General features: G+C 49.9%; 52 protein-coding genes, 1 tRNA gene, 2 rRNA genes and 1 other RNA gene (1 of these 56 running past the window's edge). 41 read left to right on the top strand and 15 right to left on the bottom strand.

What is annotated here, in order from left to right; all coding sequences use genetic code 11:
* The 3 genes from F3F93_RS00275 to F3F93_RS12515 form a co-directional block, all read left to right on the top strand.
* Nucleotides 1-1,053 (top strand): 23S ribosomal RNA (locus F3F93_RS00275); it begins 1,896 nt to the left of the window's first position.
* Between the two features lie 89 nt (nucleotides 1,054-1,142).
* A 5S ribosomal RNA gene (rrf, locus tag F3F93_RS00270) occupies nucleotides 1,143-1,257 on the top strand.
* A gap of 459 nt (nucleotides 1,258-1,716) precedes the next feature.
* On the top strand, nucleotides 1,717-1,839 hold the full coding sequence (locus tag F3F93_RS12515) for a hypothetical protein (RefSeq protein WP_277816478.1): 123 nt from the start codon (nucleotides 1,717-1,719) through the stop codon (nucleotides 1,837-1,839).
* A 29-nt stretch (nucleotides 1,840-1,868) separates the two neighbouring features.
* Here the strand turns inward: F3F93_RS12515 and F3F93_RS00265 are convergent, their stop codons facing one another.
* Entirely contained in the window at nucleotides 1,869-2,258 is a 390-nt protein-coding gene (locus F3F93_RS00265) for a response regulator (RefSeq protein ID WP_176957162.1), read from the bottom strand.
* A 135-nt stretch (nucleotides 2,259-2,393) separates the two neighbouring features.
* On the opposite strand from F3F93_RS00265, the gene F3F93_RS00260 reads away from it, so the two are divergent.
* Nucleotides 2,394-3,527, top strand: coding sequence for a helix-turn-helix transcriptional regulator (locus F3F93_RS00260; protein WP_176957161.1), 1,134 nt, complete (start codon nucleotides 2,394-2,396; stop codon nucleotides 3,525-3,527).
* A gap of 183 nt (nucleotides 3,528-3,710) precedes the next feature.
* Nucleotides 3,711-4,070, top strand: a complete 360-nt coding sequence (locus tag F3F93_RS00255; RefSeq protein WP_176957160.1) for a hypothetical protein — start codon at nucleotides 3,711-3,713, stop codon at nucleotides 4,068-4,070.
* Between the two features lie 28 nt (nucleotides 4,071-4,098).
* Here F3F93_RS00255 and F3F93_RS00250 read toward each other — a convergent pair whose 3' ends face one another.
* From F3F93_RS00250 to F3F93_RS00230, 5 genes are read right to left on the bottom strand one after another with little or no spacing between them, the layout of a single operon-like run.
* Nucleotides 4,099-4,656, bottom strand: a complete 558-nt coding sequence (locus F3F93_RS00250) for a Maf family protein (RefSeq protein WP_176957159.1) — start codon at nucleotides 4,654-4,656, stop codon at nucleotides 4,099-4,101.
* Entirely contained in the window at nucleotides 4,656-5,117 is a 462-nt protein-coding gene (locus F3F93_RS00245; protein ID WP_176957158.1) for a hypothetical protein, read from the bottom strand. The genes F3F93_RS00250 and F3F93_RS00245 overlap by 1 nt, the downstream gene beginning before the upstream one ends.
* The gene (gene yacG, locus F3F93_RS00240) at nucleotides 5,110-5,304 is read right to left on the bottom strand and encodes a DNA gyrase inhibitor YacG (RefSeq protein ID WP_176957157.1); all 195 of its coding nucleotides are present in this window, start codon (nucleotides 5,302-5,304) and stop codon (nucleotides 5,110-5,112) included. Before yacG ends, F3F93_RS00245 begins: the two co-directional genes overlap by 8 nt.
* A gap of 2 nt (nucleotides 5,305-5,306) precedes the next feature.
* Nucleotides 5,307-6,086 carry a hypothetical protein gene (locus F3F93_RS00235; protein WP_176957156.1) on the bottom strand — a complete coding sequence of 260 codons (780 nt, stop codon included), beginning with the start codon at nucleotides 6,084-6,086 and terminating at the stop codon, nucleotides 5,307-5,309.
* Complete coding sequence (locus F3F93_RS00230) at nucleotides 6,083-6,721, bottom strand: ATP-binding cassette domain-containing protein (protein ID WP_176957155.1); 639 nt, start codon at nucleotides 6,719-6,721, stop codon at nucleotides 6,083-6,085. The genes F3F93_RS00235 and F3F93_RS00230 overlap by 4 nt, the downstream gene beginning before the upstream one ends.
* Nucleotides 6,722-7,024: 303 nt before the next feature.
* On the opposite strand from F3F93_RS00230, the gene F3F93_RS00225 reads away from it, so the two are divergent.
* The 3 genes from F3F93_RS00225 (at nucleotide 7,025) to F3F93_RS00215 (ending at nucleotide 8,667) form a co-directional block, all read left to right on the top strand.
* On the top strand, nucleotides 7,025-7,255 hold the full coding sequence (locus tag F3F93_RS00225) for a hypothetical protein (protein ID WP_176957154.1): 231 nt from the start codon (nucleotides 7,025-7,027) through the stop codon (nucleotides 7,253-7,255).
* A 165-nt stretch (nucleotides 7,256-7,420) separates the two neighbouring features.
* Entirely contained in the window at nucleotides 7,421-7,624 is a 204-nt protein-coding gene (locus tag F3F93_RS00220; protein WP_176957153.1) for a hypothetical protein, read from the top strand.
* Nucleotides 7,621-8,667, top strand: coding sequence for a hypothetical protein (locus F3F93_RS00215; protein ID WP_176957152.1), 1,047 nt, complete (start codon nucleotides 7,621-7,623; stop codon nucleotides 8,665-8,667). The genes F3F93_RS00220 and F3F93_RS00215 overlap by 4 nt, the downstream gene beginning before the upstream one ends.
* A 30-nt stretch (nucleotides 8,668-8,697) precedes the next feature.
* Here F3F93_RS00215 and F3F93_RS00210 read toward each other — a convergent pair whose 3' ends face one another.
* Nucleotides 8,698-9,705, bottom strand: a complete 1,008-nt coding sequence (locus F3F93_RS00210; RefSeq protein WP_176957151.1) for a hypothetical protein — start codon at nucleotides 9,703-9,705, stop codon at nucleotides 8,698-8,700.
* A gap of 337 nt (nucleotides 9,706-10,042) precedes the next feature.
* On the opposite strand from F3F93_RS00210, the gene F3F93_RS00205 reads away from it, so the two are divergent.
* The gene (locus F3F93_RS00205; protein WP_176957150.1) at nucleotides 10,043-11,173 is read left to right on the top strand and encodes a hypothetical protein; all 1,131 of its coding nucleotides are present in this window, start codon (nucleotides 10,043-10,045) and stop codon (nucleotides 11,171-11,173) included.
* A 34-nt stretch (nucleotides 11,174-11,207) separates the two neighbouring features.
* On the opposite strand, the gene F3F93_RS00200 is transcribed toward F3F93_RS00205, so the two are convergent.
* From F3F93_RS00200 to F3F93_RS00175, 6 genes are all read right to left on the bottom strand, one after another.
* Nucleotides 11,208-12,242 carry a site-specific integrase gene (locus tag F3F93_RS00200; protein WP_176957149.1) on the bottom strand — a complete coding sequence of 345 codons (1,035 nt, stop codon included), beginning with the start codon at nucleotides 12,240-12,242 and terminating at the stop codon, nucleotides 11,208-11,210.
* A gap of 90 nt (nucleotides 12,243-12,332) precedes the next feature.
* A tRNA-Gly gene (locus F3F93_RS00195) sits at nucleotides 12,333-12,406 on the bottom strand.
* A 184-nt stretch (nucleotides 12,407-12,590) separates the two neighbouring features.
* Nucleotides 12,591-13,334 (bottom strand): DNA polymerase III subunit epsilon, encoded by a 744-nt coding sequence (gene dnaQ / locus F3F93_RS00190; protein WP_176957148.1) that lies wholly within the window; start codon nucleotides 13,332-13,334, stop codon nucleotides 12,591-12,593.
* Between the two features lie 235 nt (nucleotides 13,335-13,569).
* Complete coding sequence (locus F3F93_RS00185; RefSeq protein WP_176957147.1) at nucleotides 13,570-14,241, bottom strand: hypothetical protein; 672 nt, start codon at nucleotides 14,239-14,241, stop codon at nucleotides 13,570-13,572.
* A gap of 13 nt (nucleotides 14,242-14,254) precedes the next feature.
* On the bottom strand, nucleotides 14,255-14,695 hold the full coding sequence (locus F3F93_RS00180) for a YchJ family metal-binding protein (protein WP_176957146.1): 441 nt from the start codon (nucleotides 14,693-14,695) through the stop codon (nucleotides 14,255-14,257).
* Nucleotides 14,688-15,128 carry a YcgN family cysteine cluster protein gene (locus F3F93_RS00175; protein ID WP_176957145.1) on the bottom strand — a complete coding sequence of 147 codons (441 nt, stop codon included), beginning with the start codon at nucleotides 15,126-15,128 and terminating at the stop codon, nucleotides 14,688-14,690. The genes F3F93_RS00180 and F3F93_RS00175 overlap by 8 nt, the downstream gene beginning before the upstream one ends.
* Nucleotides 15,129-15,399: 271 nt before the next feature.
* Between F3F93_RS00175 and mraZ the strand changes: the two genes are divergently transcribed.
* From mraZ to F3F93_RS00085, 18 genes are all read left to right on the top strand, one after another.
* Nucleotides 15,400-15,831, top strand: coding sequence for a division/cell wall cluster transcriptional repressor MraZ (gene mraZ / locus F3F93_RS00170; protein WP_176957144.1), 432 nt, complete (start codon nucleotides 15,400-15,402; stop codon nucleotides 15,829-15,831).
* A gap of 1 nt (nucleotide 15,832) precedes the next feature.
* Complete coding sequence (gene rsmH / locus F3F93_RS00165) at nucleotides 15,833-16,828, top strand: 16S rRNA (cytosine(1402)-N(4))-methyltransferase RsmH (RefSeq protein ID WP_176957143.1); 996 nt, start codon at nucleotides 15,833-15,835, stop codon at nucleotides 16,826-16,828.
* Nucleotides 16,828-17,091 carry a cell division protein FtsL gene (gene ftsL, locus F3F93_RS00160; protein ID WP_241696864.1) on the top strand — a complete coding sequence of 88 codons (264 nt, stop codon included), beginning with the start codon at nucleotides 16,828-16,830 and terminating at the stop codon, nucleotides 17,089-17,091. Before rsmH ends, ftsL begins: the two co-directional genes overlap by 1 nt.
* Complete coding sequence (locus F3F93_RS00155) at nucleotides 17,088-18,968, top strand: penicillin-binding transpeptidase domain-containing protein (protein ID WP_176957142.1); 1,881 nt, start codon at nucleotides 17,088-17,090, stop codon at nucleotides 18,966-18,968. Before ftsL ends, F3F93_RS00155 begins: the two co-directional genes overlap by 4 nt.
* Entirely contained in the window at nucleotides 18,961-20,484 is a 1,524-nt protein-coding gene (locus F3F93_RS00150; RefSeq protein WP_176957141.1) for a UDP-N-acetylmuramoyl-L-alanyl-D-glutamate--2,6-diaminopimelate ligase, read from the top strand. The genes F3F93_RS00155 and F3F93_RS00150 overlap by 8 nt, the downstream gene beginning before the upstream one ends.
* Nucleotides 20,484-21,854, top strand: a complete 1,371-nt coding sequence (gene murF / locus F3F93_RS00145; RefSeq protein WP_176957140.1) for a UDP-N-acetylmuramoyl-tripeptide--D-alanyl-D-alanine ligase — start codon at nucleotides 20,484-20,486, stop codon at nucleotides 21,852-21,854. The genes F3F93_RS00150 and murF overlap by 1 nt, the downstream gene beginning before the upstream one ends.
* On the top strand, nucleotides 21,844-22,914 hold the full coding sequence (gene mraY, locus F3F93_RS00140; protein WP_176957139.1) for a phospho-N-acetylmuramoyl-pentapeptide-transferase: 1,071 nt from the start codon (nucleotides 21,844-21,846) through the stop codon (nucleotides 22,912-22,914). The genes murF and mraY overlap by 11 nt, the downstream gene beginning before the upstream one ends.
* A gap of 17 nt (nucleotides 22,915-22,931) precedes the next feature.
* Entirely contained in the window at nucleotides 22,932-24,278 is a 1,347-nt protein-coding gene (gene murD / locus F3F93_RS00135; protein ID WP_241696863.1) for a UDP-N-acetylmuramoyl-L-alanine--D-glutamate ligase, read from the top strand.
* Complete coding sequence (ftsW, locus tag F3F93_RS00130; RefSeq protein WP_176957137.1) at nucleotides 24,275-25,513, top strand: putative lipid II flippase FtsW; 1,239 nt, start codon at nucleotides 24,275-24,277, stop codon at nucleotides 25,511-25,513. Before murD ends, ftsW begins: the two co-directional genes overlap by 4 nt.
* Nucleotides 25,510-26,619, top strand: a complete 1,110-nt coding sequence (gene murG, locus F3F93_RS00125) for an undecaprenyldiphospho-muramoylpentapeptide beta-N-acetylglucosaminyltransferase (RefSeq protein ID WP_176957136.1) — start codon at nucleotides 25,510-25,512, stop codon at nucleotides 26,617-26,619. Before ftsW ends, murG begins: the two co-directional genes overlap by 4 nt.
* On the top strand, nucleotides 26,616-27,989 hold the full coding sequence (gene murC / locus F3F93_RS00120; RefSeq protein WP_176957135.1) for a UDP-N-acetylmuramate--L-alanine ligase: 1,374 nt from the start codon (nucleotides 26,616-26,618) through the stop codon (nucleotides 27,987-27,989). The genes murG and murC overlap by 4 nt, the downstream gene beginning before the upstream one ends.
* Entirely contained in the window at nucleotides 27,986-28,927 is a 942-nt protein-coding gene (gene murB, locus F3F93_RS00115) for a UDP-N-acetylmuramate dehydrogenase (protein ID WP_241696862.1), read from the top strand. The genes murC and murB overlap by 4 nt, the downstream gene beginning before the upstream one ends.
* Complete coding sequence (locus tag F3F93_RS00110; RefSeq protein WP_347239151.1) at nucleotides 28,924-29,862, top strand: D-alanine--D-alanine ligase; 939 nt, start codon at nucleotides 28,924-28,926, stop codon at nucleotides 29,860-29,862. The genes murB and F3F93_RS00110 overlap by 4 nt, the downstream gene beginning before the upstream one ends.
* On the top strand, nucleotides 29,859-30,614 hold the full coding sequence (locus F3F93_RS12680; RefSeq protein ID WP_176957133.1) for a cell division protein FtsQ/DivIB: 756 nt from the start codon (nucleotides 29,859-29,861) through the stop codon (nucleotides 30,612-30,614). Before F3F93_RS00110 ends, F3F93_RS12680 begins: the two co-directional genes overlap by 4 nt.
* Complete coding sequence (gene ftsA / locus F3F93_RS00100; protein ID WP_176957132.1) at nucleotides 30,614-31,846, top strand: cell division protein FtsA; 1,233 nt, start codon at nucleotides 30,614-30,616, stop codon at nucleotides 31,844-31,846. Before F3F93_RS12680 ends, ftsA begins: the two co-directional genes overlap by 1 nt.
* 81 nt (nucleotides 31,847-31,927) lie before the next feature.
* Nucleotides 31,928-33,133 (top strand): cell division protein FtsZ, encoded by a 1,206-nt coding sequence (ftsZ, locus tag F3F93_RS00095; protein WP_176957131.1) that lies wholly within the window; start codon nucleotides 31,928-31,930, stop codon nucleotides 33,131-33,133.
* 201 nt (nucleotides 33,134-33,334) lie between these two features.
* The gene (lpxC, locus tag F3F93_RS00090) at nucleotides 33,335-34,234 is read left to right on the top strand and encodes a UDP-3-O-acyl-N-acetylglucosamine deacetylase (protein ID WP_176957130.1); all 900 of its coding nucleotides are present in this window, start codon (nucleotides 33,335-33,337) and stop codon (nucleotides 34,232-34,234) included.
* Between the two features lie 576 nt (nucleotides 34,235-34,810).
* The gene (locus tag F3F93_RS00085; protein WP_176957129.1) at nucleotides 34,811-35,119 is read left to right on the top strand and encodes a hypothetical protein; all 309 of its coding nucleotides are present in this window, start codon (nucleotides 34,811-34,813) and stop codon (nucleotides 35,117-35,119) included.
* Nucleotides 35,120-35,187: 68 nt separating this feature from the next.
* Here the strand turns inward: F3F93_RS00085 and ffs are convergent.
* Together ffs and F3F93_RS00075 are read right to left on the bottom strand one after the other, a co-directional pair.
* Nucleotides 35,188-35,284: signal recognition particle sRNA small type (gene ffs, locus F3F93_RS00080), an RNA gene on the bottom strand.
* 434 nt (nucleotides 35,285-35,718) lie between these two features.
* Nucleotides 35,719-36,009, bottom strand: coding sequence for a hypothetical protein (locus F3F93_RS00075; RefSeq protein ID WP_176957128.1), 291 nt, complete (start codon nucleotides 36,007-36,009; stop codon nucleotides 35,719-35,721).
* A gap of 127 nt (nucleotides 36,010-36,136) precedes the next feature.
* Here F3F93_RS00075 and F3F93_RS00070 point away from each other — a divergent pair, with 127 nt between their 5' ends.
* The 14 genes from F3F93_RS00070 (at nucleotide 36,137) to F3F93_RS12365 (ending at nucleotide 49,866) form a co-directional block, all read left to right on the top strand.
* Complete coding sequence (locus F3F93_RS00070; protein ID WP_176957127.1) at nucleotides 36,137-36,757, top strand: hypothetical protein; 621 nt, start codon at nucleotides 36,137-36,139, stop codon at nucleotides 36,755-36,757.
* A gap of 106 nt (nucleotides 36,758-36,863) precedes the next feature.
* Complete coding sequence (locus F3F93_RS00065) at nucleotides 36,864-38,168, top strand: CHASE2 domain-containing protein (protein ID WP_176957126.1); 1,305 nt, start codon at nucleotides 36,864-36,866, stop codon at nucleotides 38,166-38,168.
* Complete coding sequence (locus tag F3F93_RS00060) at nucleotides 38,165-39,055, top strand: hypothetical protein (protein WP_176957125.1); 891 nt, start codon at nucleotides 38,165-38,167, stop codon at nucleotides 39,053-39,055. Before F3F93_RS00065 ends, F3F93_RS00060 begins: the two co-directional genes overlap by 4 nt.
* Before the next feature lie 277 nt (nucleotides 39,056-39,332).
* Entirely contained in the window at nucleotides 39,333-39,737 is a 405-nt protein-coding gene (locus F3F93_RS00055) for a hypothetical protein (RefSeq protein ID WP_176957124.1), read from the top strand.
* A 99-nt stretch (nucleotides 39,738-39,836) separates the two neighbouring features.
* Nucleotides 39,837-40,238, top strand: a complete 402-nt coding sequence (locus tag F3F93_RS00050; protein WP_176957123.1) for a hypothetical protein — start codon at nucleotides 39,837-39,839, stop codon at nucleotides 40,236-40,238.
* A gap of 91 nt (nucleotides 40,239-40,329) precedes the next feature.
* Complete coding sequence (locus F3F93_RS00045) at nucleotides 40,330-40,722, top strand: hypothetical protein (RefSeq protein ID WP_176957122.1); 393 nt, start codon at nucleotides 40,330-40,332, stop codon at nucleotides 40,720-40,722.
* 17 nt (nucleotides 40,723-40,739) lie between these two features.
* Nucleotides 40,740-41,300: an RNA polymerase sigma factor gene (locus F3F93_RS00040; RefSeq protein WP_176957121.1), complete on the top strand. Its 561-nt coding sequence runs from the start codon at nucleotides 40,740-40,742 to the stop codon at nucleotides 41,298-41,300.
* A complete protein-coding gene (locus tag F3F93_RS00035; RefSeq protein WP_176957120.1) occupies nucleotides 41,287-41,895 on the top strand; it encodes a hypothetical protein in 609 nt (202 codons plus the stop codon). The genes F3F93_RS00040 and F3F93_RS00035 overlap by 14 nt, the downstream gene beginning before the upstream one ends.
* Before the next feature lie 58 nt (nucleotides 41,896-41,953).
* Nucleotides 41,954-44,059: a caspase family protein gene (locus F3F93_RS00030; protein ID WP_176957119.1), complete on the top strand. Its 2,106-nt coding sequence runs from the start codon at nucleotides 41,954-41,956 to the stop codon at nucleotides 44,057-44,059.
* A gap of 19 nt (nucleotides 44,060-44,078) precedes the next feature.
* Nucleotides 44,079-44,435: a hypothetical protein gene (locus tag F3F93_RS00025; protein ID WP_176957118.1), complete on the top strand. Its 357-nt coding sequence runs from the start codon at nucleotides 44,079-44,081 to the stop codon at nucleotides 44,433-44,435.
* 77 nt (nucleotides 44,436-44,512) lie between these two features.
* Nucleotides 44,513-47,587 (top strand): CHAT domain-containing protein, encoded by a 3,075-nt coding sequence (locus tag F3F93_RS00020; RefSeq protein WP_176957117.1) that lies wholly within the window; start codon nucleotides 44,513-44,515, stop codon nucleotides 47,585-47,587.
* 41 nt (nucleotides 47,588-47,628) lie between these two features.
* The gene (locus tag F3F93_RS00015) at nucleotides 47,629-48,126 is read left to right on the top strand and encodes a hypothetical protein (protein ID WP_176957116.1); all 498 of its coding nucleotides are present in this window, start codon (nucleotides 47,629-47,631) and stop codon (nucleotides 48,124-48,126) included.
* A 347-nt stretch (nucleotides 48,127-48,473) separates the two neighbouring features.
* Nucleotides 48,474-49,295, top strand: a complete 822-nt coding sequence (locus tag F3F93_RS00010; protein WP_176957115.1) for an SPFH domain-containing protein — start codon at nucleotides 48,474-48,476, stop codon at nucleotides 49,293-49,295.
* 217 nt (nucleotides 49,296-49,512) lie between these two features.
* On the top strand, nucleotides 49,513-49,866 hold the full coding sequence (locus tag F3F93_RS12365; protein WP_241696861.1) for a hypothetical protein: 354 nt from the start codon (nucleotides 49,513-49,515) through the stop codon (nucleotides 49,864-49,866).
* Nucleotides 49,867-50,000 lie beyond the last annotated feature (134 nt).

Here is a 50,000-nt window from a genome sequence, read left to right as displayed (position 1 = left end):
AAGAGGTGGGGTTAGCCGCAAGGCGAAGCTCTGAATCGAAGCCCCAGTAAACGGCGGCCGTAACTATAACGGTCCTAAGGTAGCGAAATTCCTTGTCGGGTAAGTTCCGACCTGCACGAATGGCGTAACGACTTCCCCACTGTCTCAACCAGAGACTCAGCGAAATTGAATTAGCTGTGAAGATGCAGCTTTCCCGCGGCTAGACGGAAAGACCCCGTGCACCTTTACTATAGCTTGACATTGGATCTAGGTATGTTTTGTGCAGGATAGGTGGGAGGCTTTGAACCGATGACGCCAGTTATCGGGGAGCCATCCTTGAGATACCACCCTGAACATGCTTGGGTTCTAACCAAGGCCCGTTATCCGGGTCTGGGACATTGTCTGGTGGGTAGTTTGACTGGGGCGGTCGCCTCCTAAAGAGTAACGGAGGCGCGCGAAGTTACACTCAGGCTGGTCGGAAATCAGCCATTGAGCGCAAGAGTATAAGTGTGACTGACTGCGAGACTGACAAGTCGAGCAGGGACGAAAGTCGGTTCTAGTGATCCGGTGGTTTCGAGTGGAAGAGCCATCGCTCAACGGATAAAAGGTACGCCGGGGATAACAGGCTGATTCCCCCCAAGAGTTCATATCGACGGGGGAGTTTGGCACCTCGATGTCGGCTCATCACATCCTGGGGCTGGAGCAGGTCCCAAGGGTTCGGCTGTTCGCCGATTAAAGTGGTACGTGAGCTGGGTTTAGAACGTCGTGAGACAGTTCGGTCCCTATCTACCGTGGGCGTTGGAGAATTGAGAGGATCTGTCCTTAGTACGAGAGGACCGGGATGGACAAACCTCTGGTGTTCCTGTTGTTCTGCCAAGAGCATTGCAGGGTAGCTACGTTTGGAATGGATAACCGCTGAAGGCATCTAAGCGGGAAGCCAGCCTCGAGATAAATTCTCCCGGAGCTTTAAGCTCCCTAAAGGGCCGTGGAAGACTACCACGTTGATAGGCTGGGTGTGGAAGTGCAGCAATGCATGGAGCTGACCAGTACTAATTGCCCGTGCGGCTTGACCATGCAACGTTAAGACATTGGAATGTATGTACATATGATTATCACGAGATACTTGCTTATTGGTTGAGGCGAAAGCTTCAACCCACCAGTTTCCTGGTGTTAATAGCGAGGAGGAAACGCCTGATCCCATCCCGAACTCAGAAGCTAAGCTCCTTTGCGCCGATGGTACTGTAGCGTTCGCTATGGGAGAGTAGGACAATGCCAGGAATTTATTACAAAGCCCCGCCGTTGAGAGAAATCTCCGGCGGGTTTTTTGTTTGTGCTCACCTATCCTATCCCGAACTCAGAAGCTAAGCTCCTTTGATTCAAGGCATCCATGCCCTTCACCCTGCGGGCGGCTATTCACCGTCCAAATCTACTTTCCTGTAGATTTGTGATTCGGCACGTCCATGTGCCTCACCTTTCAGGCGAGCTAAAGCTCGTCCCATTCTGCTATTGTGCAGAATGGTGATTCGGGCCATCCTGCCCTTCACCCTTCGGGTGACTATTCGCCGTCCACAATTGTACAGGATAGTACAATTGCACGCCTAAGTGCCCTGAATGGGTGGCCCACAGGGATGTGCGCCATGAAATCTACAGGACAGTAGATTTGTAATAAAAATCACTGATAAGATTCTTGTGGTTAGTAATCTCACACTATGCGAAGCCTTCGCACAGGAGATGTCGATGAACTCAATGAATGCTGATGCAGAACATCTAAAATCGTTTAATCGTTTCTTCTTCAAGATGATTGCAGGCGCAGCTCTGGTGCATGCAGCACTTGCTGCTGTTGTCGCTTATAATATTTAGAAACTATATTTGTATGTTGAAAACGTCGGTTAGCTGTTGATGCGATAAATCTGGTTGCAATAAACAGTGTCAATGTTTTGCAGCATCTGTTCCAGTGCTTCGAAGTTGATCGGTTTTGCAATGAAAGATGCGTTGAGATGACTACAGGAAGATTCCATGTCGATGTCGGAGAATCCGCTCATCAGGATGACCGGCAACTGTTTGTTTTTTGAACGAATCGTTTCAACCAGCTCTATGCCACCGATACGTGGCATAATAATATCACTGATCAGCAGGTCGAAGTTGTGATCTTCGGCGCGATAGATCTTCAGGGCCTGATGGCCATCGGATGCTGTGGTTACCTGATAGCCGAGCAGATGCAAAAAATCACGAAACATTTCGCGCAATTCAACATTGTCATCGGCTAATAGTATTCTCAATTTACCATTCCCCACCATTATCGGCGGCGAAAGATAGGATGCTGTAGCTTTATAGCACCCCCCATACAAGGGGGGCACTCCACATAATAATTCCTATTATCTCAGCGGTTGGTTATGCTTTGATAAGGTGCGTGCATGGAAGATAAACAGTTATTGGCGATTATCAGGCAGATTTACGATCTGACGTTAGATCTGAAGCAGTTGCAACAGCTACTTACAGGGTTGCTCGATAGTGCGCATTGCCGCTCACTTGGTATTCATATCATTGACCGTGATAATCTGCATGTTATCAGTGAAATGGATGCGCATGCAGATGAAGACAATCACCAGGCGTACGCAGAGCACTTTGATGCATTAAAAAAATTCCTTCCCTTTATACGTGAGGCTGAGCTTGGGACAGAGTCCAGAGAGCTCTACTGTTTCCGCTGTCATGAGTTGCGTCGTTTTGAGCATGCCGCAGATATGTTTTCAGACCAGCTTTTACACCCTGAAGTGTTCTCTCTTATCTTTCGAGAAGGAAGCTATCTGGTGCAGATGGCTTTTATTGATGGCGTTAGCCAGGAAAATCTCTTCCACCGCCTGCTACATATTGTGACCATATTGCGGCCGCATGTGCACAAAGCTTTTGATATTTTTCATACCATAGAATCACTACGTAATCGTGCAGTTGGTTACAAGCAGGCTATGGATAACCTGCATGCGGGGGTGATTCTGTTTGATGGCACTGGTCAGGCTGTATTTAGCAATCGTCGTGCACGTGAAGTGATCGCATCCACACCGGGATTGATGTTGATTGGTACACGAATCGCAGGCCCGGATTCGGTGGCAACCGGCAAGCTTCGCTCGATGATTAGGAACGCCGTTCATCACGGCATGGAAAATGAAAAAAAACTGGCTGTCACAACTATTCCACTGGCTGAGGGTGACATTAAAAATATCTCTCTGCTGGCACTGCCGCTGCATCCGGATATCCGTGCTCTGGTTGAGTTGGAGTCAGGCATCTATGCGGCAATTGTCATTGGTATATATGAGCGGTCCAACTGGATGGATCCTGAGGTGTTGCAGTTGTTATATAATTTGACGCCAGCAGAAGCGCGTTTGGCAATTGCCCTCTCCAGCGGCAAAGCGCTGGAAGAGTGCAGTGTTGAGGCAAATATCACACTGCATACGGCACGTAGTTATCTGAAGCTTATTTTTCAGAAGACTGCCACCCGTCGTCAGGCTGAGCTTGTCGCACTATTACGGAGTATTCCAGTCGCATTGGTGTAGAGATGCATAGCTGCTCACGGGGTTAAGGGTAGGCGTTGTCGCTTACTCATTGCAGTGGACGACTATTGCTGCGGATGCATGCGATGATAGGGTGCTTTAGCTATACCATCGGGTTGCCGTATATATTCGTTGACTATATTTTTTGCTTGGTGATATTGGTAGAAGTTTTTCAGGGAGATGGCGGTGAAAGGTTCAGAGCTAGTATCGATCATATGGATTGCCTTTTATGTGGTGTTTGTAACCGCATCATTCTTTTTTGCTAACTATAAGCGTAACAAGGCTTTGATTGAGCGGGTCGGAGCATTTATCTTCTCGATGATCGTGCTGGCAACACTTGCCGGCGCTATGGCTCCGGAGTTCTTCTCCTTTGTGCTGGGTATATGGTGGTATGATGGTTCAACCATCAATATCACTGCAACCATTGTAAGTATCATTCTTACCTGGACGCTGGCAGCTCGTGCATGGGAGTGGCTGGCTGGTTTGGCTGCGGTGTCGTTGGTTCTTGGTGCAATCAGCTGGGTGATTACGAGTTTTATTCTTTAAGTTCGCTCAGAATTTCAGGCCGTTGCCACTATATAAGTGGCTTGAGCCACTGGCTTAAGCGGATCAATGGCAGGCCGATCAGGGCCGTCGGGTCATCCCCCTGCATCTTCTCAAACAGTGCAATGCCGAGACCCTCGGATTTAAAACTGCCGGCACAGTCGATGGGGCTCTCTCTCTCAATATAGTTTCTGATTTCACGCTCACTCAATTCGCGAAAAGTGACGGTAAACGGGATAACGTCGATATGGCGATGCTCTGCGCTAAGCAGGACGAGTCCGGTCAGAAAGGTGACGCTTCTGCCGGATAGCATGGCCAGTTGAGCCGCCGCTTTTTCTGCGCAGCCAGGTTTACCCAGTACGATATCCCCGCAAACAGCGAGCTGATCAGAGGCGATCACTGTTGCATCCGGATGGCGATCCAGGACGCTTTGAGCTTTCCCCATGCTGTTATACTGTAGCAGCTCATCAATCGGCATACTGCCGGGCTCCGCCTCTGTAAACAGAGGGTCTGCCTGTATAAACGGCAGCTGCAGCCGCTCCAGCAACAGCTTTCGATATGGGGAGGTAGATGCAAGAATCAGTGCCATCACGCGGCCCCAGTTGAGAGAGTGATGATCCAGGTGAACATTGCCATGGCGGCAACAGCATCCCGAACACATGCTGGCCATAACCACCAGCTATTTTGATCTTGCCATATGCGAGAGCCAGCACGAATGGCATGCAGTGTGAACATCGAGGCCAGAATGAATGCACCGGAATCCAGGCGCAGGGCAAGTGAGACACCCATGGTGAAGGTAAGAATCCATGCGGTCGCAAAAAAGGGCCAGAGTGTGCCCTGCTCGTGGTAGAGAATGGAGTCAGCAGTCACGGCGCACAGTAGCAGTGCGCTGGCTGTGACCAGCCATATGGTGTGAAAGTCGACAGAGGGGTCCAGGCTGCCGTCATTTATGCTCTGCAGCGGCCAGAAAAGAACAGGGATCAGCAAGGCAACACTAATTGCCGAGTAACTCAGCAGCGGAGAGATCAGCGCTTTGGCTGCGTCACTCATAGCCCTCAGTGTCATCCGGTATCAGCGCCGGTTCGCCGGCAATGCGGTAATCCCCTGCAGCCCAGCGGCCAAGGTCGGTGATGCGACAGCGTTCACTGCAGAAGGGGAACTGATCAGCCCCTCTGGCCACCCCCTTTTTACAGGTTGGACAGCGGAAAGGGGAGTCAGTGGTAGTATCGGATGCCATCATTAAGCACCAATCGGAACCAGCATCATCGAGTATGGCTGATCCTCTTTGTAATCTTTGGGAGGCTCGCCGGGCAGCCACTGCTGGAAGCGAACCCGAACTGCCAGGCGGTTGCCCGAAATATCCGGGATGATGCCGTTTGCCACGGCCTCTTCAGGCAGTGCAATCACCAGCAGGCCGTATGAAATTTTTCTATCAGGCGTGATGTGGCCACTGCCGGCTATGGCGAGCTCTTTTTTCCAGCTGACAAAATCATTGAGCATGCTGTCGAGCGTATTCACAGCATCGCACAGTGGTACCAGTGCATGGTGCAGAGGCAGGGTGCGGGCGTCGGGATGTTTCCAGATCGCTTTGATGCTCTGCTGCAGACAGAGTTTATGTCCCAGCCAGTCATGTTTTTTCTGGGCGTTAAGGTAGGCGGTAAGCAGCGCATCACTGCTCAGGATTCGTGCCACTTCAGGAATGCCCGGCGTCAGCGCATTAATATGTTTCTGAATCTGTGCGCACGCCTTCTGAATGCGGCTCTGGTAGTGCGGTACACCCTCACTCAGGCCTTTGATGAAGCTCTCTACATCCTGAAGCAGCCCGATCACTTCCGGAATCACCTGTTTGCGTCCATGTTCACCGACGAGAGAGCTGCGCAGATCACAGGCAGCGTGCAGCCATGCTGAACCGTTCTGGGAGACATAAGCTGTTTCAAGGCAGGCAAGAGCATCTCGCAGCTCAATAAATGCGCGCATGCGGCCGCTCAGAGCAAATGAGAATTGAACCATGTTATTCATGCCTGTGCTCCCCGTTGCGGCAGATCATCTCTAGAGGTGACCTGCCAGTGTTGCGTGGCTACCGATTGCCAATCCTGCCAGCGATTACTGGCAACGACTACGGTTGTCTTGGATCTCTCTGCCCATGCGGTTATATCGTCACGCAGTGTGATGGCGTCAGTTTCAGGCAGGCTGTCGGTAGGGCTATCGAGCAGTGCCAGCTTTGGTTCTGCCAGTGCCATAGTGGCCAGACTCAGACGCATAGCCTGAAGTCTATTGAGTGAAGAGAGTTCGGCAGATGGCGAGAGGCTTTCTAAACGCCATGCAGACAAAACAGCAGTTAACACTTCACTGGCAGGAGGGGTTCTTAGTCCGAAGCAGAGCTCTTCGCCTACACGCTGGCCGAGCCATAGTGGTGGCTGCCGATCAAATAGCATCAACGTCTCACCAGCCGCCTTACCCGGTTTTTTGCCAGCAATCGTGGCTGATGTGTTGTTGGGCAGATCAGTCACTCCGGCCAGCCGCTTCAGCCAGAGACTTTTGCCGCTTCCGACTGCGCCGGTAAGCAGGATAATTTCACCGGCTTCTGCTGCCAGTCGTTGGCTGGCATCGCGAAGTGTAAGGGTAGTATCTTCTGATCGTGGGTCGCTATTCATGGTGTGTTGCGCAGGTTGTCATAAAAGATGGAGCGGGTGAAGGGAATCGAACCCTCGTATGCAGCTTGGGAAGCTTTTCGGACATCAATATGGCTTTATAAAAACAATATATAACAACAAAAAAAATAATTTCATTCTCCCATCCATGGGCCCATGGCGGCCCAAATGGCCCATAAATGGCCCACAAATTTCTTTAGTTTAGATAAGCCTCGATAGTTTTATACAGTAATATCTAAGTATTGTCTAAAATACTACTCCATTATCCAGTACATCATTCCTATCTAACACAGATAGGAGAATATTATGTTATACCTCAAAGGAACCGTTAACTCGGTAAGTCTAAAAAAACCAGAAGGCAAAAAGCCCTTCTACAACGTCCAGCTAAGGGATGAGAATGAAAATGGCTCTATCTTTACCACTTGGTGCAAAGTCTATTCCGACCAGAAACTGAATGTCGGAGATGAATTGGAGATACAGGTCAAAGTAAATGCTTGGGACAAGGGCAAGTTCCGGCTCATAGGTTTCATCAAATGAACAAGGAGTCCCGTACAATCGAGGTGTACACCAGCACAGCTCATTATCTTGATATGCTTTGCTGTCGCTACAACCTCAATCCAAACACCATCGTCATGAAAGGCATGGAACTGCTCGAACTTCACCTTGCAGAAATTGAGGCTCGTAGAGCTGCTATCCAGAGAGATGACTGAGATGAAACTCAACAACACCAAGCCCCATGTGATTCTCAAAGACCCCGAAAAAGCAGCCGCTCAACGACAAGCCAAAATCAAGGCAGTGAGTGAAACGCTACTCTTTTTGGTCGGCATCGGGCTTGTTCTCTGGTGGATTAAAAGCCCGGACACCCTCAAGCAGGTATTTTATTATTTGAAGGGGCTGCTCTCATGAGTATGAAATCCATCCCCAAAAATAAGCTTAGTGAGTGCCTGTGCCTGTTTAATGACCTGAATCTCTACTCTGATAAACCTGACCGCTGGATATATCCGAACTTGTACACCCACAAGCCAACGGGTGATTTGGTTGTCGTAGCGCCTCACAACATCAGCCCTGAGAAATTCGAGAAAGCCTTCTATGGCCTATCAACTATTTTCAATCGTCCGATATCTGGAATCAAAGACTTGGGTAATCACCGCTGGTTGCTACTGGAGAACAGGCTTCCAGACCTTGTTCATTATCATTCCCGACCAGAGCACATTCCACTTGGTCACTTCTGGCTGGGTACATTTGACGATGGTTCACCTGTGATTTTGGCATTTGACCATTCACCAGTTTTTCTCGTTGCTGGTGCTTCCGGTTCTGGGAAATCTGAGCTGTTCAAAGTGCTGTTGAAGGAAATCGAGAGAACTTGGGGCGCTGATACCATCACGATTGCCGAAGGCACAAAGGATGGGAACGACTTCAGACACCAAAAATGCAAACGGCTTGCAACAGATATCGAAAGCGTGCTTGCTGTGTATCAGGAATTGGAATCCATTTATGAGGAACGAAAGCGCCTCATTCGAGAGCTGGATGTTGATAACTGGTTTGAAGCACGTTCAAAAGGTTGCGATTGGAAGCCTCACATTTTGCTGGTCGATGAATGCCCCCTGTTTCTATCAACCCCAAGAAAGGGTGACCCTGATTTTGAGGCCAAGACTGAAATCATTCGTATTGCCTCACATCTAGCTATGCGTGGTCGCTACGTTGGCTTGCTCCAGATTCTTGGAACCCAAGACCCCAGCTCCACTGGTTTACCATCGGATATCATGAATCAGGTCAGGCTCAAGGTTGGTTACGGCATGAGAACCGCTGAAATGGCACGCGCATATTTTGGTCAGGCCGCCCCACATGCTCATGATTTACAGCAGGGCAAAGGAATCGCCATGCTTGGAGCTGAACCCAAAATATTCAGAGGCGCTTTCATCAGACCACAAAAAAAGCCAGCAACATAAGCTGCCAGCCTTTAAGGAGATATTTAACTTTTACAGCTCGTTTGGATATAGGTTTTCAACGCCTGCTTTCTTTCGAGCTGTTGCAAGTCCTGCTTTGCCATATTTTGAAACAATGAATTTCTCAAGATATAGCGCATGTGAAATAGCATAGTTTTCAAAGGTAAGTGCAAATGCCTTAGTTGTGTCAGAGGAATTTTCCCCTCTAGCAAACTCCTGCAACGCATGCAGACCATCATAAGCCTTTACCAATCTTTTGGCTTCTGCCTCTGTCCAAGTATCTGGGTGTGTTGGTTTACCGTTTTTTACCGTATACATAAAGTCCCAAACATCATAGATGTCACGAATAAAGTCATAAAACAAAGCCAAGTAAGTAAACTCCGTTGTGCCGGGCCTATTTTTAACCAATACTTCTTCAAAGAATATCTCTTTATCTGCTGTTACAGTGTCTAATTCATGCTCAATTTCGCCTTTAAATCTTACCCTATCGTCGGTCTGAGCGTAATGTGGATGCCAAACATTTTCATTCCAGCCTTTAATGGTTTTCCATCCTTCCCCATACCACTCTGTCCAAAAAGCATGTGAGTATTTTATTTTGTTTTCAAAAGCTCCATCAAGTCCATCATCTGCATAATAATATCTGCAACCCTTATAGCCATACCAGTTTCTGGTTCCTAGAAATTTACCAGTTTCATCAAGATTTTCACCATTCTTATATGTTCTGGCAATTTCAATTGTGTTAAGCCAAGCACCAGCAAAAAATGCATTAAAATTGCGCATTTCATAAATCATTCCACTTTTTGGAAACTCATTAATATCTGTTGGCTCATTTATTTTGCCAAGTGCTTTAAAACCACCATCTTTTTTGATGTGGTAAAGTGCATTTGTTCTGCCACTGTCTGTTGGTTCCCCAAGACTTGACTCGTGTCCCGGCTCTCCATGATAGGATTTGCCTCCTCCATCATAATTGTCCCATGGGCCAGCTGCGGCATTGGATGAAAGTAAAAATAGTGTAATAAGTGTTAGTACGAGCTTGTACACGAACCCTCCCAGAATAATTTTAAGTTAGTGTAGACGAGAATATTGAGTTTTCAACCAAGTGCCACAAATGTTCCTTGGTCACTTAGTGGCGATTCGCCACTAAGTGATCAAAATTTCCCCTCTACAAGCGGAAAAAATGAGGTCTGCCAAGTCACGATAAGCAGCCACCGACGTCACTTGCCAGCCGATTGAGAGACCGTGCCAAAAGCACGCAGCTCGATTGAGAGTTGGTGAGGGGCAGAGGTGAGCTGCCTTGTTATGTATTCCATATCTCAAAACTACAGCGATATCTAAGTAACGCCCACAAAACCTATCCAGCATCCAGTAACTGGACTTCATGGATAAAAAAGATTTTTTTAAATGGCAGCCATTACCGGCAAATTATTATCACCTGCAAATATTTGAAGAAGACCTGACCTATACATGCAGACAGCATCATAGTGACATTATTCGCGCTCCTAAAAAAAAGAAAAACAAATGCAAACAGGAGAGCAGTTGCAAAAGCGATAAAGATAAGAGCGTTGCAAAGCGTGGCGACATCACTCTGTTTTCAGGCAAGTCGAGACTTCGTCTGGCTCACCAACTCAGAAATTCAAAATACAAATTCAAACAGTTTATAACGCTTACATATCCAAGGAAGTTTCCAATGGATGGAAGAGAGGTGAAAAAACATCTCAATACGTTTCTCACTCTTCTGCGCCAAGAGTTTGAAAATATCAACTACTGCTGGGTGCTTGAGGCTCAGCCGGGAAGAGGGGCTCCACATTTCCACATCCTGATTGATGAAAATCTCCCAACGATTGAAAAGGAAAACACCGATGGTGAAACAATCCACCACTCAGCAAAGTGGAGTAATCACTGGTCTCGAATCACTGGTAACTTGGACAACATGTATCATCTACACTTCTACGGCTTGGATGTGCGACCATTAGAGCAATATGCTCCCCAGCAGTTTGCCGCCTATATGACCAAGTACATGACGAAAAACTTTTATAAAAACAAACATCCTGACAAAGCGGCTGAGTTTGAAGACAAAAGCCTTCAGAAAATATTTGGTCCTGAATATAAAAATGTCGGGCGATTTTGGGGCACATCACGAAATTTCATCAAACCGCTGTTTGAAGGGTTATATGCTGCCAGTGAATTGAAAGAGTTTTTGGGTGAGTGCTTTAAGCGCGCCAACCAAGAGAGGAGCAACCGGAAGTTAAAACCGTGGGATTACTCTCTTGATAAAGGCTGCTCTATTTGGGGTGGCGGGAAGATATATGCCGAGCAGTTAGAGGGTAAATATATCACTAAGTTGAAGCAATCACGTTTTCAGGACAAAGAACGGCCTGACAAGCTTCGAGAGCCGAAGAATCAAATCTGGAAGGTTCATAAAAAGCGGGCTAGCTCTCATTCGAATCACCTATATATAGATGACTCAAATTCAGCCGAGGGTATAAAATGCCTTCAACGGTATCTCTGACCACAGGGGTGCCGAGTTTGCTTGGGGTCTGCAATTACAATGAGTCAAGAAACTCTCCGTTTAAATCATCTGGATGAATATATTTTTCTAACATTCTTGTTGAGGTGTGTCCGGATATGCTTCTCAATGTGAATATGTCGGCCCCATTATTTCTTAGGTGAGTCAGGCATGTGTGTCTAATATCATGGAACGTATATTCTTTGTCGCTGCACCTTCTGGCGACCTTTATGAAGTTATTAGCAATGTGTCTAGGATTAACTAATATCACATCATGACATGCTTTTCGTTTTTTGTGATGCTTATCAAGCTCATCTTTATGCTCTAGGCAATGTAAATAGTATTGCTTTAATACCTCATTTAGTTTTTTACTTATTTTGATGCTTCTTGGCTTGGCGTTTTTTGAGTGAACTGTTCTTACGTGTATGTAGTCCCCGAGTCGAACGTCATGCCATGTTAGTTTGCAAATCTCACCAATTCGCATTCCAGTATAATATGCAGTACAGGCGGCTATATATGTTTGATAATGTTCATGTTGAAGTGCCTTTAGAATTGAATCTATTTCATCAATTGTATTCTCCCTTGGGTCTGCATGAGCTTTAGGAAGTGATATTTCTCTTACCGGATTAGTGATTTTACTCCTTGTTATAAGTATATAGTGGTCAATTGCCACGCTGATTGTGGTTAAGTAATGTCTTACCGTGCTTTGGGCTTTTGTTTTGCGTAGCTTTAGTTTGAATTCCTCAAGTGTTCCGCCATGTAATTTATCTATTCTGATTTTGCTTATTTCATATTCTTTGAGTTTATTGACTATAATTACTTTGTTTCTGTAGCCATCACCTTTTAATTCAGTTGCTTTTGAGTCTAAATATGAGTCCAGAACCTCTGCTAATGTGGCCCTGTCTTTGAACTTAGTGATGTCACCTTGCCTTAGTTTTACATATGTATCCAATCCCCAGTCTTGAGCATCTTTTTTTTCACTTTCAAGAAACACCTTCGTTTTTTTGATTCCATTGTGTTTTACTTGGACGCGGATTTTGCCTTTTGAATGTTTCGGATAGCTGATTCCCATTGCGGCCTCCCTTGGCCCACGATTGGCCCACGTTGGATTTAGTGTAATGAGCGGACTGTAATAAAATCTTTATATTATAGATAGTTAAATTGGAGCGGGTGAAGGGAATCGAACCCTCGTATGCAGCTTGGGAAGCTGCCGTTCTACCATTGAACTACACCCGCTTAAGGCGTATGAAGCTGTTAAGGATGCGCTGAAAGAGCCAGAGTATCCGTGCATGCCAAGGGTGGCTTGCCAAAATCATACACAGTAAGTGCTTGATTTTGTGATCGAAGGTAAAAAACGCTTTTGCCTTTGCGTTCTCAAATCTACATGGACGTTGTTTCTCAGGGTATCCTTAAATTCGAATCAGGCCAGTTCCGGATGATGCCAGAGCGTCTGTCCGTCGCTCTCTTTATGGATGCGTCGCATCATCGAAATATGCGCTTCATGCTCGTGCTCAGCAATAGGCGGCGTACTGCGTTTCATGAGGTTGGCTGTTTCCGCTTTCTCATCGCGCCCTCTTGAGTGCTCAGGAAGCTGAACAAAGCTTGAGGCTGGCAGGCTCGGGATATCCATGCCGAGCGAGAACTGGCGACCACCGGTCATGGCCAGATAGACCTCAGCCAGCAACTCGGAATCCAGCAGGGCGCCATGCAGTTCACGATGGCCGCGCTCAATAGCATATCGGTCACAGAGTGCATCGAGGTTGTTGCGCTGATTTGGATGTTTTTTGCGGGCAAAGGCGAGTGTGTCGATCACCCGGATATCCTGAATATTGGGGAAATCGTTCAGGTGCAGCTCATGCATGATAAAGCCAAGGTCAAATGAGGCGTTATGGATTACCAGTGTGGCGCCGTCGATAAAGTCGAGGAACTGCGCTGCAATATCACGGAATTTCGGCGCATCTTTTATCTTTGCATTATCAATGCCGTGGATGCGCACCACCTCAGCCGGGATATTGCGCTCGGGATTGATGTAGTGGTGGAAGACATGTTTATCGCCCGAAAGTACTTTGCGATTAACCACTTCGATTGCGCCAATCTCAACCATGCGGTCACCATTTAAGGGTGAAAGCCCGGTCGTTTCAGTATCAAGCATGATCAATCGCATGGCGGCAGTATAGCTCGCTTTCTGTTTCTGCCAATGCTGTTTATTACTAAGTGTAGTGTTTTTAATACATGTCTACCCCAGCATGTGGTTGTAACATGAAGAAAGTAAATGGGAAAAGCAATGCAGCTATTGCGCTGAACAGAGCACCAGTAGTGGCTACAGAGGTGTTTTCCAACTTTTCATGGCTGCCGTGTTGAGGGTTATATGTATAGAGCCAGGTAATGACTGCCGGGATCTACTCAGCAGATGAAATAGCTGGCACCTGCTCTCCTGTTGCGGCAACGGCGTTACTCATATTGCCCAGCATTCTGAAGGTGAGCTGGCGCATGATCTCTCCTGCAGTGATGCCTGCGTCGGTATTTCCGACATTGTGCATCATGATCTTTGGCAGTCGTATGCGTTTGGAGCCGTTGCCTGTTGCTGGCGTTCGCACTCTGGCCATCGATGTTTCAACAACCAGTTTGCGGATAATGAACTTCAGCGGAGAGCTGTTCTCTGATTTCTGGTAGCGACGGGCGTGAATTTGACGCTTCAGGGTGTCGACATTGGAGACTCCGGCATCGTTGATTTCATAAACAGCGTCGGCTCCGCGAATCACCACCTCATTGAGGATGATGGGATCGATACCTGAACTCTCAGTGTTGACTCTAAAGGTGATTTTGCCAAGTTGAATGATGTTGGTTTCACTGAAGCCCTGCGGATTGGCAATCGAGATGCCGGCAATGTTGCCTCTGCCGCGCTGCCGATCTGTTCGGATCTCTGCGACATGAATCTCGGTGGTTAGAACTTTAGAGGCGTGGTTCTGGATAACGGCTTGCAACAGGCCATCGAGATTGTTCCAGATGTAAACGCCTGCGGAGACAGTTAGCAGAATCACTGCAATCAAACCGGGTAGCAACCTGTTCATAGACGACGGGTCGCTATCGGGATGTTTTGCCGCAGCAGCGTTTGGTTTTCAGGCCGCTGCCGCAGGGGCATGGGCTGTTGCGGCCAGCTTCACTGATATCGCACGCCCCATTCAGATAACGCCAATGGCCATCAACCTGCTCGAAACGGCTGATCTCATGCAGTGTCATGATCTTTGACGCCTCACGAAACCCTGCGATGAATTCAACCGTGTCGGTAGCGGCATGCACGATAGTGAGTCCCAGCCAGTCGGTATCGGTGGGTGAGACTTTTGATGGGCGGGTGGCGTGATGCCAGCTGCTGTGAAGGTATTTCCAGCAACCCTGCACATAGGCTGAATAGCGCGAACGCATCAGAGCCTCGGCAGTGGGGGCGGTCGCGCCGGCAATGATCGGTTCGCAGCAGCAGGCAAAGGGTTTGCTGCTGCCACAAGGGCAGAGTTGGGACTCACTCATCTGTCTGATCCGGATCGATGATGTGGCGGATGATATCTTCCTCTGTGAAATTTTCGCCGCATACCGTTTTTTTCTGCAGGGAGATGCCCGCTGTATGTACGGAATCCTTGCTACCTGAAATCAGGTGGTGCCACGCAAGCAGAGGCTTGCCTTCATGTAGAAGTCGGTAAGCACAGCTCTCCGGAAGCCAGCTGTACTGCTGATCGGAAAAAGTGCGGATATCCATGCAGTCGGGCACAATGGTGGTGCGTTGCGGGTAATCGGTGCAGCGGCAGCTGTTGTCGTTAAACAGATGGCAGCGTATATCGGTGTAGAGGATTTCAGCGCTATCCTCATCCTCAAACTTCCACACACAGCAACGGCCACAGCCATCACAGAGGCTCTCCCACTCATCATCACTCATCTCAGCTGCACTTTTCTCTTTCCAGAACATGATAGCCCACCTTTGGTGGCCAATACTACCCACAATCCCCCACCAACAAAACCAAATGGCAGAGTTCCTTTACAGATCAATAGCTTCCGCGTTTTTCCTCTCTAAATACTTTTATTTATTGGTTGCTTGCAGGGGTGTGTCTTAATGGTTCTTCCGGTGTGACACGGGCTCAGGCGGGGTTGACAAGGGTTGAATGGTGGACAATATTGGCGATTGGTGGGGAATCGTGGGTAAGATTCCCAATCAATGGTAAGGGAGAGGATCGAAACAGATGTTTCAGGGTGAGTTCAGTAACAACATGGATGATAAAGGGCGCGTAAGCATCCCTGCTGCATTCCGTGATACGCTGAAAAGCTGTCATGCTGAAGCTTCGATTGTCATCACGCGCACCCCGCACTCCCGCTGTCTTGTCGCATACCCCATGCGCGAATGGAAGCGGCTTCAGCAGAAGATCGCGGCTACTCCCCCCAGTGAGGCGCTACGCGCCTATAAGCGCATCGTAATCAGTTCTGCTCAGGAGTTTCTGCCTGACCGTCAGGGGCGTGTGCTGCTCTCTGCAGCACTGCGTGACTATGCCCTGCTTGATCGTGCTGTTCAGTTCCTTGGCGCAGGCGAGACATTTGAGATATGGGATAAGGGCAGTTGGGATAAACAGCTGGAAGCTGATCTGGCGCTGGCTCAAAATTTCGAGCTCGGTCTCTAATGTGGGCGGCGACAAACGTTATGCCGAACACATTCCAGTCCTCCGTGACGCCTTTATTGACGCGCTGTTCAGCGATGCCGATGGATGCTACGTTGATTGCACCTTCGGGCGCGGTGGCCACAGCCGCGAGTTGCTTGCCAGGCTCTCTGAAAAAGGGCGGCTGCTTGCCATCGACCGCGATCCTGAAGCTATTGCAGAGGGAGAGAGGCTTGCAGCAGAGGACTCCCGTTTCTCTATTGTACACTCCGATTTCGCACGCCTCGGCGACACTCTTGATGCAATGGGTTGGTCGCAAGTGAGTGGCATCGGTTTCGACTTGGGGGTCTCTTCGCCACAGGTGGATAATGCCGAGCGTGGTTTCTCCTTCCAGAAAGACGGGCCGCTGGATATGCGCATGGATACATCATCAGGTCAGCCTCTCTCCAGGCTGCTGGAGCGCATCTCCGAGCGCGAACTGGCTGACATTATCTATCGCTTTGGCGATGAGCGCCATTCGCGCCGTATCGCCAGGTCTATCCTCATGGCAAAGCAGGAGGGTAAGCTCAATACCACCTCCGATCTTGAGAATATCTGCTTTCATGCTACTCCGAAACAGGGGCGTCATGGTGGCGCACATCCGGCTACGCGCACCTTTCAGGCGCTGCGTATCTGGGTGAATGAGGAGATGGATCAGATTGATGAGGGGTTGAAGGCTGCGGTTGCCCACCTTAAGCCGGGCGGCCGACTGGCAGTGATCTCATTTCATTCCGGCGAAGACCGCCGGGTGCGTGATCTTATCGAAGATCAGGTGCATCCGTGCAAGTGCCCGCCGCAGATGCCGATGTGCGTGTGTGGCAAAACCCCTTCAATGCGCTGGTTGCAGAAGAAGCCTGTTCGTCCGAATCAGGATGAGATTGATCTTAATCCGCGGTCGCGTTCATCTCTGATGCGTGTGGCTGAACGTCTCTCAGAAGCCGAAGGCAGAAAGCTGGCCGGTTACAGTGCGGGTGATCTCTGATGGCCTCGTTGCTTAAGCCGTGGCTGCTGGTGCCGGTTCTTGCGGGCCTTCTCTCTGCCGGGCAGATCTGGGTCTCTCATCTTCGTTATGAGTTATCGCTGGAGACACAGCGCTTGAATACAGAAAAACAGGATGCCCTTGGTCAGGCCAGCAAGCTTCGTCTGGAGCTTGCCAACATGACCCGCCCGGAGCGTTTGCGTCAGCTGGCACAGCAGAAGCTGGGCATGGCTCCGCCCAAACCTGAACAGGTGGTCAATCCGTGAGCGACAAGCAGCAGATCTTTGTTCGCCGCCGTATCGAAGCGGTGGCCGGGCTTCTGGCACTGGGGCTGGTGTTGCTGCTGGTGCGCGCTGTTGACCTGCAGTGGCTGCAGGCCGACTACCTGACATCACTGGCTGAGAAACAGCGCTATCGTCAGTTCACCGCCGTTGCACCGCGCGGCTCAATTCTCGACAGTAAAAATCGTACACTGGCTGAAAGTGTGGAGACACCATCGATTGCCGCCATGGCCGATGAGGTGCCTGCTGAGCGCATGGCCGATCTGGCTCGTGCACTGGGCTTGCCGAGCAAAAAGGTAGAGGGCAAGCTGAAGAAGCGGCATGGCTTTGTCTGGCTGGCGCGGCAGGTGCCGCCAATGGTCGCTGAAAAGGTGATGGCGCTGAATATTCCCGGCGTACGCATGGAGAAGGAGTGGCGCCGTTATCATCCGCTGGGCCCTGAAACAGGCCATCTTCTCGGCTTCGTCGGCATTGATGGCAAAGGATTGGAGGGGGCTGAGCTAAGCTGGAACAGTGTTTTGACCGGTGAGTCGGGAATTCGTCAGGTGCGTCGTGATGCGCGTGGACACTCCCTGCCCGATGGTTCATGGCTGCGCGAGCCCGCACCCGGCAAATCAATCAAGCTGACCATCGATGCATCGATTCAGAGTGTTGCTTACGCAGCACTTGCTGATGGTGTACGCCAACAGAATGCCAAGGGCGGCTCGGTGGTCGTGCTGCGTCCGAAGGACGGGGCGATTCTGGCCATGGCCAACTGGCCCGGATACAACCCAAACAGTTTCCGCAATTTCAAACCCGGGCAGTGGCGCAATCGTGCTGTTACCGATGTCTTTGAGCCGGGTTCAACGATGAAGCCATTCTCTGTCGCGGCGGCTCTGACCTCCGGAAAATGGAAGCCTGACTCCATTATCTATTGTGAGAAGGGAGCGATGCAGGTCGCTGACTACACCATTAAGGATGATCACCCGGAAGGGTGGTTGGATCTGACCGGCATCATTGTCAAATCAAGCAATATCGGGGTGGCCAAGCTGGCGCTCGATATTGGCCCTGAACCACTGCATGAGATGTTAAGGAAAGCCGGCTTTGGTCAGCGAAGCAGGATGGGGTTAGGCGGAGAGTCGCCTGGCATTGTGCTACCCACTGAGCGGTGGGGCCCTGTTGAGACGGCCAACATCGCATTCGGACAAGGTATCGCCGTGACGCCGTTGCAACTTGCAGCGGCCTTTTCCGTTTTAGCGAATGAGGGTCTGTATGTAGCGCCAAGACTGCTTGCAGATGATATGCAGGCAGCGCAAAACGCTTCGCATAGAGTGATGCAGGCATCGGTGGCGCGGCAGGTGATGAGCATGCTTGAGTATGCCACTAGCGCAGATGGCACGGGTTCCAAGGCCGTGCCGGTAGGTTATCGCGTGGCAGGAAAGACAGGTACTGCCCAGAAGCCGGATGAGCGTGGTCGTTACAGCAGGGATAAATATACCGCCGTATTTGCAGGCGTGGCACCGGTTGACGATCCTCAGTTGGTCATCGTAGTGGTGGTCGATGAGCCGCAGAAAAGTATGTATGGCGGTCAGGTTGCTGCACCGATCTTCCGTCAGGTGGCTGAGAGCGCACTGCCCTACCTAGGTGTGCCTGCTGAGATAAAAAACCATGGTCCATGGCAGGCTATGGAGGTTGCTGCTGAGGCTCCCGCTTTTGAGGCGGAGAGTACCTATGGCATGTCGATGCGCGAAGTGCGCCGCTTTGCTGCCAGTCGTGGTCTGCGCCTGCATGTGCACGGTTCAGGCTGGGTGACACGCCAGAAGCCTGCCAATGTGGCAGCGCTGAATAGTAGTGAGTCGCTGGAGGTATGGTTAGATGAGTAATCAACCGCATGCAACCGCTCTGACAGAGGGTTTCTCACTGCGCCAGCTGGCTGATGGTCTGGGCCGGCTTGAGTTAGATGGTGCTGATGATGTGATGATCATGGGCATCTGTGATGATTCACGTCAGGCCAAGCCGGGTTATGCCATGCTCTGCCTGCCGCGTGCGGCGGCGCAGGCCGATCGCTATGCTGAAGCAGCCAGTGCGCAGGGTGCCACAGCCATTATCAGTGTGGGCATGAACGTAAAAACAGAGCTTCCTCAACTCTATCTTGAATCGATGCAGCAGGCAGGCACGCTGCTTCGCCGTCTGTTTAAGACCGAGCAGGCTGGTGCCCATCTATACGGTGTTACCGGTACCGACGGCAAGACCAGTGTGGCGTGGATGTTGCGTGAGGCGCTCAGTCGCTATCAGCCGCGCCCTGTCTGGAGTACAGGCACGCTGGGCTGGATGCGCTCTCCGAATGATATTTGTGATATCGGTAATACCACGCCGTCGCTGCTGACCATGCATGCGATGCTGACTGCGGCCTGCCTTGATGACGTGCACTCGGTGGTGTGTGAGGTCTCTTCACACGGTATTGCCCAGCAACGCATTGCCGGCATGGACTTCAGAACAGCGATCTGGACCAACATGGGCCATGATCATCTGCAGGATCATGGCGGCTATGGCCCCTACCTGGCGACCAAAGCCGGATTTATCCGTGAAACCGCCGCGCTTGGCGGCAATGTGGTTGCCAACGCCGATCATGCCGATATCCGTGAGCTGGCACCGGAACCCGCCTGCTGGTATGGGCACGGTCTGTTCCGTGATGATGTTGATCTGGCCTGGGAGCAGGAGTTGCCGGGACTGCTGCGTTTGCGCAGCAATGGTGAAGAGGTGGTGATAGAGGATATCCCGCTGGGAGACTTCCATGCTGAAAATGTAGCCTGTGTGGCACTGGCGCTGATGGTGTCGCAGGGCATTACTCTGCAGTCGCTGCCTGAGCTGCTCAGTGGTATCACTGCACCTCCCGGGCGCATGCAGGATGTGCTGGCCGGATTCGGACAGGTCTTTATCGACTATGCACATACGCCTGAAGCGCTGGAGAGCTGTCTGAAGGCGGCACGCAAGCTGGCGCGCAAGCGGCTGATTGTAGTCTTTGGCTGCGGCGGTGAACGTGATCGCGAAAAACGGCCACAGATGGGTGAAATCGCCTCAGAACTTGCCGATGTGGTCTGGATTACTTCAGATAATCCACGTGGTGAGTTGCCTGCGGTTATCGCATCCGAGATCGAGTTCGGCATGGTGCAGCCATACCATGCCGAGGTGCATCTGCAGCTGGATCGGGAACTGGCGATTGCCGAGGCGATCGAAGCTGTCGCTGAGGGTGATATTCTGATTATTGCCGGCAAAGGGCATGAGGCCTACATGGAGGTGTGCGGCAGACGCTTACCATGGAGCGATGCCGAAATCGCTGAGTCCTATCTGCAGAAGAAGAACATGAGTCCGAATCTTCGTACGGCGGGGGCCAACTGATGCGCCTGAGCGGAGTTGATATCAAACGTGCCACTAACGGCAACTGGCATGGCGCTCTGCCTGAGGTGATCACCTCGGTTGTTACCGATACGCGAAATTTTGCCGCTGGTGATACTTTCCTGGCACTGCGTGGTCCGAACTTTGATGGCCATCACTTTGCCGCTGCAGTTGCTGACCGGGCGGTGGCTCTGATTGGTGATGCTGAGGGTTTGAAGCTCTGGCATGATCTGGATAACAGTAAGCTTGAGGTAGACGATACCCTGCAGGCGCTCGGCGATATTGCCCATGCCTGGCGTAATCGCCTGACAGAGACAACGGTAATTGCGATTACCGGATCGTTTGGCAAAACAAGCCTGCGCTCGATTCTGGAGCGTGGCTTCACTGCTCTCGGCGTGAAGATCTCAGCAACACGTGCCAACCTGAATAATCTCATCGGTGTGCCGCAGACCCTGCTGGCTGTGCCGCTTGATGCCGATGTTGCGGTGATTGAGTGCGGTATCAGTGAGCGCGGAGAGATGGCGCGACTTGCAGCTATGGTGCAGCCCGATATTGCCATTCTGACAGGTATGACTGCCGCCCATGCCCAGGGTCTTGGTGGCCTTGCCGGTGTGGTGAGGGAGAAGTCTCTGCTACTGGCGCAACTTAACGAGGGCGGCTGGTGCGCTCTGGGGGCCGGTGTTTCATCTCTGCTGGATGACAACAGTATCTGCAAACCTTTACATCACCTCTCAATGGATGATGAGAGCTGTGCTGATGTGGTGGTCTGGCAGCTGGTTGGGCGTGAACTGTTGATGCGCTGGCAGGGGCAGGAGGCTGCGATGACGCTGGCACTGCCTGCGCAGCACTGGGCAGCCAATATCGCGTTTGCCGCTTCAATTATGCTGCGTTATCTCAACAGTAGCCGAACAACAGGGCTTGCCGAAGTGGTTGCCGCACTCTCCGGCTGGCAGCCGCCTGCCGGTCGTATGAAACAGTGCGAGGGAGTAGATGGTTCGCTTGTGCTGGATGATTGCTACAACGCTAATCCGGTTTCGATGCAGGCGGCAATTGATACGTTGCATGCGCTTGATGGTCGCCGCATAGCTGTTCTCGGCGATATGGCTGAACTGGGTGAAGGCTCGGATGCAGCACACGCGGCTATCAATATTGATGGCCTTGATCGGGTCTATCTGATTGGCAGCGCTATGCGTCTGCTGGCTGAGAAGCATCCACAGGCTCGCTGGTTTGCCACCACTGCAGATGCGCTGCAGGGGCTGGCTGCTGAGTCGTTTACAGCAGGTGATACCGTACTGGTCAAAGCGTCACGCTCGATGGCACTGGAGTCGATTGTGAAGCTGCTATGCAGGCAGGAGGTTGCCCATGCTCTATAATCTCCTCTATCCGCTGGCCGATCAGTTCTCTATTTTCAATCTGTTCCAGTACATCACCTTCCGTACTGTCTATGCGCTGGTCACCTCGCTGGTGATCTGCTGGGTGTTTGGCCCGTGGTTCATCAAACGCTTGAAGTCACAGCAGGGTAAGGGGCAGCCGATTCGCGATGACGGGCCGCAGACGCATCTGGTTAAACAGGGTACGCCAACGATGGGCGGCCTGCTGATTCTCAGTGCTTTAACCATCACCACGCTGCTCTGGGCTGACCTTACCAACGGCTTCATCTGGCTGGCACTGCTGGTGACACTCGGTTACGGCCTGATCGGCTGGCTAGATGACTATCTGAAGATCATGCGCAACAACCCCAAAGGGTTGGCCGGTCGCTGGAAGCTGCTGTTTCAGCTTCTTTTTGGCGGCGTGGCGGCAGCCGGACTGTGGATGTTGACCGATCCGATTGTCGATATTCCCTTCTTTAATATGCAGTGGGACATGGGCTGGTTCTACCCGCTGTTTGTAGTGTTTGTGCTTGTAGGTGCATCCAATGCAGTGAACCTGACCGATGGACTGGATGGCCTCGCTGTGGCTCCGACCTTTATGGTCGCCAGTTCGCTGGCTGTTGTGGTCTATCTGGCCGGCCATGCCAAATTTGCAGCCTACCTGATGATCCCCTTTGTACCCGGAGCCGGTGAGTTGGCAGTCTTCTGTGGCGCACTGGTTGGCGCCTGCCTTGGTTTCCTCTGGTTCAACACCTATCCGGCACAGGTCTTTATGGGCGATGTCGGAGCCCTCGCCCTCGGAGGCGCACTCGGCTTTGTCGCCTGTGCTGTACACCAGCAGTTTCTGCTGGCTATTGCCGGTGGCCTGTTTGTGCTGGAGGCCGTGTCGGTGATGGTGCAGGTGGCCAGTTTTAAAATGACCGGCAAACGTGTCTTCCGCATGGCGCCTATTCATCATCACTATGAGCTGAAAGGGTGGCCTGAGCCCAAGGTGATTGTGCGTTTCTGGATTATCTCGATTCTGCTTGCGCTGGTGGCGCTCTCCACCCTGAAGATACGATGAACGCGCAGGATCTGCATATGAGTGATGATCAGCTGACAGCAGTCATCGGCATGGGTAAGACCGGTCAGGCGGCGGCAGCTTTTCTGCTGCGCCACGGTATGCGCTGTGAGGCATTCGATGAGAAGAAGATCGTGCTGTCACCGGAGCTGGATATACCGCTGCATATAGGCAAATTGAAGGCGGCTGCGCTGACCCGTTTCTCGCGCATTATTGTCAGTCCGGGCATCAACTGGAACCATCCGGCACTGGTTGAGATGCGTGCAAACGGTACTCCGGTCTACGGTGATCTGGAGCTATTCTGTGAGTATTACCGAGGTGATACCATTGCCATTACCGGCACCAATGGCAAAACAACAACAGTATCCCTGATCAGTACCATGCTTGATACACTGCCTGGTGGCATTGAGGTCGGTGGTAATATCGGAACACCGATGCTCGACCTGTTAGGTGATGAAGACCCTGTGCGTATTGTGCTGGAGCTCTCCAGTTTCCAGCTGGAGCGCGCCACTCCGATTCGTCCGCGCTGGGCAGCTCTGCTCAATATTCAACCCGATCATGCTGACATGCATGTTGATGAGGCTGCTTATCGGGAGGCCAAGCTGCGGCTGTTTGCCCGACAGGGTGAAGGCGATAAAGCGATGTTACCTGCCGATCAGGAGTGGGATGGGCTGGCTGCAGAGTTGAAGGGGCGCGGTGTTTATGTGCGTCGTTTTGGTATTGGATCGCCTGAGATGCTCGATTCCGGTGTGCAGCTTCTGGAGGATGGTTCATGGCGACTGTTTTGGCACCACTACCATATTCCGGAGTTTATCTCCTCTGATGATCTGCCATCCAAAGGTATACATCAGCATATCAATCTTGCCGTGGCTGCACAGGCTGCCACGGATTACGGTGTTTCTGCCAGCGTGGTGGATCAGGCACTGACCTCGTTCAGAGGGTTGCCACACCGCTTACAATCACTCGGCATCGTGGCCGGACGTGAGTGGTTTAACGACTCCAAGGCAACCAACCCGGATGCCGCCATTGCAGCGATTCAATCCTTTAATCAGGTGATCTGGATCTGTGGTGGTCTGCGTAAGGGGCTGGATGTGTCGGTGTTAAAGGATATTGTTTCCAGCCGCGTTGAACATGTCTATATCATCGGTAAAGATCCCAAGGCGTTTGTTAAGCTGGCTGAAGAGGCCGGTGTCTCTGCCACCTTTGTTAAAACAGTTGATCAGGCAGTCAAGCAGGCGGCGATGGCACAACAGGGGTTGCCGGTCCTGCTCTCGCCTGCGGCAGCCAGTCAGGATCAGTTCAGTGATTATGCCGAACGCGGCAGAGCCTTTGCTGATGCGGTTAAAGCGCTGGAGGTGAAGCGATGAGCGGCAAAGCTGCAAAGCGCCTTGCGCCACCTGATCCGATCCTTACCGGATGTGTGCTGGCTCTTCTCTCATTCAGCGTGCTGATGGTCTACAGCACCAGCATCTCTGTAGCAGAGGTGCGCTACAATGATCCGCTGCGCATTATCAGTCACTGGCTGGTCTATATTCCGACAGGGCTGCTTTTGATGTGGCTGGTCTCGCGTGTGGATGTGACATGGTGGCGTGCGATTGCACTGCCGGTTCTCGCTGTTGCCGTGGTGATGATGATTGCCGTGCTGGTGCCGGGTTTGGGGCGTGAGATCAACGGTGCCCAGCGCTGGTTCTCACTCTTGGGGCTAACCCTGCAGCCCGTGGAGATACTCAAGCCTGCCATCGTTATCTATATGGCCTATTACATGGGCTCATTCCCTGACCGCCTGCACAGCTTCTCCAGTGGTCTGGCGCCGATGCTGGTGGTATTGCTCTGTTCACTGGCGATGCTGCTGCTGCAGCCCGATTTTGGTAGTTCCGCGCTTTTGTTTGCGGTCTGCTTCTCCATGTGGTTTGTCGGTGGTGTGCCAATTCGCCATCTGGCGCTGTTGCTGCTGACCTTCCTGCCGCTGGCTGCGGTTGTACTGATTGCCGAACCCTACCGCCTGCAGCGTCTGACCAGTTTCCTTGAGCCGTGGAATGATCCCTATGGCAGCGGATACCAGCTGATCCAGTCGATGATCGCTTTTGGCAGTGGTGGTCTGGTTGGCACAGGTGTGGGGCAGGGTGTGCAGAAACTCTTCTATCTGCCAGAGGTCTTTACCGACTTTATCTCAGCCAGTATTGGCGAAGAGCTCGGGCTGCTTGGCATTGTCGCGCTGATTCTGCTCTTTGCACTGCTGCTGGGGCGCGGTATCTGGCTGGCGATTCAGTGTGAAGAGATGTTTTCACGGCTGCTTATTCTCGGTTGTGTTCTGATTCTCGGTCTGGCGTTCATCATTAATCTCGGCGCTGCTATGGGGCTACTGCCGACCAAGGGTATGCCGATGCCGTTTGTCTCTTACGGCGGCAGTGCACTGATCGGTGAATGTGTGTTGATCGGTCTGATTCTCTCTGTGCAGCGCCACAGTTCGGGCAATCAGCGCCTGTCACGGCAAGCGCCGGTGAAGAGGCAGTCACGATCCAAGCCGGTGGAAAAACGTAAAGCTAAAGTCCAGGAGCCAGTGATGGAGCCTATGGATGAAGGGCTGGAGCATCTGTTTTGAGTAACGCACCTCTTCTCTGTATCGCCGGTGGCGGAACCGGAGGTCATGTCATGCCTGCACTGGCATTGGCAGATGCGGCGCGTGGCCGTTGGCCAGCCCTGCGTGTGAATTTTATCGGAGCCGAGCGCGGTCTGGAGGCGAAGCTGTTGCCGGAACGTGGTGAATCGGTACTGCTGCTGGCGATGCATGGTGTGAAAGGTGCCGGGGTTGTGCAGCGTCTGCGTGTGTTGTTGTGGGAGCTTCCCAAGGCGGTGATGCAGATTCGCAAATCATGGCGTGCACAGAAGCCTGATCTGCTGGTCGGTGTTGGCGGTTATGCAAGCATTTCAGGTGTTATCGCCGCTCTTATGAGCCGGATTCCGGTTGTGCTCTATGAGCAGAATGCGATGCCAGGACTGGTGAACAGAACATTGGCCCGCTTCTGCCGCCGTATCATGCTCGGCTTTGCCGAGGCATCACGCCACCTCTCATCCGGCGTCAATCATGCGGTGACCGGCAATATCGTTCGTGATGTGATCGCTGAAGTTCAGTGGCAGCCACACAATCCGCCTAAACTGCTGGTCATGGGCGGTTCTCAGGGGGCGTTGGTGCTTAATCGTACGGTACCGCAAGCGTGTGCTCAGCTGATCAGAGAGGGACGCGAGTTTACGGTCTGTCATGTGGCGGGCAAAGATGAAGAGGCTCGCGCTGAGGCTGCAAGAGTATACAGCGAAGCAGGCATTACAGCGGAAGTGTTAGGTTTTTGTGATGATATGGCCGCTTTTTATGCGGCGGGTGATCTGATGATTGCGCGTGCCGGAGCGATGAGTGTAACTGAGGCTGCCATATCCGGTCTGCCAAGTCTGTTTGTGCCACTGCCGCATGCTGCTGATGACCACCAACGTTTTAACGCCCAGAGCCTGGCGGATGCCGGTGGTGCGCGTCTGCTGGTGCAGTCGGAGATGAGCGCTGAAACGCTGGCTGCAGCACTGGATGCATTGATGTTTGATCAGGGTGAACTTACCCGCATGTCTACGGCTGCCAGAGCCTGGGCACCTTTTGATGCCAGAGAGAAACAACTGGATGTGCTGGCGGAGTTTCTGCCGGAACGTGGAGTAATAGCATGAGGATGCGTGTAGAGCATATCCACCTGATCGGTATCGGCGGTATCGGCATGAGCGGTATTGGCGAACTGCTGTTTAATCAGGGTTTCAAGGTGCAGGGCAGTGATGTGGCTGAGAGCCAGAATGTCAGGCGCCTGCGTAGCCTCGGTATTGAGGTGGCGATTGGCCATGCGGCTGAGAATCTGGGTAATGCACAGGTGGTTGTGGTCTCATCCGCCATTGATAAACGTAATCCCGAAATTGCTGCAGCCCATCTGCAGGGGATTCCGGTGATTCCACGCGCCGAGATGCTGGCTGAATTGATGCGCATGAAACAGGGCGTAGCTGTAGCCGGCAGTCATGGTAAAACCACCATGACCTCGCTGATTGCCCACGGCATGGAAGCTGCAGGTCTTGATCCGACCTATATTATCGGCGGCCGTCTTACCGCTACAGGCAGTAATGCCCGTCTCGGAGCAAGTCCATGGCTGGTTGCCGAGGCCGATGAGAGTGATGGCTCTTTCCTGCGCTTAAGCCCTACCATTGCCGTGGTCAGTAATATCGATCCTGAACATCTTGATCACTACGGTAATTTTGAAACGCTTCTGGAAGCGTTCCACACCTTTGTTTCACTGGTGCCGTTCTACGGACTGGTGGTGCTGCACCACGAACATCCGAATGTGGCGGCGCTGCGTGAGCGGCTGCATAAACCGGTGACCACCTATGGCAGCAGTCCACAGGCCGATATTCACCTTCTCGACAGTCAAGCCGATAGCGAAGGACAGGTGTTCCGCGCCGCCAGCCGTGAGCTGGGATCACTTGGTGAGTTCAGGCTTCCGATGCCGGGCAGACACAATGCAGAGAATGCGCTGGCTGCAATCACCGTGCTGCTGGATTTGGGTATCGACATTGAGACCATTCGCAGCGCTCTTGCCAGTTTTGAAGGTATTCAGCGCCGTTTTCAGCGCAGTCGTATCGGAGAGGGGGTGCTGGTCGATGATTATGCCCATCATCCCAAAGAGGTGATGGCAACACTTCAGGCCGCACGCGACTGCTGGCCGGAGCGTCATATTACGGTGATCTTCCAGCCACACCGTTTCAGTCGTACCCGCGATCTGATGGATGAGTTTATGGGGGCATTTGATGCTGCCAATGAGGTGGCGCTGCTGCCGATCTATGCCGCCAGTGAGTCGGAGATCGAAGGAATCAACAGCCAGCGTCTGATGGAAGGGATGGCGCTACGTGGCCATCGCGGCGTTGCTTTGGTTGCCGACCTGCAAGCGGCGCATGCATTGGCCAATGCCGCCCTGCAGCGGGGTGATATAGTGCTGCTGATGGGGGCAGGTTCCATTGGCTCGCTGGCCCAGCAGATGCGCGATGAGGTGTCAGCATGATTGCCTCACAGATTGATGACCTGCAGCTGGCTCACCCGGTGATGGAAGATGCCTGGGTGACACCGTTGGCTGGTCTTGGTGCCCTGCGTGAACAGGAGCCGATGGCACGCCACACCACCCTTGGTGTGGGCGGCCCTGCACGCTGGTTTTTCCGGCCTGCTGACCGTGCGGCGCTATCAAGTGCCGTGGTGCTCTGCCCTGAGGATATTCCGATTCTGCCGCTTGGACGTGGCAGCAATATGCTGGTGCCCGATTTCGGTATCAATGCACTGGTGGTTGATCTCAGTGAGCTCAATGCACTGCATGTCGAGGGGTGTCTGGTTCATGCCGAGGCGGGTGTACGCATGAGCCGCCTGGCCCGCCAGTGCGCTGAGCATGGCCTCTCCGGCTGTGAGTTTATGGCTACCGTGCCCGGTGATGTCGGTGGCGGTGTGGCGATGAATGCAGGCTGCTTCTCACAGCAGGTTTCAGATGTGCTCACCCATATTGAGGTGATGCTGCGCAGTGGAGAGGTCATTGAGATTGATGCCGAGACGCTGGATATGGGTTATCGCCATACCGTACTGCCGGCACAGAGTCTGGTGATCAATGCCTGCTTTGAACTGCATCCGGATCATCCCGATCAGATTCGTGAGCGGATGCGCACCATGCGTTCGCGGCGCAGCGCAACCCAGCCTCTGGCCCAGCCTAACTGCGGTTCGGTGTTCAAGAATCCTGAGGGTGACCATGCCGCTCGCCTGATTGAGGCGGCAGGTTTGAAAGGCTTTGCTATTGGCGGAGCTCGTATCTCGGCACAGCACGCCAATTTTATTGTCAATGAGGGTGAGGCCAGCAGCGCCGACATTGTTGCCCTGATAGATCGCGCTCAGCGCGTGGTGAAAGAGAAATTTGAGATCGAACTGGAGACTGAAGTGCGCATGGTAGGAGAGTGGTTGTGAACAATATCTCCCGATTCGGCCGCGTAGGCGTACTGATGGGTGGCAGCTCTGCTGAGCGAGAGATATCTCTACGCTCAGGCCACGCTGTGCTCAAGGCGTTGCAGGACACAGGCGTTGATGCCGTGGCTGTTGAGTTGAACGATAACTGGAGCAGTCAGATTGCCGATGCAGGTATCGATCGTGCATTTAATCTGCTGCACGGCACGCTTGGCGAGGATGGTTGTGTGCAGGGATTGCTGGAGGTGATGGGTATCGCCTATACCGGTTCCGGCGTGATGGCCTCCGCGCTCTGCATGAATAAACAACTAAGCAAGCAGATTCTGAACCATGCCGGCCTGAAAACACCTGTTGATATACCTATCGGCACAGATGGCCCGATCCGTTATCCGGTATTCCTCAAGCCTGTCTCTGAGGGCTCCAGTGTCGGCCTTCACCGCCTCAACACGCAACAGGAGTGGCAGGCGCTGGGTATTCACAATAGCAAGGGGTGGATGGCCGAGTTGCCAGCTCACGGTGTTGAGATCGCAGTATCGGTTCTCGATGGCAGAGCGCTGCCGCCGGTTGAGGTTGCGCCGAAATCAGGTGTTTATGATTACGCCTCCAAATATACCAGTGGTGCTACCGACTACTTCTGTCCGGCACGTCTGCCTGCCGAGACGCTGCGTTACTGCATGCAGCGGGCAGAAGAGGCTGTTGCAGCACTGCACTGCAGTGGTGCACCGCGTGTGGATATGATTGTAGAGAGTGGCGGTGAACCGCTGGTGCTTGAGGTGAACACACTGCCGGGCATGACCGAAACCAGTCTGCTGCCCAAAGCAGCAGCGGCTGCCGGCATCAGTTTTGAGCAGTTGTGCATTGCAATTCTGGAGACAGCAACCCTGGAAAATATCGGTCTTGGGCAGTCGGAAGCCAATGATTCGGAGGTGGCCAAGTGAGTCGTAGCAACCACCGTCGTGCAGATCCTGAAGTGGTGAAGGCCAAACGTATGCGCACGGCCAGCCATATGGGCAAGATGTTTGCGCTGATTGCGTTGATTGGCGCGACGTTGTTTGGCGGCTGGTGGCTCAATGGTGCGATGACCGTTGCCAAGTGGCAGATCGAGGGTGATGCGGGGCTGAAGCTGGCGATTGCCGAGCAGCTTGAAGCGATGCCAAAACGCGACTTTATCAATACCCGTCCTGATGCGCTGGGTGAGATATGGATGCAACGTCTGCCGGATATGGACTCGGTACAGATCAGCCGTGTGCTGCCCGACGCCCTGCATATTCGTGCTGTGGCACGGGTACCTGCGGCACTATGGCAGGACGAGAAGAGTCAGTTGCAGCTCTTTGATGATAAGGGCAATGCCTATCGTATGCTGCAGCGCGGTGAATCGCCGGATCTGCCGCTGTTGCGCGTGGCCAGAGAGCAGCTGCCACAGGCACATGCGCTACTGCAGCTATTGCACAGGCAGGAGATGATCAATATCTCGGCACTGAGTGAGATCAGGGCGGCAAACCGCTACTGGCAGATCTATTTTTCGAAAGGTGTGGCGTGGAAGATTCCATTTGGTCAGGAGCAGGAGGCCATGACACAGCTTTCATCACTATTAAAACAACCGCGCTGGTCTAACCGGAACTGGCGAGTCGATGCACGTCTGCAGACGCGCTGGTTTATCCGGCCGGCTAAATATGGGGGAGTGATCTAATGTCCAAGCAAGATCAGCTACTGGTAGGTCTGGATATCGGTACAAGCAAGATAGCCTGTATCGTAGCCGAGGCATCACCGGATGGAAAAGTCGATATTATCGGAATTGGTACGCACCCGTCGCGGGGGCTGAGAAAGGGTGTTGTAGTAAATATCGAGAGTACGGTGGAGTCGATCAGGCTTGCGGTTGAAGAGGCCGAGTTGATGGCTGGCGTGGATATCCAGTCGGTCTTTACCGGCATTGCCGGTTCACATATCCGTGGTTACAACAGCCATGGTGTGGTGGCGACAAAAAATCATGAGGTGACTCAGGAGGATGTCGACCGTGTGGTAGATGCAGCGCGGGCGATGAATATCCCTGCTGATCAGAAGATTCTGCATATCCTGCCGCAGGAGTACATCATCGATAACCAGGATGGAATACGCGAACCGATCGGTATGAGCGGCGTGCGACTTGAGGCCAAGGTGCATGTGGTGACTGGCGCGGTCTCATCGGCGCAGAATATCGTTAAGTGCTGCAATCGTTGTGATTTGGATGTCTCCGATATGGTGCTGGAGCAGGTGGCATCAAGTGAAGCAGTGCTGATGCAGGATGAGAAGGATATCGGTGTGGTGCTGGTGGATATCGGTGGTGGTACCACAGATATCGCCATATTCCTCAACGGCTCGATTCGCCACACCCACGTGATTCCGATCGGTGGCGACCATCTGACCAACGATCTGGTGATCGGCCTGCGCACATCGGCGCGTGAAGCGGATCAACTTAAACGCAAATATGGTGCCTGCATGACCAACCTCGTGCCGCCTGAGGATCAGATTGAGATCCCCAGTGTTGGCGGACGTTCACCGCGTCCAATGCCGAGGCAGGTGATGGCACAGATTCTCGAACCGCGAGTGGAAGAGCTGTTCGAGATGATAAGAGATGAGCTGCAGCGCTCCGGTTTTCAGGAACTGGTTGCTGCAGGCATGGTGCTGACGGGTGGCTCTTCGCTGCTCGAAGGCATGGTGGAGCTGGCAGAAGATATTTTCGATATCCCGGTGCGCTTGGGACGGCCGCAGGGAGTCGGAGGGCTGGTGGATGTTGTTTCCAGTCCGATGTACGCCACAGGTGTTGGACTGATCCTGTACGGACATCGCTATCGCCAGAATACACAAAGCATCAAAGCAAGCGGTGGCAATGCGTTCGGGCGACTGTGGAAACGTATGCGCGGCTGGTTTGGTGATACAGCTTAAACAAGGGAAAAAGTTAGTAAAAAGCGAAGAGAAAACACAAACGGGAAAATAAATAAAGGGAACCTGAGGAGGACCAGAAACATGGCAACGCTATTTACATTCGAAGATACATCGGCCCAAGCGGCCAACATTAAAGTGATCGGCGTCGGTGGCGGCGGCGGTAACGCGCTGAACAATATGATCAGCCAGAAATTGCGCGGCGTAGAGTTTATTGTCGCCAACACCGATGCACAGGCCATTGAGCGCAATGACGCTGATATTAAACTGCAGCTTGGCGCAGATATTACCCGTGGTCTGGGTGCCGGTGCCAATCCGCAAATCGGTCGTGAAGCGGCGGTTTCAGAGATGGATCGCCTGCGTGAGTTTATGCAGGGCACTGACATGGTGTTTATTACTGCCGGCATGGGTGGCGGTACAGGAACCGGTGCTGCACCTGTGATTGCTGAAGCAGCGAAAGAGATGGGCGTATTGACCGTGGCAGTGGTCACCAAGCCGTTCAATTTTGAAGGCAAACGTCGTATGCGTCAGGCTGAAGCGGGTATCGCTGAGCTGCGCAAATATGTGGATACACTGATCACCATTCCGAATCAGAAGCTGATCGGCGCAGTGGGTAAGAACACCAGTATGCTGGAAGCGTTCCGCAAGGCTGATGACGTGCTGCTGCAGGCGGTACGCGGCATTGCCGAGCTGATCACCCACACCGGTTACATGAACGTGGATTTCGCCGATGTGAAAGCGGTCATGAGTGAGACACGCGGTGTTGCCATGATGGGTTCCGGAGCAGCATCAGGTGAGAGTCGTGCTATTGAAGCAGCAGAGCGCGCAATCTCCTCACCACTGCTTGAGGATATCGATATTCACGGCGCGCAGGGCATTCTGGTGAACGTGACCGGCAATGAGGATATGACGCTGGCTGAATATGATGAAGCCGTATCCATTATCCATAACATGGCCGATGAAGAGGCCAATATCATCTGCGGTATGGTTTATGATCAGGATATGGGTGAAGAGATTCGCGTGACTGTGGTTGCTACCGGCCTCTCCGGTGAGTCGGCTATCTATCTGGCGAGCTCTGATGCCAAATCCGAACCCATTGCCATGCCACGTGTCCCAACTGCCCATATCGGCGGCATTCAGGCGCCGGTGATGCCTGCGCCTGTTATCGCGCCGGTTGCAGCACAGTCATCGCAGGGGCAGTCACAGGTTCAGCCTAAACCATTCGGTAACATCGACTTCAATGATGACGAGTTTGCCGTTCCTACATTCCTGCGCAGGCAGGCCGACTGATCGGCCTTTTTGAGCAGGATATTTGGCTTTTGCGGTTTTTATGGCAGGGTTACGCAGTTGTAGATGGGGGTCTACTCTGGCGAGTGCTGGGTATGTGGGGTAAATCACATTGAATTCCAGTATCTTAGATAGAGTTCCCTCCGGTGATGTTCGAACCATTGACGTCATACATATGCTTTGCCCTGTTAGAAGGAGGCATACATGATTGTACAGAGAACACTGGATCATTCGATTCGATGTAGTGGCATCGGCTTGCATTCAGGTCGTAAGATTCAACTGGTCTTACACCCGGCAGCTGAAGACACAGGCATCACTTTCATTCGATCCGATCTTGGCGTAGAGGTCCCTGCCAGGGCCGAATACGTTACCGATACGCGACTCTGCACAACCATCGGCCATGACGGTGCTCAGATTTCAACTATCGAGCATCTGTTGTCAGCTTTTGCAGGTCTGGGCGTGGATAACGCTCGCATTGAAGTCAGTGGTCCAGAAGTTCCCATTATGGATGGATCATCCGCCCCGTTTGTGTTTCTGATTCAATGTGCCGGTATCCGCGAACAGACCAAAGCAAAGAAAGTTCTTCGTGTCCTTAAACGCGTAGAGATTGAAGAGGGTGACAAACGTTGCGCTCTCTATCCTGCGGCAGGTTTCAAGATCAGCTATCTGCTGGACTATGATCATCCGCTGCTGCGCAAACGCAAAGTCGCCATCAATTTTGCCCATCAGGCGTATACCCGTGAAATCTCCCGTGCCCGCACCTTCGGCTTCCTGCATGAAGTTGAAGCACTGCAGAAGGCGGGACTTGCGCTCGGCGGTTCGCTGGAGAATGCCATCGTACTCGATACCCACCGTGTCGTGAACGAAGGTGGTCTGCGTTATGATGATGAGTGTGTTCGCCACAAGATTCTCGATACGCTGGGCGATCTCTCCCTTTCAGGTTATCCGATTGTCGGAGCCTTTGAAGGTGAGTTGACCGGTCACGATATGAACCACAAACTGGTAACTACGCTGCTTGCCGACCCTTCGAGTTACCGTATCGAAGAGTTGATTGCAGATGAGGTCACCGCTGAAGAAGGCTTAGGCGAAGCACAACAGGCTTAACCCCTTAACGTTCCAATCTGTTTTCTCTGTGTTTTCAAACAGGCCGGGCTTCCCTCCCGGCCTGTTTTTTTTGATGTGCTTATTTTATTGAAACTTAAAGCATTCGGGATGCAGAGATATGGGTATCTCTTATTTTTATCATACCTGCAAAAGTGGGTTCGGAAACATGACCAGGAAAGTTGCCCGGCAACAGGGCTGAATCCTCTGCCAGTGCTCGTGCCTGTTTTACCGTACCGAGCCGAAAGGGAAGTGTTGATCCGCACCTCATCACTCCTGTCGTTTTCGCAGGTAAATATGGATCACCTGAGCAGGGAGGTCTCTCTCTGCTATAGATCAGATGTTAACGTCACTTATCTGGTGCGCCGTTGGGAGAAGCTGATTGAGCGTATAGAGGATAATCGGGAAAGGGGGGGCTTTTTCTGCGCAATGAACTTTTGTTGTCCCCGATGTTGCTGTTTCGGAAGAGGGCCATTTTGGCTAATGTGAATTCTGGTCTACAATCAGAGTACGAGGTGGGGTTGTTACCAGCCCGATCCGTTATTCAAATAGTGTACATATCTGTTCAGGAGGGAGTCCATGAAAAGAATTATTTTTATCCCGCTGTTTCTTGCGTTGACTACGCAGGCCAATGCGGAGTTCGTCAATGGAGAGCACAACGTTAATGATTGTGTGATTACCCAAACAGCGCTTATCTGCAGTACAGGAACTCCTGACGTGCGTAAAATCACGGTTATGCTAAAACGCTCAGACATAAGTTTAGTCAGGGTAGAAACAAAGTTTAAAGTCAAAACAGAAGCGGTTATCAATCCGGGCAACAATCAGCAGATGATCTATGTGAAGGGTAGCGCAGCAGAGGTTGATGCTTTTGTGAAAAAGCTATTCTGATTGCCGCTGCTTAGGTGCATCGTCAAATAGATAAGGTAAGGTTGGGGGTGCTGAAAAAAATGCGCCGCCCGAGCCGGACAGATCCGCAACGCGCTTCGTCCTGCTGCCGCTGCTTCCTTCCGGACCTGACGGGGTTCACAGGGGTCCGCCGTGCGGGGCCCGACCCGGACGACACCTGGGTTCCACGGCTGTGGAAATTGGTATCGAGACGGGGTCTCGTAAATTCGAGTTAGAGAACATATCTCCGTAGGGGATTGATTCGGATCATCCATGATCCTCACCCTTCGGGCGGCCTTTTGGCCGTCCAAATCGGCTGTCGTGCCGATTTGTCGAACCATCAGCAAGGGTTCTTATGCCCTCTTTATCCTCGAATTTAATAAATAGATGGCGGGTGCCATCCGTTTATTAAACTGGCGGTGCAGCTAGTCATCTGCGCACCTGTCTCCCTGTAACTCACCTGCTATCAGGGATTATTACTGGGAATTTCGCGAACGTTAACGTCTCAATCCTCTAAAGGCTAGCTGCAACTTGGTGTCTACAGCCAAGTCCTTAAATGTTCTTATTTTTGGCATCAAAATTATAACAGGGAATTATCAGGTTCAAGTTAATGCTGACTCTGAATTGCTTTCACTGAACTCTTTGATGAATTTGATTCGGAAATATGGCACGGCAACCTTCGTGTCGCCTTTGAGTGCTTTTGCATCCCCCTCAACATCTGGTTTGATACTGGTACCCAGCATGCCACCTTTATTGGGTTCAGGAATCACGGTTCCTGTTGATGCTGTTGCCAAGCCTTCTGCCTGAACCGGCATTGAAGCAAGAACAAGTGCCAGTGAACAAAGTATGACTCTTATACAGTTGCCTGAACGGGTACTTTTAATTTGACGCATATTCTTTCTCCTTTGTTTGATTTGCGTTAAAACAAGAGACGAGCTACGTTAAAAAGTGTCAGGGCTGAGTATGTCCCCCCTGGTCATTAGGAATACATCCCCCTGAACATGGGAGAGTGAGTGAGAGATGCAGCGTATGGTAAAACGATTGATGGATAGGATCAGGGATATTAGAAACGCTGGAGAAGACCCGGTGACTTTTGAGGCTGAGTTGCTTGCTAAGTATGGCAGACGCTGTGCAGTTGCCGCGATTGATTCATCCGGATTTACTAAAACAACCAATGCCCATGGCATCATCCATGCGCTTACGCTGTTGTCACAAAAGCGAGATCTGGTGTTGCCCGCTTTAAAACAGCATGGATGCTTTGAACATATTACTGAGGCTGACAGCTTTATAGCACTGTTTCCTGATGTAAATTCAGCAGTAAACGCCGTACTGGAAGCAGACAAACAATTACAACACGTTATCCATGATGAGAGTTCCAGTCAGCCATATGAGATTTGTGCAGGCATAGGTTATGGCACACTGCTGATCACAGGTGATCATGGGGAATTTTTCGGTCCGGACATGAATCTGGCCTCCAAATTGGGTGAGGATACTGCTGACAAGCGAGAGCTATTGCTTACTTCAGAAGCATTTAATGCATTGGTGCTGGAAAGGCAGCCGTTATTCTCTGACGAAATATGCACAGTCTCAGGCAATACGATTTGCTTCCACAAGGTTCATATGAGCCGGGTCAATGCGTAGGTTTTTTAAACTCTTCATAATCCGATTGCTGCTGCCTGTCAGTCTGTTGCGGTGGCTTTGCCTAAAGCTATCTCAGGACTTTCTCGATTCTGACTCCGTACCTCTGATGAAAAAGTGGATCGGCGGCTTGATTGCCTGCTCCACAGTCCTGCTCATTATTCCATTGCTGTCAGGCAGGTTTACGCTTGTTGATAATATGGTCGAAGATTCACGCATCTGGATGTCGGATGTTGTGATTGCTGCCTGCAAGGATGACCCTCTGGGTGGAGGGAAGGATTTGAAACTGAGTATTCTCTCTGTTGATGACTCATTGCATCAATCATGGGGCGAACCGTATATCACACCGAGACAGAAAATTGCTGAGATGATCAGATTTGCAGCTGAATATCATGCTGCCGCTGTCGTGGTGGATTTTGATCTGAGTCGATCAGAAGCTTGGGGAACCCGGACAGAGGGGGATAAGGGGCTGAAACGTTATCTGGAACAGTTGGATCAGGCTCCTGCTGAGCAGATGCCTGCCATTATCCTGTTGCATGATTTACGCCAGGCTGCCGATGGAGGTAAAACAGCATCATCCTATCTCCGCAGTGATTCATCGCTTGCTGATAACAGGGGGAATATCTTCTGGGCCAGTTCTACATTTCCTCAGGAAGATGACCAACTGATTCGACGATTTAACTATTTTGAGCAGGTGAACTGGGATAAGCAGCGCAATATTCCATCTGCCATGTTGCTTGCTACCGAAATGGCAAAGCACATGCAGCATGGGCTTAGTCTGGCCAAATCCAAACAGGAGATCAGGAACCTGATTCATTCCATGCAAAGTGAGTCGCTGCCAATGGACAATCAGGCTATGCCGATCATGTTACATGAAAATCATGCATCAGGCATTGAGGTGAAACCTTATTTCCAACTCACAGATAAAAAACTCTCTCCTCGCTATTATGAAGGTCATATTGTACTGATTGGCTCCATGCATTCTCTAACCATGGATAAGCATCAGACAGCGATTGGTGATAAATTTGGTGTTGAGTTAATGGCCCATGCGATTGCCACAATGGTTCAGCACGGGGAGTTGAAGCCACTTGAGGGCTGGCCGGTCATTGCTTATACATTGGTGTTGCTGGTAGTGATGTCACTAATACTGCTCCTGCCTGGTATTGTCTCAATTCTTATTGTCAGTGCCACCTGTGCGTTGTTGATTTTTTTTCCGCTGTCCATTTATCTTTATCACCATGGATTGACGCTCGATGCCGCTCCACCGATATTATTGATTGAAATTGCCGAGCCGATCATTCCGTTTATCCTGATGTTTGTGCTCAATGTGAGTCTGATAAGGGAAAAGCTTCAGGAAGCAGTCGAGCATATGAAGTTCGAATGGTCAGGGCGAGAGAAGGAGAGTGATCAATGAAAAACAGGGTTGCACTGTTTTTGCTGTGTTTGTGTTTTCCGCTGCTGGCTGAGGCCGCAGCCGTAGCAACTGTTGCAGATTTTTCACCGTTGCCGATGGGTAAATCTTTTATCATCAAGCATGCTGACGGTTCACAGGAAAAGCTTGAATATGCAGAAACACGCCTGCAACAGGGCGATCAGTTACTGTTTCCGAAAGGTGACTTTTCCAAGAAGTGGGTGAAAGTGCGGTTCAATGATAAAGAGGCTACCGAGCTAACGGTCAGGCAGACTGATTCTCCCTGGCTTGCCAAGTCCCGATCAGGTGGCGGCCTAGCCAATGATTCAGCATCCAAGCTGTCATCGCTCTATGCGAGTATTTTCCGGGCAGAAAAAAAAGCCAGATATACGCAGGGTATGAGCAGGGGGGATGCGAAAGTTTTACCCATGACATTTCCAATGACAGTGAAAAACAAAATCCTGCTGGTTTCTGACAGTCAGTCCGATGTATCCATATTCTGGCATGATGGCATTCCACCGTTCAGAATCGAGTCCCCCGGAGAGGCGACCATCATACTAAAAGCTCCCGAAAAAGAGTGGTTATATGGGCATGCCGTATACCAGCATACCATTGCATTAAACCGGCAGAATTGCTTGCAACATAATGTCTCATACTCGTTGAGTGATAGTACGGGGTTGAAAGTTGATTTTATGATTACCTGTTTTGAGTCAGATTCAAAACCTTCCATTGATGACATGACTTTGAATCTTGATACATTAAAAACAAACGATGGGGCGCATGTCTCTCAACGGTTGTTGCTTTGGAACAGATTGAAAGAGTTGCCAGCCAGCTCATCCAAAAGAATGTCTTTGAAGTGGCTGTTGCTAACAGGCTCAGAGCTCGATTAACCAGGAATTTTGTTACTTTAGAAGTGCTCTCTTTCTGTATCCCTGATACTTAAAAACTATACCCATATATCTATACCTGTCTCCCTATTTTTTTGGAGGCTACTCACATATGAAGCGCTTTGGTTACCTTTGGGTAAGATTTTTTCAAGACATTTGATAGTTTCTCGATTTAGTCATAAATTATGGCCTGACAGTTTTCAAACACGGGCGTCTGTAAGAATAGCTAGCTTCTATTTCAGTCAATATATGGGGATTTCCCGATAAAAGGAGTTCAGACATGAATAAAAAAATATTGGTCTCCATCGGACTGGGAGCATGCATTGTGCTTGGTGGTATGAATTTTTCCTTAGCATCTGATGATAAGGTAAAAACCAAAGGTCTGAATGCTGCAGTTGTTGAGCAGGCAAATATCATCAATAAACTGATTGATTTGGGTGATGCACGCAAAGATCCTATACTGTTATTGGCTGCAGCCAAGTTGCAGAAAACTATGAGTGAGGAAGCCGCACCGGCATCTGATGAGAGCAGTGCAACTAAAGATATTCTGGCCCGTGTAAAAAAAACAGCTAAGGGACGCAAGGATATTGCAGGTATTGCTGATGATATTGCGGCTGCAAAGTCAAAGTACTGGAGTACGGGTGATCACTCAGGGTTCACTAACCGAGAGTGGAATCGTTATTAATCATTCACATTCCTGACACTTTTTGAATAGAAACATCTATTATTATGTTGTAGTTATTTCTACAAAAAAATGGGCAAGACCCAAAATAAGGAGAAGAGCATGAATAAACAAGTACTGGTAACCATGGGGCTGGGAACAGCTATTATACTGGGCGGCATGAATGCTGCAGTTGCATCTGATGATAAGGCAAAAGCCAAAGGTCTGAATGCTGCGGTTGTTGAACAGGCAAACATTATCAATAAGCTGATTGATCTAGGCGATGCACGTAAAGACCCTATTCTGTTGCTTGCTGCAGCCAAACTGCAGAAAACTATGAGCGATACAGCAGCACCAACTTCTACTGAAAACAATTCAACTGAAGATGTGTTGAAGCGAGCTAAAAAGGCCGCTAATGGTCGTAAAGACGTTGCAGGCATTGCAGATGATATTGCAGCCATGAAGTCAAAGGGTCGTCAGTACCACTATAGCAATGGTTACTATACAGGAACAACTTATCGTTAATGGCTGCCATCACCGTTTTGTAAATAAGTGAAATATAATTGTTAAAAATACAGCCACCTGCGAAAGTGGGTGGCTGTTTAAGGGCTAAGATATGAATGAAGTATTTGTGAAGATAGGGCTAGTAATGGCTATCCTGTTTGGGGGTATAAGTGCTTCCCTGGCATCTGATGATAGTGCAGAAGCCAAGGGTTTGAATGCCGCAGTCGTTGAACAGGTCAATATCATTAATAAACTGATTGATCTTGGCGATGCACGAAAGGATCCCATTCTGCTGTTAGCAGCTGCCAGATTGCAAAAAAGCTTGTCCGATAAAATTGTAACATCTTCCTCCGAAAGTCATAAGACCAGTGACTTGATTCAGCGAGCAAAAAAATATGCGGGTAAAAACAAGGCCATAGCCGCGCTGGCGGATGATGTGAAAACGGAGAAAAGTAAAGTATATGGTTCACAAAACCCTATGATGTATGAGTTGTTCAGCTGGTGAGAAATTAGGAAACTATTATGTCTAATGATGAAGAGCTTTGTCTGAACAAGATCCGAAAAGGTGGTATAGATAGGGAGGAGGGCATCTCTGAGTTGTTCGAACTCTACAGCCTCCCTTTCAAACGTTATTTCATCAAACATAGACTTTCAGCAGCAGATGCAGATGATCTGGTCCAGGAATCGTTCATTAATATTGTTCGATATTGCAGCACTTTTCGCAATGAGTGCGAAATTAGAATATGGCTTTGGAAAATTGCACGCAACTGTATGCTTACATTTTTCAGAAAACAGAAAGCACCGCATGAAGAGATTGATGGCTATTCAGAAACTATTCCTGATCCAAAGACATGTGTAGATCCTGGTCCTACGCTTGAAGACTGTGTGAAACGCGCATTTCTTCGATTCAGCGAGCAGGATCATGAACGAGCCGAGATGCTGACTCTCGCGACGATTCAGGGCTGGACTACAAAGGAGCTGGCTGAATTGCTTGGCCGTTCCCTTGGTGCAACCCGTGAATATATCTCCCAGTGTCGTAAGCACTTTAAACCTTTTCTGGATGTATGCCGTGACTATATCTGATGATGAGAAATGGCTGGAAAAGTTATCCGGCAGATCCGATGATACTGCACCTGAAGAAGAGGATGTGCAGGCTAAGACCTTACGTTCGGTGATGAAGCAGCAATACCAGTCTGAAATGGACGCGATGGGGAAGCCGGATGCGACACAGTTGGAGCGCCTGCTGGAGCGCTGTCGAAATGAGAGGTTGTTAGAACCAGAACAGCAGACAAGGAAGTGGTGGCAGGCTTACTGGTTACCTGAGCTGGCTTCTGTCGCGGCTATATGTCTTCTGGTCATTGTTGGTGTGAATGTGATTGGTGAGCAAAAAGGAACAGTGCCAAATGAAACTGTTTACCGAGGTGGGTCAGATTTCGCGATTGCATTAGAAAAACGGGTCGCATATCCGGCGAAGTCAGCAGCGAAGCTGCAGAGTGAATTTGAAGCTGCAGGTGCATCAGTAATGATATATCAGGTGGATGATGTTTGGAGGGTTACTATTGATCTGGATCTTCCATATTCAGATGCGATTCAAAAACTACTGAATCAGTATGAAATTCCTGCAATTGAAGATAAGCAACTAAGGCTTGAATATAAAAAAGATGTTGGTCAATCCTGATATTATCTACATTCGAACGTCTGTCTGTATCACTAGATTGATTAAAGAGGTACTTTAAATGAACAGAATAGCTCAAGTATTTATGATGATGACCATGCTGATTTCTTCGGCTTCTTATCTACAGGCGGCAACGGGACATGCGCTGATTGTCGGAGTATCCGAATATCCTAATTTACCTGAACAATATCATCTGAATGGCCCTAAATATGATTCTGAAATGCTTTTTAAGTTTCTTAAAACACAGAGATTCCGTTCATTTCCTGAGTCGAATATCACCATGTTGGCCGATGGCGTGGATGGATCAAGTGGCAATCCCACGCGTGCCGCCATTCTACATGGCTTGAAGACGATTTCTAAAAAGGCGGCTGAAGGAGACTTTGTCTATCTACATTTTTCCGGTCATGGATCGAGACAGCCTGCTAAAAAAGGAGATATGGAAGAGACCGATGGACTTGATGAGCTGTTCTTGCCATCAGATATCGGTGCTTGGGATGACGCGATAGGCGAGGTAAAGAATGCGCTGGTTGATGATGAAATAGGTAACAGTATTGCAGCAATCAGAGCTAAAGGTGCTTTTGTGTGGGCAGTCTTTGACTCATGTCATTCCGGCACGGTGACACGCGGAGCATTGGGCGGTGAAGATGTAAAAATGCGCAAGGTGCCGGCATCTGCTTTGGGTGTCCCTCAACAAGCACTAGATAAAGCTGAAAGCAACAGGGTTAAAACCCGTGGTCACGTTAAACCTGAGACAGCCCTGGGTAATGTCGGTGGTGATAGTCGTAAGGCCGGGTTTGTTGCTTTTTATGCTGCACAAACCACCGAACAAACTCCGGAAATGCGACTCCCCGCAGGTGAAGAGGGCCGTGTGCCGCATGGATTGTTTTCATTTACCATATTGCAGGTGATTTCCGAGTATCCGAGCATTACCTACCGTCAGGCTGCACAGGAAGTGCTTCAACGATATGCCGCTTCATATATGGATAGGCCAACTCCTTTGTTTGAGGGTGACCTCGATGCTACTGTTTTCGGTGTAACAGCTAAAGCTGACAAACCGCAATGGCCGATTGAGTTAAAGGATGATGAGATTCATATTGCAGCAGGTAGTATCAGCCGCCTTTCTGTGGGCTCCATACTGGCAATCATGGAATCACCCGCAGCAGCTGATGAAAGTGCGCTAGGCTATCTAACTGTGAGTAATTCGGAGTCGATGGATAGTGCTCTGCAACCGATTGCATTCCGTAATAAAAAGGTGATCGAGGTAAAAGCCATGCCAGAACATGCTTATGCACGTCTGGTAGAACGTAAGATGAACTTTTCGATTCGAGTTGCCAAACCCGAACAGAGCAGCCCACAGGTCAAAAAAGCATTGGATTCCATGCAGGCTGCTGATGATAGCGGACTTCGTGTGACCTGGGTTAAAGCCGGAGAGTCAGCAGACATTCGACTGGCCGAAAAAGATAAACAACTCTGGCTAGTACCACCGACAGGTGAATTGATCGCATCAGGGGAAAATAAATCACCATCCATAACTCTGGAAGGAAAGGATAATAAGGCTTTGTCGCTTGCGCTGGCAGATAATCTTGCTCGCATTGCGCGCGTGTTAAACCTGCTCAAAGTCAGCCAGGGAATGGGGGCAGGATCCAGTGGCTTGGAAGCCAATCTGATTATTAAGCGCAAGACCAATGGCCAATCTGAAACCATATCGATTGATTCAGTACCTAGAATTCATCCCGGTGATGCAGTTTACCTTTCAGCTAAAAATCCGGGCGAGAAAGCAGTGGATTTGAACGTTCTGTTTGTAGGCAGCGATTATTCGATTAGCCACTGGTTTAAGGGCCGTATCCATCCCAACGGCAGATTGGGTGGGAAAAAGGGTAAAAAGGGGTTGTTCAAGGCCAGCGACTCATCTTTTGGAACTGAACGAATCATTCTGATTGCTAGTCAGGCCAAAGAAGAGACCATGGTTCAGGATCTCAGTTTTCTTGCTCAAAGAGCAATGCCTAAAACACGAGGAACAGGCGATGGAAGCGGTGTATCCGCACTATTGAAAAGTGCCGGTTTTGGCCATGCTATGACACGGGGAGTGGAGCCGATGAATGAAGACGATGAGGGTGGATCATCATCTATTCTTCAATTTACTGTGCATACAACTGCCGCACCATAAGATGAATAGGATGGGTATCATGAGAGCTGAAATTCAACCAAATATTTATTTGCCCTACACAATCATTTCACTATTGGCCAACCTGTCGATATTTGGGATGTTACTGCTTATAGCACCTGTGATTATACAGCTGCATGTGGATTTCGAGCAGATGCTTCCAGGATTGGCACAATTATTCTTTGACTATAAAGAAATCCTGGGGTTATTAATTGTGACATTAATTTTCATGCAGGTTGTTGCGATTTTCCGAAAAGCACCTTCTCTGTTCCATCTTAGTATGGCTGGTTCGATACTGACTGTACTGATTCTTGTGCTCACTATGTTCAGTTCGACCCTTCTTCCTGCTCTCAGGCTGTTAAGTGTGATCGATGGTTAGGTGCCTATTTATCAAGTGATTCAAAATGTCATTTTAGGAAGGGGTTTTATTTGAATTTCTGTACTCATTTTAAACAGGTGATTTTTCTGATGTGTTTAGTGTTTATGTTTGCATCAACTGGGTTGGCATCGGAAGAGGAAGATGTGCAGATGGCCGTTCGCTATTTCCAGCAGGGTAAGCTCCATTATCAGAAAAATGAGTATCACAAGGCGATTGAATTCTTTAGCAAAACGCTAAAAATTAATGCAGGTGCGGGGCGTGTATATGCCGCATATGATCATGGTTGGCTTGGCCGAAGCTACTTGGCAATTAATAAACTGGATAAGGCCGCTGTTCACTTTGCTCAGGAACTGACAGTGTTAAAAAAGCATCAAATGCACTCAACAAGTCAATACGCTGCAACATTAAATAATCTAGGGCGAGTAAGTCGCAAGATGGCCGATTACAAAAAGGCTGAAAATTTTTTCAAAGAGGCGTTAACGTTATTTGCTAGCACTGATGGCAAACATAGCCAGGGGTATGCAAACACTCAGAATAATTTGGCAGGGTTATATGAAGAAACTGCTGCTTATAGCAAGGCGGAAGCCCTTTATCTTGATGCGCTGAAGGTAAACTCACAACTAACGGGAAAAGCACGGGTTAATACGGCACGTAGCCATAACAATATTGGTTTATTCTATCAGAAAATAAACAAATTTGGTCAGGCAAGAAAACATCTGATTAAGGCTTTAGAAATTTATAAGGAAACAGTCGGAGATCAGGATCCGTTATATGCAATCACACTGGTAAATCTGGCTATGGTCAATGAACGCACACAGAGTTTTCGCCTGGCAATGAGTCAGTACAGAAAAGCCATAATTATCCTTAAGTCGCAGCCCAATATTCACCCGGCATATACATCTGCCTTATACAATCTTGCTCGCCTCTACATGACAATGCGCGACTATGATCGAGCATTTAAAACTATTGTTGAACTGATCGACATTGATAAAAGGATGCTGGGTGAACAACACCCGATATTTGCCGGTGATCTGTATGTGTTGGGGCAAATACAGGCTGCAGCCGGAGATAAAGAGGCTACTCAAACATTTATTCGTTCTTCAAAAATCATCAAAAATTCACTGGGCGAAAATCATCCAAGCTATGCCAGACATATTAATAGCCTTGCATTACGTTATCTGGATGAAGGTAAATATAAAAAGGCAGAGCCTTTGTTTTTGCAGGCATTAACGATAAATCGGAAAGCTTATGGCCAGAGGCATTCTACAGTGGCTTTTGCTCTAAATAATCTTGGTCTGTTGAATTCAAGCATGAACAATTATCCCAAGGCTGAAGAATACTATCGTCAGGCAATAGCCATTCAGGCTAACGATGTAAACTACAACAACCTTGGGTATGTCTTGGGTGTCAGGAAAAAAAGTATCGAAGCTTTGGATGCATTCCAAACAGGTCAGAACCATTCTGACAAGCTTATAAACGCACTGTTCGATATATCCAGTGAATCCCAGAAACTTGTATTAGTGATGGATCAGAACTGGGGCTATTACGGCATGTTGTCGCTGATTCATCAGCAATTGAAAGAAAATGATCAAGCGGTGCGATCGGGTCTTGATCGTGTATTGGCTCGTAAAGGTATTGTATTCGATGCACAAGCACGACAACAGAAATCAATTATAGACAGCTTCGACCCTCAGGCTCGTGAATTATGGAATACTCTGAATAAGAATCGCACATCTCTTGGTGCCTTGTTGAAAACTAGCACTAAAGATGGCAACTCATCAAAAGATTACACTGAGCGTATTGAAAAGTTGCAGGATGCGATTGCCGTTCTTGAAGGGAAACTGGCAGCAAAGAGTGCACTTCTTTCTGAGGGCTTTCGCCAACGAAAGATATTTTCATCGGATGTTGCTTCAAGGCTTGGAAAAGGGCAGTTACTTGTTGAATTTGTGAAGATTCAAGATGTGGATTGGTCAACTGGAAAATTCACCACATCTCGGCGTTACATTGCATTTATACTAAAAGCCGATGGATTAGTAACCTTGGTTGATTTGGGTGAAGCTGAGGCTTTGGAAGCCAAGGTGCATGCCGCGCTGAAACCGCTGGGTGCGATCGGATCAGATTCCAAGCTGCAGGAAGAGGCTAGCAGGAGTTTGTATGACCTTATTTGGCATCCACTGGCCAAGACCGTTGGTAATGCACAATCAGTGATTATATCTCCCGATGGTCTGCTCAATCTGGTTCCGTTTAATGCCATGCGGGATAAAGCTGGAAAATACCTGATCGAATCAAAACAGATCGCTTATGTCACTACCGGCCGTGATCTGGCTAAGGGTAATACAGGCATGAAACCTCAGCAGGCTCTTTTTCTGGCCGCTAACCCCAGCTTCGACCTTGCAGCAGCATCTGGCTCACCTGCAAGCCAAAACAGCGCTATGACACGATCTTCGGGCTTTTCCATGCGGTTCTCACAACTGCCCGGCACCGAACAGGAAGCCAGAGAGGTGCCAGCGCTTCTGAAAGGCAAAAGCACCATTGTACTTGGTAAGCAGGCGACAGAAGCCTCAGTGCTATCGGCCAAACCATCGAAAGTAATTCATCTGGCTACGCACGGGTTCTTTTTGCAGGACCAGCCATCACTGATTGCAGACAACACACGCGGCGCCATGGCGTTGATGGATGATGATGACGATCAAGCAGCTCCAAAATTGCCGAAAGGATACGAGAATCCGCTGGTGCGTTCCGGTCTTGCGATGGCCGGCGCCAACCATGCCAATCAATCATCCGGTGGCGATGACGGTTTGCTGACTGCACTTGAGGTGTCAGGGATGAATCTGCATGCAACCGATCTGGTAACGCTCTCTGCATGTGAAACCGGAAGAGGTGAAGTGAAGTCTGGCGAGGGAGTATTCGGGCTTCGCAGGGCATTTGCATTGGCCGGTGCGAGGAATCTGGTCATGAGTCTCTGGCCGGTTTCTGATAAAGTAACAGCAACGCAGATGAAGCAATTCTATCAAGGATATGGCCAGGGTGAGTCGCCAGCCCAAGCGATGCGTACCGCACAGCTTGCTACGATCAAATTACTTCGAGAAAAAAAAGGTTTTGCAGCACCGGCATTGTGGGCACCATTCATGGTGCAGGGAAGGGGGAACTGAGATGGATTCAAATAAGTTTATTTCCATGAGAGCTGGCTAAGATGAGCGATCAACAAAACTCATCTCTGCTGCCTTTTTCGACTCGGTTGCGAAAAGCATTCCCCTGGTTTGTTGCTTCAGGACTCGCATTTTATTTCATAGGGATTGTGGGTACTGCTTCTATGGAAGAAGTACGGAGTTGGCCAAAGTACCAGGCTCAAGTCGTCAAAACTAATATATCCTGGGCTTCTAATATGAGTGATAGTTATGGATTGCATGTTTCACTCAGAGTAATGCCGAAAGGGTTACCCCCATTCAAGGCTAGTTTGTTTCAGAATGGTCCAAAGGGCGCTTTAGAAGAGCGGGCTAAGGATCTATTTGGGATTGGAACATGGATATCGGTATACAGTAATCCGGAAAAAAGAACCGATGTCCGCTTGGACACTGGTGAATCCGGAAACGGCATGTACATCGTGGCAACGATAGTTGCACTATTAATTGCTTCTGTCGGATCCAGTGTTTTGAATGGCAATGTAAGCAAAGTGGATGATGCGAAATAGTGATTCTATCTGTGAAATTAGTATGCTTTATAGCAGCAACTCTTCACAAGGCAGCCTTTGCACTCGTGGGAGTCAGGAGTCTGGTGATAGTCCTCTGGCTGGCTCAAATGATGTGACAGTCTCACAGTTGCAGGATTCTTATCAGGGTTGTGGCACAGGTGAGTCACTATTCAAAGCGATGTGCTCCGCCCATCTTTTTACCATGCAATCTTCGAGTCATAATCGGCTTTGCGGCCGTGCTACTCTGGGCCCCGTTCATATGCAGGGGTATTGAAATGTCACCCTGACACTTTTTTTCTTTATACATCTGATAGGTTTGAATCGAAAAAATATTAAAAGAGGCAATTATGGATAGTTTCGACGACAAAGAGGTAAGTTATTTTAACGGTTTTATTATCTTGGGCATATTGATTCCGATACTGATTGCTTCATATGTATATTCGTTTGATATAATTGGTTCACTCTTTTTTCTGGTTTTTGCAACTGGATTTTCGGTGATTCAACCGAATAGTGGACGGGCCTATACATTTTTTGGAAAATATGTTGGCACATTAAGTAAATCTGGATTTTATTGGACCAATATCTTCTATATAGGCCGCAAGGTTTCGACCAGACTGGTCAATTTTGAAACAAAATTGCTGAAGGTAAATGATGCTGATGGCAATCCGCTAGAAGTCACAGGCATAGTAGTATACCACATTACAAGCATTGCCAGATCTGTATTTGTGGTCGATTCAGTGCATGAATTTGTGCGTAACCAATCTGAGGCAGCCTTACGCCATCTAATTGCAAAGTATCCGTATACCGGGACTGAAGAGAGTTTAATGAACAGCCGCGAAAAGGTGTCAAAAGAATTCACCGTTGAATTACAAAATGTCCTTTCAAAAGCAGGAATAACGATTGATGAGTCACATCTAAATCATCTGGCTTATGCGCCAGAGATCGCCTCTGAGATGCTGCGTGTTCAGCAGGCAAATGCAGTGGTTATGGCACGAGAAAAATTAGTGAAGGGCGCTGTTGAGACTGTTCATGAGGCTATTGTCGCATTGGATAAGAAGGGCATCAAAATAGAGCAAAAAGATCAAGCCTCAATGGTTATAAACCTTATGACTGTACTGGTTTCTGACTCGGGCGTATCGCCTGTCATACCAGTTCAATCCTCAAAATAATCACAAGTCTTAATTTGAGAGAAATATTAATGCAATCTCATAAAGGAGGTTTGTGATGAGTATTGAAATGCTTGTGACAAAATCAATTGTGACCCAACTAAAAGAGTCGAAATGAACATTTTAATTTGCGGAGCAAGTGGATTTGTTGGAAAACATATCAGAGATGCACTTCAGAAAGCTGGACATCATGTAACAGGGGGTATTCGCCAGCCACAAGATGCTCACGATATTGCTGTGGATTTCTGCAAAGACACAACAAAAGACATTTGCTCTTTTCGTACATGCATTAGTTGTGCGGGAGAATCCCGGCTTCCAGATCAAGCTGGGTTCTAATGCGATGTTCTATTTTAGCATTGCCATCACAATTGTTTCGCTTCTGGTTACCGCATTTGTTTTGTTTGTTGCATGGGACAAAGGGAGGATGCCCGTTTACATAGGGTGGCAACTTGGGATTGTAATTGTCATGGCAGTAGTGTTTGGATGGTCATTAATAAAACTTGGTAAAGCTAGGCGTGTTGAGAAGCTTGATGAACTGCCATATGGATTGGAACAATTAGTCAACAATCAATAACAAGCATCACTGCTGTCCGGTTAAAGATTTAGCAGTAAGAAAGTAGGCCTGAATTCCCAACGTTTGTGGTACATTTGTAGTTGTCGAGACAGCAAATTTACCGCGCGGAGAACCCAGGCCATGAAGCACACTAA

This window comes from Mariprofundus sp. KV (assembly GCF_013387475.1).
Classification (GTDB): Bacteria; Pseudomonadota; Zetaproteobacteria; order Mariprofundales; family Mariprofundaceae; genus Mariprofundus.
This window is presented reverse-complemented; position numbering and strand designations above follow the sequence as displayed.

Bases quoted from the DNA above. Each gene is read 5' to 3' on its own strand.
- murC (WP_176957135.1), top strand. From the start codon at position 26,616: ATGAGGATGCGTGTAGAGCATATCCACCTGATCGGTATCGGCGGTATC.
- F3F93_RS00200 (WP_176957149.1), bottom strand. From the start codon at position 12,242: ATGGGAATCAGCTATCCGAAACATTCAAAAGGCAAAATCCGCGTCCAA.
- F3F93_RS00235 (WP_176957156.1), bottom strand. From the start codon at position 6,086: ATGAATAACATGGTTCAATTCTCATTTGCTCTGAGCGGCCGCATGCGC.
- F3F93_RS00205 (WP_176957150.1), top strand. From the start codon at position 10,043: ATGGATAAAAAAGATTTTTTTAAATGGCAGCCATTACCGGCAAATTAT.
- ftsZ (WP_176957131.1), top strand. From the start codon at position 31,928: ATGGCAACGCTATTTACATTCGAAGATACATCGGCCCAAGCGGCCAAC.
- F3F93_RS00150 (WP_176957141.1), top strand. From the start codon at position 18,961: ATGAGTAATCAACCGCATGCAACCGCTCTGACAGAGGGTTTCTCACTG.
- F3F93_RS00025 (WP_176957118.1), top strand. From the start codon at position 44,079: ATGAGAGCTGAAATTCAACCAAATATTTATTTGCCCTACACAATCATT.
- yacG (WP_176957157.1), bottom strand. From the start codon at position 5,304: ATGGCATCCGATACTACCACTGACTCCCCTTTCCGCTGTCCAACCTGT.
- F3F93_RS12515 (WP_277816478.1), top strand. From the start codon at position 1,717: ATGAACTCAATGAATGCTGATGCAGAACATCTAAAATCGTTTAATCGT.
- F3F93_RS00260 (WP_176957161.1), top strand. From the start codon at position 2,394: ATGGAAGATAAACAGTTATTGGCGATTATCAGGCAGATTTACGATCTG.
- F3F93_RS00055 (WP_176957124.1), top strand. From the start codon at position 39,333: ATGAATAAAAAAATATTGGTCTCCATCGGACTGGGAGCATGCATTGTG.
- F3F93_RS00250 (WP_176957159.1), bottom strand. From the start codon at position 4,656: ATGGCACTGATTCTTGCATCTACCTCCCCATATCGAAAGCTGTTGCTG.
- F3F93_RS00060 (WP_176957125.1), top strand. From the start codon at position 38,165: ATGAAAAACAGGGTTGCACTGTTTTTGCTGTGTTTGTGTTTTCCGCTG.
- F3F93_RS00220 (WP_176957153.1), top strand. From the start codon at position 7,421: ATGACTGAGATGAAACTCAACAACACCAAGCCCCATGTGATTCTCAAA.
- lpxC (WP_176957130.1), top strand. From the start codon at position 33,335: ATGATTGTACAGAGAACACTGGATCATTCGATTCGATGTAGTGGCATC.
- F3F93_RS00010 (WP_176957115.1), top strand. From the start codon at position 48,474: ATGGATAGTTTCGACGACAAAGAGGTAAGTTATTTTAACGGTTTTATT.
- mraZ (WP_176957144.1), top strand. From the start codon at position 15,400: ATGTTTCAGGGTGAGTTCAGTAACAACATGGATGATAAAGGGCGCGTA.
- murF (WP_176957140.1), top strand. From the start codon at position 20,484: ATGCGCCTGAGCGGAGTTGATATCAAACGTGCCACTAACGGCAACTGG.
- ftsW (WP_176957137.1), top strand. From the start codon at position 24,275: ATGAGCGGCAAAGCTGCAAAGCGCCTTGCGCCACCTGATCCGATCCTT.
- F3F93_RS00215 (WP_176957152.1), top strand. From the start codon at position 7,621: ATGAGTATGAAATCCATCCCCAAAAATAAGCTTAGTGAGTGCCTGTGC.
- F3F93_RS00030 (WP_176957119.1), top strand. From the start codon at position 41,954: ATGAACAGAATAGCTCAAGTATTTATGATGATGACCATGCTGATTTCT.
- murD (WP_241696863.1), top strand. From the start codon at position 22,932: ATGAGTGATGATCAGCTGACAGCAGTCATCGGCATGGGTAAGACCGGT.
- ftsA (WP_176957132.1), top strand. From the start codon at position 30,614: ATGTCCAAGCAAGATCAGCTACTGGTAGGTCTGGATATCGGTACAAGC.
- F3F93_RS00045 (WP_176957122.1), top strand. From the start codon at position 40,330: ATGAATGAAGTATTTGTGAAGATAGGGCTAGTAATGGCTATCCTGTTT.
- F3F93_RS00070 (WP_176957127.1), top strand. From the start codon at position 36,137: ATGCAGCGTATGGTAAAACGATTGATGGATAGGATCAGGGATATTAGA.
- F3F93_RS00175 (WP_176957145.1), bottom strand. From the start codon at position 15,128: ATGTTCTGGAAAGAGAAAAGTGCAGCTGAGATGAGTGATGATGAGTGG.
- F3F93_RS00040 (WP_176957121.1), top strand. From the start codon at position 40,740: ATGTCTAATGATGAAGAGCTTTGTCTGAACAAGATCCGAAAAGGTGGT.
- murB (WP_241696862.1), top strand. From the start codon at position 27,986: ATGATTGCCTCACAGATTGATGACCTGCAGCTGGCTCACCCGGTGATG.
- F3F93_RS00225 (WP_176957154.1), top strand. From the start codon at position 7,025: ATGTTATACCTCAAAGGAACCGTTAACTCGGTAAGTCTAAAAAAACCA.
- F3F93_RS00180 (WP_176957146.1), bottom strand. From the start codon at position 14,695: ATGAGTGAGTCCCAACTCTGCCCTTGTGGCAGCAGCAAACCCTTTGCC.
- F3F93_RS00085 (WP_176957129.1), top strand. From the start codon at position 34,811: ATGAAAAGAATTATTTTTATCCCGCTGTTTCTTGCGTTGACTACGCAG.
- dnaQ (WP_176957148.1), bottom strand. From the start codon at position 13,334: ATGCGATTGATCATGCTTGATACTGAAACGACCGGGCTTTCACCCTTA.
- F3F93_RS00230 (WP_176957155.1), bottom strand. From the start codon at position 6,721: ATGAATAGCGACCCACGATCAGAAGATACTACCCTTACACTTCGCGAT.
- F3F93_RS00015 (WP_176957116.1), top strand. From the start codon at position 47,629: ATGAGCGATCAACAAAACTCATCTCTGCTGCCTTTTTCGACTCGGTTG.
- F3F93_RS00065 (WP_176957126.1), top strand. From the start codon at position 36,864: ATGAAAAAGTGGATCGGCGGCTTGATTGCCTGCTCCACAGTCCTGCTC.
- F3F93_RS00075 (WP_176957128.1), bottom strand. From the start codon at position 36,009: ATGCGTCAAATTAAAAGTACCCGTTCAGGCAACTGTATAAGAGTCATA.
- F3F93_RS00050 (WP_176957123.1), top strand. From the start codon at position 39,837: ATGAATAAACAAGTACTGGTAACCATGGGGCTGGGAACAGCTATTATA.
- F3F93_RS00185 (WP_176957147.1), bottom strand. From the start codon at position 14,241: ATGAACAGGTTGCTACCCGGTTTGATTGCAGTGATTCTGCTAACTGTC.
- F3F93_RS00245 (WP_176957158.1), bottom strand. From the start codon at position 5,117: ATGAGTGACGCAGCCAAAGCGCTGATCTCTCCGCTGCTGAGTTACTCG.
- ftsL (WP_241696864.1), top strand. From the start codon at position 16,828: ATGGCCTCGTTGCTTAAGCCGTGGCTGCTGGTGCCGGTTCTTGCGGGC.
- F3F93_RS12365 (WP_241696861.1), top strand. From the start codon at position 49,513: ATGCTCACGATATTGCTGTGGATTTCTGCAAAGACACAACAAAAGACA.
- mraY (WP_176957139.1), top strand. From the start codon at position 21,844: ATGCTCTATAATCTCCTCTATCCGCTGGCCGATCAGTTCTCTATTTTC.